Source organism: Szabonella alba (genome assembly GCF_016765775.1).
GTDB classification, from domain to species: Bacteria; Pseudomonadota; Alphaproteobacteria; order Rhodobacterales; family Rhodobacteraceae; genus Szabonella; species Szabonella alba.
In genome coordinates, this window is sequence record NZ_JAESVN010000001.1 from 229,165 (window position 1) to 284,636 (window position 55,472).

At 65.4% G+C, this 55,472-nt stretch carries 55 protein-coding genes (2 of these 55 only partly in view); 39 read left to right on the top strand and 16 right to left on the bottom strand.

What is annotated here, in order from left to right; all coding sequences use genetic code 11:
- On the bottom strand, positions 1-852 hold the 5' portion of the coding sequence (locus tag JL811_RS01040; protein ID WP_202686363.1) for a 5-guanidino-2-oxopentanoate decarboxylase. It extends 780 nt beyond the left edge of the window; the window shows 852 of its 1,632 coding nt (coding positions 1-852); the start codon lies at positions 850-852; its stop codon lies beyond the left edge, outside the window.
- Between the two features lie 244 nt (positions 853-1,096).
- Between JL811_RS01040 and JL811_RS01045 the strand changes: the two genes are divergently transcribed.
- On the top strand, positions 1,097-2,752 hold the full coding sequence (locus JL811_RS01045; RefSeq protein ID WP_237684717.1) for a Na/Pi cotransporter family protein: 1,656 nt from the start codon (positions 1,097-1,099) through the stop codon (positions 2,750-2,752).
- Between the two features lie 35 nt (positions 2,753-2,787).
- Here the strand turns inward: JL811_RS01045 and rnr are convergent, their stop codons facing one another.
- The 3 genes from rnr to dapE all read right to left on the bottom strand — a co-directional run bounded on the left by rnr (position 2,788) and on the right by dapE (position 6,734).
- On the bottom strand, positions 2,788-5,025 hold the full coding sequence (gene rnr, locus JL811_RS01050; RefSeq protein WP_202686365.1) for a ribonuclease R: 2,238 nt from the start codon (positions 5,023-5,025) through the stop codon (positions 2,788-2,790).
- A 99-nt stretch (positions 5,026-5,124) separates the two neighbouring features.
- Entirely contained in the window at positions 5,125-5,550 is a 426-nt protein-coding gene (locus JL811_RS01055; protein WP_202686366.1) for a GNAT family N-acetyltransferase, read from the bottom strand.
- The gene (gene dapE / locus JL811_RS01060; protein WP_202686367.1) at positions 5,547-6,734 is read right to left on the bottom strand and encodes a succinyl-diaminopimelate desuccinylase; all 1,188 of its coding nucleotides are present in this window, start codon (positions 6,732-6,734) and stop codon (positions 5,547-5,549) included. Before dapE ends, JL811_RS01055 begins: the two co-directional genes overlap by 4 nt.
- A gap of 317 nt (positions 6,735-7,051) precedes the next feature.
- Here dapE and JL811_RS01065 point away from each other — a divergent pair, with 317 nt between their 5' ends.
- A complete protein-coding gene (locus JL811_RS01065; protein ID WP_202686368.1) occupies positions 7,052-8,662 on the top strand; it encodes a Hint domain-containing protein in 1,611 nt (536 codons plus the stop codon).
- An 86-nt stretch (positions 8,663-8,748) separates the two neighbouring features.
- Positions 8,749-9,717 carry a Hint domain-containing protein gene (locus tag JL811_RS01070; RefSeq protein WP_202686369.1) on the top strand — a complete coding sequence of 323 codons (969 nt, stop codon included), beginning with the start codon at positions 8,749-8,751 and terminating at the stop codon, positions 9,715-9,717.
- 69 nt (positions 9,718-9,786) lie between these two features.
- Here the strand turns inward: JL811_RS01070 and JL811_RS01075 are convergent, their stop codons facing one another.
- Entirely contained in the window at positions 9,787-10,128 is a 342-nt protein-coding gene (locus JL811_RS01075) for a hypothetical protein (protein ID WP_202686370.1), read from the bottom strand.
- 118 nt (positions 10,129-10,246) lie between these two features.
- On the opposite strand from JL811_RS01075, the gene JL811_RS01080 reads away from it, so the two are divergent.
- Positions 10,247-10,855: a hypothetical protein gene (locus JL811_RS01080; RefSeq protein WP_202686371.1), complete on the top strand. Its 609-nt coding sequence runs from the start codon at positions 10,247-10,249 to the stop codon at positions 10,853-10,855.
- Between the two features lie 114 nt (positions 10,856-10,969).
- Positions 10,970-11,560, top strand: coding sequence for a L,D-transpeptidase (locus JL811_RS01085; RefSeq protein WP_202686372.1), 591 nt, complete (start codon positions 10,970-10,972; stop codon positions 11,558-11,560).
- 387 nt (positions 11,561-11,947) lie between these two features.
- On the opposite strand, the gene dapD is transcribed toward JL811_RS01085, so the two are convergent.
- Positions 11,948-12,772: a 2,3,4,5-tetrahydropyridine-2,6-dicarboxylate N-succinyltransferase gene (gene dapD, locus JL811_RS01090; RefSeq protein WP_202686373.1), complete on the bottom strand. Its 825-nt coding sequence runs from the start codon at positions 12,770-12,772 to the stop codon at positions 11,948-11,950.
- A gap of 86 nt (positions 12,773-12,858) precedes the next feature.
- On the opposite strand from dapD, the gene JL811_RS01095 reads away from it, so the two are divergent.
- Positions 12,859-13,683: an LOG family protein gene (locus tag JL811_RS01095; RefSeq protein WP_202686374.1), complete on the top strand. Its 825-nt coding sequence runs from the start codon at positions 12,859-12,861 to the stop codon at positions 13,681-13,683.
- A gap of 22 nt (positions 13,684-13,705) precedes the next feature.
- On the opposite strand, the gene mbfA is transcribed toward JL811_RS01095, so the two are convergent.
- Positions 13,706-14,683, bottom strand: a complete 978-nt coding sequence (mbfA, locus tag JL811_RS01100; protein ID WP_202686375.1) for an iron exporter MbfA — start codon at positions 14,681-14,683, stop codon at positions 13,706-13,708.
- A gap of 152 nt (positions 14,684-14,835) precedes the next feature.
- Between mbfA and JL811_RS01105 the strand changes: the two genes are divergently transcribed.
- Entirely contained in the window at positions 14,836-14,997 is a 162-nt protein-coding gene (locus tag JL811_RS01105) for a hypothetical protein (protein WP_202686376.1), read from the top strand.
- A gap of 87 nt (positions 14,998-15,084) precedes the next feature.
- Complete coding sequence (locus tag JL811_RS01110; protein WP_202686377.1) at positions 15,085-15,711, top strand: TetR/AcrR family transcriptional regulator; 627 nt, start codon at positions 15,085-15,087, stop codon at positions 15,709-15,711.
- 77 nt (positions 15,712-15,788) lie between these two features.
- Here JL811_RS01110 and JL811_RS01115 read toward each other — a convergent pair whose 3' ends face one another.
- Both JL811_RS01115 and JL811_RS01120 read right to left on the bottom strand, forming a co-directional pair.
- Positions 15,789-16,667, bottom strand: coding sequence for a peptidoglycan DD-metalloendopeptidase family protein (locus JL811_RS01115; RefSeq protein WP_202686378.1), 879 nt, complete (start codon positions 16,665-16,667; stop codon positions 15,789-15,791).
- Between the two features lie 10 nt (positions 16,668-16,677).
- Entirely contained in the window at positions 16,678-17,430 is a 753-nt protein-coding gene (locus JL811_RS01120; protein WP_202686379.1) for a heparan-alpha-glucosaminide N-acetyltransferase, read from the bottom strand.
- A 401-nt stretch (positions 17,431-17,831) separates the two neighbouring features.
- Between JL811_RS01120 and ilvD the strand changes: the two genes are divergently transcribed.
- From ilvD to JL811_RS01140, 4 genes are all read left to right on the top strand, one after another.
- On the top strand, positions 17,832-19,568 hold the full coding sequence (ilvD, locus tag JL811_RS01125; RefSeq protein ID WP_202686380.1) for a dihydroxy-acid dehydratase: 1,737 nt from the start codon (positions 17,832-17,834) through the stop codon (positions 19,566-19,568).
- Positions 19,549-20,184, top strand: a complete 636-nt coding sequence (locus JL811_RS01130) for a cation transport ATPase (RefSeq protein ID WP_202686381.1) — start codon at positions 19,549-19,551, stop codon at positions 20,182-20,184. Before ilvD ends, JL811_RS01130 begins: the two co-directional genes overlap by 20 nt.
- A gap of 165 nt (positions 20,185-20,349) precedes the next feature.
- Positions 20,350-21,114, top strand: coding sequence for a DUF6478 family protein (locus tag JL811_RS01135; RefSeq protein WP_202686382.1), 765 nt, complete (start codon positions 20,350-20,352; stop codon positions 21,112-21,114).
- A 44-nt stretch (positions 21,115-21,158) separates the two neighbouring features.
- Entirely contained in the window at positions 21,159-21,533 is a 375-nt protein-coding gene (locus JL811_RS01140; protein ID WP_202686383.1) for a hypothetical protein, read from the top strand.
- 109 nt (positions 21,534-21,642) lie between these two features.
- Here JL811_RS01140 and JL811_RS01145 read toward each other — a convergent pair whose 3' ends face one another.
- Entirely contained in the window at positions 21,643-22,350 is a 708-nt protein-coding gene (locus JL811_RS01145; RefSeq protein WP_202686384.1) for a response regulator transcription factor, read from the bottom strand.
- Positions 22,347-24,329, bottom strand: a complete 1,983-nt coding sequence (locus JL811_RS01150) for a PAS-domain containing protein (RefSeq protein WP_202686385.1) — start codon at positions 24,327-24,329, stop codon at positions 22,347-22,349. Before JL811_RS01150 ends, JL811_RS01145 begins: the two co-directional genes overlap by 4 nt.
- Before the next feature lie 273 nt (positions 24,330-24,602).
- Here JL811_RS01150 and JL811_RS01155 point away from each other — a divergent pair, with 273 nt between their 5' ends.
- The 14 genes from JL811_RS01155 to uvrC all read left to right on the top strand — a co-directional run bounded on the left by JL811_RS01155 (position 24,603) and on the right by uvrC (position 40,844).
- A complete protein-coding gene (locus tag JL811_RS01155; protein WP_202686386.1) occupies positions 24,603-26,606 on the top strand; it encodes an AMP-binding protein in 2,004 nt (667 codons plus the stop codon).
- Between the two features lie 181 nt (positions 26,607-26,787).
- A complete protein-coding gene (locus JL811_RS01160; RefSeq protein WP_202686387.1) occupies positions 26,788-27,609 on the top strand; it encodes an ABC transporter ATP-binding protein in 822 nt (273 codons plus the stop codon).
- Positions 27,602-28,258 carry a hypothetical protein gene (locus JL811_RS01165; protein WP_202686388.1) on the top strand — a complete coding sequence of 219 codons (657 nt, stop codon included), beginning with the start codon at positions 27,602-27,604 and terminating at the stop codon, positions 28,256-28,258. The genes JL811_RS01160 and JL811_RS01165 overlap by 8 nt, the downstream gene beginning before the upstream one ends.
- A gap of 3 nt (positions 28,259-28,261) precedes the next feature.
- Positions 28,262-29,248 (top strand): branched-chain amino acid ABC transporter permease, encoded by a 987-nt coding sequence (locus JL811_RS01170; protein ID WP_202686389.1) that lies wholly within the window; start codon positions 28,262-28,264, stop codon positions 29,246-29,248.
- Between the two features lie 99 nt (positions 29,249-29,347).
- The gene (locus JL811_RS01175; protein WP_202686390.1) at positions 29,348-30,424 is read left to right on the top strand and encodes a branched-chain amino acid ABC transporter permease; all 1,077 of its coding nucleotides are present in this window, start codon (positions 29,348-29,350) and stop codon (positions 30,422-30,424) included.
- A gap of 69 nt (positions 30,425-30,493) precedes the next feature.
- Entirely contained in the window at positions 30,494-31,792 is a 1,299-nt protein-coding gene (locus tag JL811_RS01180) for an ABC transporter substrate-binding protein (protein ID WP_202686391.1), read from the top strand.
- A 90-nt stretch (positions 31,793-31,882) separates the two neighbouring features.
- Entirely contained in the window at positions 31,883-32,731 is an 849-nt protein-coding gene (locus tag JL811_RS01185) for an ABC transporter ATP-binding protein (protein ID WP_202686392.1), read from the top strand.
- 13 nt (positions 32,732-32,744) lie between these two features.
- Positions 32,745-33,941, top strand: a complete 1,197-nt coding sequence (locus JL811_RS01190; protein WP_202686393.1) for a phenylacetate--CoA ligase family protein — start codon at positions 32,745-32,747, stop codon at positions 33,939-33,941.
- A 65-nt stretch (positions 33,942-34,006) separates the two neighbouring features.
- Complete coding sequence (locus JL811_RS01195; protein ID WP_202686394.1) at positions 34,007-35,704, top strand: peptidoglycan-binding protein; 1,698 nt, start codon at positions 34,007-34,009, stop codon at positions 35,702-35,704.
- 161 nt (positions 35,705-35,865) lie between these two features.
- Positions 35,866-36,702 (top strand): S49 family peptidase, encoded by an 837-nt coding sequence (locus JL811_RS01200; protein ID WP_202686395.1) that lies wholly within the window; start codon positions 35,866-35,868, stop codon positions 36,700-36,702.
- 1 nt (position 36,703) lies between these two features.
- On the top strand, positions 36,704-36,916 hold the full coding sequence (locus JL811_RS01205; protein ID WP_202686396.1) for a hypothetical protein: 213 nt from the start codon (positions 36,704-36,706) through the stop codon (positions 36,914-36,916).
- A gap of 9 nt (positions 36,917-36,925) precedes the next feature.
- On the top strand, positions 36,926-37,882 hold the full coding sequence (locus JL811_RS01210) for a calcium/sodium antiporter (protein WP_202686397.1): 957 nt from the start codon (positions 36,926-36,928) through the stop codon (positions 37,880-37,882).
- On the top strand, positions 37,879-38,670 hold the full coding sequence (locus JL811_RS01215; protein WP_202686398.1) for an SDR family oxidoreductase: 792 nt from the start codon (positions 37,879-37,881) through the stop codon (positions 38,668-38,670). Before JL811_RS01210 ends, JL811_RS01215 begins: the two co-directional genes overlap by 4 nt.
- Positions 38,671-38,981: 311 nt before the next feature.
- Positions 38,982-40,844: an excinuclease ABC subunit UvrC gene (gene uvrC, locus JL811_RS01220; protein WP_202686399.1), complete on the top strand. Its 1,863-nt coding sequence runs from the start codon at positions 38,982-38,984 to the stop codon at positions 40,842-40,844.
- Positions 40,845-40,998: 154 nt separating this feature from the next.
- On the opposite strand, the gene efp is transcribed toward uvrC, so the two are convergent.
- Complete coding sequence (gene efp, locus JL811_RS01225) at positions 40,999-41,565, bottom strand: elongation factor P (RefSeq protein ID WP_202686400.1); 567 nt, start codon at positions 41,563-41,565, stop codon at positions 40,999-41,001.
- A gap of 128 nt (positions 41,566-41,693) precedes the next feature.
- Here efp and epmA point away from each other — a divergent pair, with 128 nt between their 5' ends.
- The 8 genes from epmA to JL811_RS01265 all read left to right on the top strand — a co-directional run bounded on the left by epmA (position 41,694) and on the right by JL811_RS01265 (position 49,899).
- Positions 41,694-42,743: an EF-P lysine aminoacylase EpmA gene (gene epmA, locus JL811_RS01230; protein ID WP_202686401.1), complete on the top strand. Its 1,050-nt coding sequence runs from the start codon at positions 41,694-41,696 to the stop codon at positions 42,741-42,743.
- A gap of 100 nt (positions 42,744-42,843) precedes the next feature.
- A complete protein-coding gene (pgsA, locus tag JL811_RS01235) occupies positions 42,844-43,509 on the top strand; it encodes a CDP-diacylglycerol--glycerol-3-phosphate 3-phosphatidyltransferase (RefSeq protein ID WP_202686402.1) in 666 nt (221 codons plus the stop codon).
- Positions 43,506-43,754 carry a molybdopterin converting factor subunit 1 gene (gene moaD / locus JL811_RS01240; protein ID WP_202686403.1) on the top strand — a complete coding sequence of 83 codons (249 nt, stop codon included), beginning with the start codon at positions 43,506-43,508 and terminating at the stop codon, positions 43,752-43,754. Before pgsA ends, moaD begins: the two co-directional genes overlap by 4 nt.
- Positions 43,755-43,758: 4 nt before the next feature.
- Positions 43,759-44,232, top strand: coding sequence for a molybdenum cofactor biosynthesis protein MoaE (locus tag JL811_RS01245; protein ID WP_202686404.1), 474 nt, complete (start codon positions 43,759-43,761; stop codon positions 44,230-44,232).
- Positions 44,233-44,444: 212 nt separating this feature from the next.
- Positions 44,445-46,220, top strand: coding sequence for an aspartate--tRNA ligase (gene aspS, locus JL811_RS01250; protein ID WP_202686405.1), 1,776 nt, complete (start codon positions 44,445-44,447; stop codon positions 46,218-46,220).
- 138 nt (positions 46,221-46,358) lie between these two features.
- Entirely contained in the window at positions 46,359-47,714 is a 1,356-nt protein-coding gene (locus JL811_RS01255; protein ID WP_237684718.1) for a DUF1800 domain-containing protein, read from the top strand.
- 8 nt (positions 47,715-47,722) lie between these two features.
- Positions 47,723-48,928, top strand: a complete 1,206-nt coding sequence (locus JL811_RS01260; RefSeq protein WP_202686406.1) for a DUF1501 domain-containing protein — start codon at positions 47,723-47,725, stop codon at positions 48,926-48,928.
- Positions 48,929-49,200: 272 nt separating this feature from the next.
- Positions 49,201-49,899, top strand: a complete 699-nt coding sequence (locus JL811_RS01265; RefSeq protein ID WP_202686407.1) for a GNAT family N-acetyltransferase — start codon at positions 49,201-49,203, stop codon at positions 49,897-49,899.
- A 146-nt stretch (positions 49,900-50,045) separates the two neighbouring features.
- Here the strand turns inward: JL811_RS01265 and JL811_RS01270 are convergent, their stop codons facing one another.
- Complete coding sequence (locus tag JL811_RS01270; RefSeq protein WP_202686408.1) at positions 50,046-50,798, bottom strand: response regulator; 753 nt, start codon at positions 50,796-50,798, stop codon at positions 50,046-50,048.
- A gap of 236 nt (positions 50,799-51,034) precedes the next feature.
- On the opposite strand from JL811_RS01270, the gene mce reads away from it, so the two are divergent.
- Together mce and JL811_RS01280 are read left to right on the top strand one after the other, a co-directional pair.
- On the top strand, positions 51,035-51,439 hold the full coding sequence (mce, locus tag JL811_RS01275) for a methylmalonyl-CoA epimerase (protein WP_202686409.1): 405 nt from the start codon (positions 51,035-51,037) through the stop codon (positions 51,437-51,439).
- Positions 51,436-51,717 carry a DUF1467 family protein gene (locus JL811_RS01280; RefSeq protein ID WP_202686410.1) on the top strand — a complete coding sequence of 94 codons (282 nt, stop codon included), beginning with the start codon at positions 51,436-51,438 and terminating at the stop codon, positions 51,715-51,717. Before mce ends, JL811_RS01280 begins: the two co-directional genes overlap by 4 nt.
- Before the next feature lie 89 nt (positions 51,718-51,806).
- Here the strand turns inward: JL811_RS01280 and JL811_RS01285 are convergent, their stop codons facing one another.
- Positions 51,807-52,523 (bottom strand): EI24 domain-containing protein, encoded by a 717-nt coding sequence (locus JL811_RS01285; RefSeq protein ID WP_202687148.1) that lies wholly within the window; start codon positions 52,521-52,523, stop codon positions 51,807-51,809.
- Positions 52,523-53,101, bottom strand: a complete 579-nt coding sequence (locus JL811_RS01290) for a nitroreductase family protein (protein WP_202686411.1) — start codon at positions 53,099-53,101, stop codon at positions 52,523-52,525. Before JL811_RS01290 ends, JL811_RS01285 begins: the two co-directional genes overlap by 1 nt.
- Before the next feature lie 169 nt (positions 53,102-53,270).
- On the opposite strand from JL811_RS01290, the gene JL811_RS01295 reads away from it, so the two are divergent.
- Together JL811_RS01295 and JL811_RS01300 are read left to right on the top strand one after the other, a co-directional pair.
- On the top strand, positions 53,271-54,143 hold the full coding sequence (locus JL811_RS01295; protein WP_202686412.1) for a 50S ribosomal protein L11 methyltransferase: 873 nt from the start codon (positions 53,271-53,273) through the stop codon (positions 54,141-54,143).
- A gap of 118 nt (positions 54,144-54,261) precedes the next feature.
- Entirely contained in the window at positions 54,262-54,636 is a 375-nt protein-coding gene (locus tag JL811_RS01300; RefSeq protein WP_202686413.1) for a hypothetical protein, read from the top strand.
- A gap of 101 nt (positions 54,637-54,737) precedes the next feature.
- Here JL811_RS01300 and JL811_RS01305 read toward each other — a convergent pair whose 3' ends face one another.
- Complete coding sequence (locus JL811_RS01305; protein WP_202686414.1) at positions 54,738-54,953, bottom strand: DUF1127 domain-containing protein; 216 nt, start codon at positions 54,951-54,953, stop codon at positions 54,738-54,740.
- Positions 54,954-55,277: 324 nt separating this feature from the next.
- Between JL811_RS01305 and ruvC the strand changes: the two genes are divergently transcribed.
- On the top strand, positions 55,278-55,472 hold the start of the coding sequence (gene ruvC, locus JL811_RS01310; protein WP_202686415.1) for a crossover junction endodeoxyribonuclease RuvC. Its footprint extends 318 nt past the window's final position; only the first 195 of its 513 coding nucleotides appear in the window; its start codon is at positions 55,278-55,280; its stop codon lies off the right edge, out of view.

The following is a 55,472-nucleotide window of genomic DNA, read 5'->3' on the forward strand; positions in this document are numbered from 1 at the left end:
GTCGTAATCGGTGGGGCCGAATTCGGTGCCGATGGCCAGCACGACATCCGCCGCCGCGATCAGCGCGCGCGTCGCGGGCATCGAGGGGCTGAGCGTGACCGCCAGCGGATGCCCCGGCGGCAGCAGGCCGCGTGCATTGGTCGTCATCACCACGGGCGCATCCAGTGCCTTGGCCAGATCCGGCAGCACATTCGCCGCGCCAAGCGCGCCGCCGCCTGCAAGGATCAGCGGATTTTGCGCACCCGACAGCCATTCCGCCGCACGGCCGACCAGCGCCGGATCGGGACCTGCGCGCCCGACGCGCAGCACGGTTTCGGGCAAGGGCAGATGGCCCGCATCGGCCAGCATCACGTCGATGGGTAGTTCCAGATGCACCGGACGGGGCCGCGTGCTGTCAAAAACCGCGAAAGCCTCGGCCAGCGCGGGGGCCAGATCCTCGGGCCGGTGGATCGTGCGGCTGAAGGCCGAGACCCCGGCCGCCATGGCCTGCTGGTCGGGCAGTTCATGCAGCCAGCCGCGTCCCGATCCCATGCGGCCATGCGCGTTCACGGTCGAGATCACCAGCATCGGGATACTGTCGCCATAGGCCTGCCCCATGGCGGTGAAGATATTGGTCATGCCGGGCCCGGAAATGATGAAACAGACCCCCGGTTTCCCGCAGGCGCGGGCAAAGCCGTCGGCCATGAAGCCCGCCCCCTGTTCATGGCGCGGCGTCACATGGCGGATCCCCGACCCGGCCAGCCCGCGATACAGCTCGATCGTATGCACGCCGGGGATGCCGAACACCGTGTCGACGCCATAGGCGCGCAGCAGATGGGTCAGATAGACACCTGTCGAGATTGCCGTTGTCATGGTCTGCGTGCCTCCTGTCGCCTTTGTCCTGCCGCGAGGCCGATGGTCTGCACGACCCCGACCCCGGCCATACCCTAGCCGCTCTGCCATCGCGCACCACCGAAATCGGCAGGGCTTGCAGACCCTTTCTTTTCACCGGATAATCCGTCACATAAGGGGATTGGCCGCGATGCCCCCCTTGACCCCGACCCGTTCATCCCTTTTTCGGCCCGGACCCGGGCAGGATACCGCAATGCATCCGTTCATGATCCTTTTCCATCTTGCCGCTGCCGTGATGCTGCTTCTCTGGGCGGTGCGGATGGTGCGGACGGGGGTGGAACGCGCGCATGGTCCGGCGCTGAAATCGGCGCTGCGCGGGGCCCGGGGCGGGCAGCCCGGCATGGCGCTTGTCGGTACGGCGCTGGCGGTGGTGCTGCAAAGTTCAACGGCGGTGGGGTTGCTGGCGGCGGGGTTTGCGGCCAGCGGGATCCTTGGCATCGCGGCGGGGCTGGCGGCGATGATCGGGGCCGATCTGGGGTCGGCGCTGGTGGTCAAAGTACTGTCCTATGACCTGTCGGAACTGGTGCCGATGCTGATCCTTGCGGGCACGGTGCTGTTTCTGAAACTTGAAAGCCGTGCCGCGCGGCAATGGGGGCGCATCCTGCTGGGGGTGGCCTTCATCCTGATGTCGCTGGCGATGATTTCCGAGGCGACCGAACCCCTGCGCGAAAGCAGCATGCTGCCGGTCGTAGCGGGCTATCTGGCGGGCGATCCGCTGACCGCCTTTGCTGTGGCGGCACTGCTGGCATGGGCTGTGCATTCCTCGGTCGCGACGGTGCTGATCTTTGTCAGTTTTGCCGGTTCGGGCCTGTTGCCGATGGAGGCCGCGCTGCCGATGGTGCTGGGGGCCAATCTGGGTGGCGGGCTGGTTGGCGTCTGGCTGACCCGTGCCATGCCATTGCCGGCGCGGCGCATCCCCTTGGGCAATCTGATCGTGCGGGGCGTGGGCGCGGCGCTGGCGCTTTTGGCGGTGATCGCCGTTCCGGTGCCGCTGGAGCGGCTGGGGGCCGGGGCCGGGCAACAACTGGTGAATTTCCATGTGCTGTTCAATGCGGCGCTGGTTTTGCTGGCGCTGCCGCTGGTGGGGGTGGTGGACCGCCTGACTGCGCGGCTCTGGCCCGAACCGATGGCGCCCGATGCCGCCAAGCCTTTCATTTCCGCGCTGGACGGCAAGACGGCCGCGACGCCCGCGCTGGCGCTTGCCTCGGCCAAGCGCGAACTTCTGCATATGGGTGAAACGGTGGAACTGATGTTCCGCCCGGTCATGGACCTTATCGAGGGCGGTGACAAATCCGCGATCGCGCGCATCCGCGCCACCGATGACGAGATCAACCGCCGCCATACCGATATCAAGATGTTCATTGCCGGAATGAACCGCGGCACGCTGTCGAAGGACGAGGCGCGGCGCGGGCTGGAACTGTCGGCCACCGCGACCGATTTTGAATATATCGGCGATCTGATCGCCAAGACCCTGCTGACACTGGCCGAGGAAAAGGCCCGCAAGCGGCTGCGCTTTTCCGCCGAGGGCTGGCTGGAGATGAACCGCCTGCATGCGCGGGTCGAGGCCAATCTGCAACTGGCGATGAATGTGCTCGTCTCGGGCGATCTGGCCAGCGCCCGCACGCTTGCGGCGGAAAAGGAAGTGATGCGCCGTCTGGAACGCGAAAGCCATGACAAGCATCTGGCGCGCCTGCAATCGGGTCAGGCCGAAAGCATCGAGACCAGCGACATGCATCTGGAAATCGTGCGCGCGCTGAAAGAGATCAACTCGCTGCTGGTCAAGACCGCCTATCCGATCCTGAAGGAATGCGGGCATCTGCTGGAAAGCCGCCTTGCCCCGGCAGAACGCGAAACCGCCTGACCCATCCCTGCGCCTGATCCACCTTGCGGCAGGGATCAGCCCCGCCTGTTGCGCCGGACAATCTTGCGCCGTGCGGGGGCAATTCCGGGTTTGCGCCCGCCCCGGCGTTTTGACGCAGGCGCGGGCAGGCCCCGATCCTCAACCTCGATCAGTTCAAGGATGATGCCGCCTGTCACCGGCACGGCCTCGGTCAGGCGCACGGTGACGCGCTGGCCAATCCCCAGTGTCAGGCCGCTGTCGGCGCCGACCAGCACCTGCGCATCCGGGTCGAAATGGAAGAATTCGCGCCCGACCGACCGGATCGGGATCAGACCATCGGCGCCGCTGTCATCCAGCCGCACGAACAGCCCGAAGCGCTGCACACCCGAGATGCGGCCCTTGAAACTGCTGCCCACGCGGTCACGCAGCCATGCCGCCAGATAGCGGTCGGTCGTGTCGCGTTCGGCCATCATGGACCGGCGTTCGGTGTCGGAAATCAGCTTGCCCGTCTCGGCCATGTTTTCCACATCGAAGGAGCTGAGCCCGTCATCGCCCCAGCCATGGCCCGAAATCAGCGCGCGGTGCACGATCAGGTCGGAATAGCGCCGGATCGGTGAGGTGAAATGCGCGTAATTGCGCAAGGCCAGCCCGAAATGCCCGAAATTGTCCGACCCGTAATAGGCCTGCGTCATCGAACGCAGCAGGGTGATGTTCATCAGCTCGTCGAAATCCGTGCCTTCGGACTGCGCCAGCAGCCGGTTCAGATGCGCGGTTTTCAGAACCTGACCCTTTGCCAGCGTGAAGCCCGAGGCCTCGGCCACGTCGCGCAGCGCGTCAAGCTTGTCGGGCGAGGGTTCCTCATGCACCCGGAACAGCAGCGGGCGTTTCAGGCGGATCAGCTCCTCGGCGGCGGCGACATTGGCGAGGATCATGAATTCCTCGATCAGCTTATGCGCGTCGAAACGGTCGTAGAAATCGACCGAGACCACCTCACCCGCATCTGACAGCACGATCTTGCGTTCAGGCAGGTCAAGATCCAGCGGCTGACGTTCGGCCCGGGCCAGTTTCAGCGCTGCGTAAGCGGCGTAAAGCGGGCGGATCACCGCATCCAGCAAGGGCGCGGTGGCGGCATCGGGATTGCCGTCCTGCGCCGATTGCACCTGCGCATAGGCCAGCGAGGCGCGCGAGCGCATGATACCGCGTGTGAAACGATGACCGATCTTGCGGCCATGTGCGTCCAGCACCATCCGCACGGCCATGCAGGGACGGTCCACGCCCTCATGCAGGCTGCACAGATCGCCCGACAGGATATCGGGCAGCATCGGCACGACGCGGTCGGGGAAATAGGTTGAGTTGCCGCGCCGCCGCGCCTCTCGGTCCAGCGCCGAACCGGGGCGGACATAATGGGCGACATCGGCGATGGCGACCCACAGGATATGACCGCCCGGATTGCCGGGGCTGTCATCGGGCAGGGCCAGCACCGCATCGTCGCGGTCGCGCGCATCGGGCGGGTCGATGGTCACAAGATCCAGATCGCGCAGATCCTCGCGCTTGCCCAAAGTCGCGGGCTGCGCCGCATCGGCCTCGGCGATCACCGCATCGGGAAAGGCATCGGGGATGCCGTGCTGATGGATGGCGATCAGGCTGACGGCACGCGGCCCGGTCGGATCGCCCAGACGGGCCGTGATGCGCGCCTGCGGCAGACCCATCTGGCGCCGCCCGATCTGTTCGGCCTCGACCAGTTCACCGTCGCGGGCGTCGAGCGTGGCATCGAGGCCGACGCGCCATTCCTTGTCGGCCTTCTTGTCGATGGGCAGGATGCGCCCGCCCTCGGACCCCGCGCGGAAGATGCCAAGCACCTTTTGCGGGTTCGATCCGATCTTGCGGATCAGCCGTCCGATATGGCTGTGATCCTCGGCCGCGACGGGTTCGATCCGGGCAAGGATACGGTCGCCTTCGCCAAGCGCCGGGTCGGATTTCTTCAGCGACAGCAGGATGCGCGGGGCATCGCCTTCGTCGTTCCATTCCAGCGGGCGGGCGAACAGATCGCCCTGCGCATCGGGGGCCAGAACCGCAAGCACGCTGACGGGCGGCAGGGATTCGGGATCGCGATAGCTGCGCTTTTTCTTCTCGACCGCGCCATCGGCCTCCAGTTCCTTGAGCATGCGTTTCAGCTCAATCCGCAGAGCGCCGCCCTTGATGCCAAAGGCCTTGGCGATATCGCGTTTCGAGGCCAGCGACGGATTGTCGGCAAGCCATTGCAGGATCTGGTCTTTGGAGGGCAACTGGTTCATCCCCGCGCCTTAGCATGCAGGGCAGGGCGCGTCATCCGCAATCGCGGGGCGGGCGGCAGGCCGATGGGGCAAAGGCGGGGCCTTTCCGGCGGCCTGCGGTCAGAGCTGCAGGACCATGTCGCGATGCGGGATGCCCGCATCGTCATAGACCGGGCCTTCGGCGGCAAAACCCAGCCCTTCATAGAACCCAAGCGCATGGGTCTGCGCGCCCAGTTTCGCCCGTTTGATGCCCGGCAAGGCGCGGAATTCCGCAATCGCGGCCCGGATCAGCGCAGCCCCCAGCCCGGTGCCGCGCGCCGCACGCAGCACGCAGACGCGGCCGATCTTGCCGGTTTCGCCGCGGATCAGCAGCCGCGCCGATCCGACGGGGCGGCCATCCTGCAACGCCAGCAGATGGATCGCCTCATCGTCCAGATCGTCGATTTCATCGGCCTCGGACACGCCCTGTTCCTCGATGAACACGATGCGCCGCAGGGCGCGGCAGGCCGCGATATCCCCTGTGCGGGCGATGGTTGTGCCGGTCATGCGAAATAGTCCCGCAGGATGCGCCCGTAAATCGCCTTCAACTGGCCGATCTGCGCCACTTCCACCCGTTCATCGACCTGATGCATGGTCTGGCCGACAAGGCCAAATTCCACCACCGGGCAATGATCCTTGACGAAACGCGCATCCGAGGTGCCGCCGCTGGTGGACGCCTCGGGCGTCACGCCGGTTTCAGCCTCGACCGCCCGCGCGATCAGCGCCGAGAAGTCGCCCGGCGGGGTCAGAAAGCTTTCGCCCGAGATCTTGACGGAAACCGCGATGCCCACGCCGGTTTCGGCGGCGACTGTCGCCGCCTCATCCTGCAGCCACTGGCGGATCGAGGCGCCGCTATGGGCGTCGGAAAAGCGGATATTGACTGTCGCCCGCGCCGTGGCGGGGATCACATTCGTCGCAGGATTGCCCGCGTCGATCGTGGTGATCGCCAGCGTTGTGGGGTCGAAATGGTCGGTTCCCCGGTCCAGTTCATGCCGGTCAAGCCGGTCCATCAGCCGCACCAGCGCCGAAAGCGGGTTTTTCGCGCGATGCGGATAGGCGGAATGGCCCTGAACGCCCGTCGCGACAAACCGCGCGGTCAGCGAACCGCGTCGCCCGATCTTCATCATCTCGCCCATGCGGGCGGGGCAGGTGGGTTCCCCGACAAGGCAATGGGTCATCGCCTCGCTGTTTTCGGCCATCCAGTCCAGCAGCGCGCGCGTGCCATCCTCGGCCACGTCTTCCTCATCCCCGGTCAGGGTCAGGATCACCGCGCCATCGGGGGGCGTGTCGCGGACGAAATCCACCGCTGCCGCGACAAAGGCCGCGACGCCCGATTTCATGTCGGTGGCACCGCGCCCATAGAGCCAGCCATCGCGGATTTCAGCGCCGAACGGGTCGCAGGTCCAGGCGCTGGCATCGCCCACCGGCACCACATCGGTATGGCCGTTGAAGCCAAAGCTCCGATTGGCCCCCCGGCGTCCCCAGCGGGCAAAAAGATTGGCGATCCCGCCCCGGTCGGCGCGGTGACATTCGAACCCGGCCGCCATCAGCAGGGATTCCAGCAGCACCAGCGCACCGCCCTCGGCGGGGGTGACGGAAGGACAGCGCACCAGCGCCGCCGTCAGCGCAACAGGATCGACGGGAGAGGCGGCCAGTGCGGCACCTGTGGTTTCGGGCGGCAAGGGGGGCATGGGCATCTCCGGCTTGGGAACGTTTCCGTCGATAGACCGGCTGCCGCAGGGCCGCAAGCAGGCGGGAGCCGACGAAACATGCAATTTCCGGGGGATTACTGTTGCTGCAACGCAACCCGATGCGCGCCAGCGGTGCAAACCGTTTCTTTATCCGTGACAATTCCGGTCCTGCGCGCTGTAGTTTTTTGCATAACAAGAATGTCCCGAGGCAGGACAACGCAGGGCCAATGTGCCCCCGAGAGCAGGTAGGACGACAAGGCGGGATGCTTTTCCCGTCGTCGTTGCGTTTGGACTGTCTCCCGGCAATGGGGGCCAGAATGGCAGTCGGCGCGAACCTGAACTATCAGACCAATGCATCCGCGATGAACATGGCGCGCACGATCTTCGGCGACGGGGTGACAGTGACCTCTGCCAGCTATTCCGGCCCGTCCTATTCTTCCGCGATCTATTCGAACGGGCATCTGTCATCGGGTGTCGTGCCATCGTCCAGCGGGGTGATCCTGTCGACCGGCCGGGCCACGGATTTCACGCAATCGGGTGGCGATCCGAACCGCGACAGCGGCACATCCACCGATACATCCGGCGCGAACAACAATTCGCAGTTCAACGCGATTGCCGGAACCCGCACCTATGATGCGGTCTGGCTGGATGCCAGTTTCATTCCGACCGGGAATGTCATGTCGATCCAGTTCGTTTTCTCATCCGAGGAATATCCCGAATATATCAATTCGGATTACAATGACGTGGTGGGCGTCTGGGTGAATGGCCAGCATGTGCCGATCACGGTCGGCAATGGCCGGACCAGTGTGAACAACATCAACGGCACCAATCAGGAAAACCTGTTCGTCTCGAACACGGGTGACCAGTTCAACACCGAGATGGACGGCTTCACCCTGACGATGACGCTGACCATGCCGGTCAATCCGGGCGTCACCAACTCCATCCGGATCGGCATCGCCGATGCCTCGGACACGCAATATGACAGCAATCTGCTGATTGCAGCCGGATCCCTGCAGACGGTGGTGGTGGCGCGTGATGATTATGTCGATCTTTTTGCGACAGGATCGAAAACCGTCGATATCCTTGCCAATGACATCCGGCCCGGCAATGCGGCACTGGTCATCACCAAAATCAACGGGGTGCCGGTGACGGTGGGCTCGGTCGTCACGCTGCCATCGGGGCAGGTGGTGACGGTCAATGCCGATGGCACGATCACCCTTCAGGGCGACGGGCAGGTGGAACAGGTTTCCTTCACCTATGAAACCGGGCTGAACAGCGGCGGAGGGCCGAAGGATACCGGCTTTGTCCATATCAACTCGATCCCCTGTTTCGTGGCGGGTACGATGATCCTGACGCCCGGGGGCGAAGTGCCGGTTGAAAGCCTGTGCCCCGGCGACCTGGTCGTGACGCAGGATGAGGGACCGCGCCCGCTGCGCTGGATCGGGCAGCGCTGCGTGGCGGCCGAAGGGGCCTTTGCCCCGGTCGAGATCGCCGCAGGCACCTTCGGCCCGCATCGCCGCCTGCGCGTCTCGCCGCAGCACCGGATCCTTGTGCGCGACAGTCTGGCCGAACTGCTGTTCGGTGAGACCGAAGTGCTTATCGCCGCGCGGCATCTGGTCAATGGCCGCTCGGTGCGGCAGCGCGCGGGCGGTACGGTCGACTATGTGCATTTGCTGTTCGACCGGCATCAGATCGTGTTTTCCGAGGGGCTGGCGACAGAAAGTTTCCTGCCCGGCACGCAGGTCGCGGATCTGTTCGAGGCCGAGGCAATGGACGAGATCTGCGCGCTGTTTCCCGAACTCGACCCGCGGACAGGCGCTGGCTACAGCCCTGCCGCAAGACGGCTCTTGCGCGCGCATGAGGCGCAGTTGCTGTTCTCGGGCAAGCCGGGGCAGGCGCGCAGCCGACCCCGCAGGCAGGCGGCCTGACAGGGGAGGCGGCAGTGCAGACCGGCTGGATTGCCCTATCGGATCGCGGATTTCTGGCGGACCCGCCGGGGTGCATGGCGGGGGACATGGCGGCAGACAGGACGGGGGCCGTGCTGGCGGCAGGCAGTTTCGTGCTGGAATTCGAGGCCCCGCCCGGGCCCGGCACGGTGCTGCTGGACTATCAGGCGCAAGGTGGCTGGCCGCGCGCCTTTTCAATCTTTGCCGATCCGCAGGCCGGGGTGGCGGTGATGCACCGGCAGGGTGCGCGGCTGGCGCGGCATCTGCTGCCGGGGCCGCTGAATTTTGCCGAGGAAGGCACCGCACAGATCCTGTTTGCATGGGATGGGCCGGGGCGACGCTGGCAGCTTGCGCTGGATCTGCCGGGGCAAAGGCGGCGGATCGTGCAGCAAGGTGCCGATCCGATGCCCCTGCCGCTGGCCGATATCGCAGCCCTTTGCAGAGACGGGGCGGTGCGGCACCGGCGCCTGCGCTGGCTGGGCATCCGGCAAGGCTCTGCGCTGCCGCTTGGCGCGGCCTGGATCGGGCCTGCAACGCCCATCGACACGCCGCAGGGGCCGCAACGGGCCGACCGGTTGCGCATCGGCGATGCCGTTCTGACCGCCTCGGGCGGAGAACGGCAGATCCGCGCGCTGCACCGTATCGACCTGCCGGGCCGGGGGGCGCCTGCGCCGGTCCGGCTGCGCGCGCCTTATTTTGCACGCCCGGGCGATATTCTGGTTTCGCCCGATCAGCCGGTGCTGATTTCCGGGGCGGAGGTGGAATATCTGTTCGGGGTGGAACAGGTGCTGGCCGAAGCCGCAGATCTGGCCGAGGGGCGCGCGGCGCTGCGCGAACCTGCCCGGACGGCGACCGGCGGGCTGGCGCTGGATCTGGGCAGGCCGGACCTGTTGCTGAGCGGCGGCTGCGCGCTGCTGTCGGCGCAGGGCGGTGCGGACGCGGGCGCTTTCAGCGCGCCCTGCCGGGTGCTGCATGGGTTCGAGGTTCCGCCGCTGCTGGATCTGCTGGGGCGCAAGGGATCGCGCAGCGCAGCCTGACGCGTCAGGGCGTCACGCCGCTTCCGAAGCGGGTTCAGGGCGTGGGCTTGGGGGCCGGATCGGGTGCTTTCAGTCGTAAAACGGCGTCATCTGCGCCACGATCACCGCGTTTTCACGCAGGGCCCGGTCCATCAGGATGCGTTCCTCGCCCTCGATCACATCGCCTGCGGCCTGCCGGTCCTCCAGCGTGCCATAACCTTCGACATCCAGCGGCGCCAGATCGGCCTGTTTCAGCACGGCAACGGTTTCGCGCACCGCCTCGGCCTCATCCACGCCCGAGGCATAGCAGATCAGCCCGGCCCCGGTGGCCTTGTCGGGCAGGCCATCGCCCGTCTTGCGTCCGACCTGCACCAGCAGCGTGTAAACCGATTGCGGGCGTTTGGGGCGGGATTCGGGTTTCTTCTCGGTCATCTGCGCCTCCGCTGCCTTGCGCCCCGGCAGTAACAAGGCCTGCCCCGCCCGGCAAGCCCGCCCTTGCGGTGGCGGGCAAAGGATGCTCCTCTTCCTGCAGACCTGACCGGAGATCCCGATGCGCCGCCTGCTGCTTGCCGCTGCCCTTGCCCTGCCGCTGGCGGGCTGTTTCGATGCCGATGTGACGCTGGATTTCAAGGATGCCGAGACGGTGGACACGGTGATGTCCTTTTCCATGACGCGGCAACTGTTCGACATGGGCGGCAAACCCCCGGCCGAGGCCTGCGCGGACGGGCGGCATGAGCTGACAACTGATCGTTTCACCTGTCACACCGAAAAGACCATGACGGTGGATGAGTTCATCGCCGAGGCCGAGACCCGCGCCGCAGAATCCCCGGTCGACCGGATGCGTGAGGCGGCTCTGGTCGAACGGCTGGCGGATGACCGCCTGCGCGTGACGCTGGATTTCGCCGAAATGGCGCAGGGCGGCGGCGATCTGCAGGAGATGCGGGCCATGGCGGGCATGATGCGCGCCGCACTGGCCGGGCACAGCCTTGTCTTCCGCATCCGCGCCCCGCAGATCGACGAGACGACGGGCACCCTGTCGGAAGACGGCACAGAGGCCGAATATATCCTGCCGCTGACTGCGATTCTGGATGCGACACCACCTGCGTCCTTCGTGACGACGGTCACGCTGAAATCCTGCACGCTGTGGATCTTCTGCTGACCCTGTGGCGCGGGAGCATCGGTGATATTCACTGAACGGAATGTGATTTGGTTTCTGCGCTGCGGCAGCATAGCTGGATAGAAAACCAGCAGTCCAAGTTACAGGATCATTGTCATGCCCGTTCTACCCCGTCGCCGGTTCCTTGCCCTTTCTGCCGCCGGTCTTGCCCTTGGCGCGACCCCCCTGCGCGCCCAGCAGGCTGGCGCCGTTGCGACCGACCGGCGCGATCCGCTGGCAGCACCCGTGCGCAACAATATCTCCTCCTTCCGCACGGTGGACTGGCGCGACCATTTCGACACGCTGGGCGTGTCCACGATCATTGCCGATACGTCGTCCCGCGCGCTGAGCTACTGGAATGCCGATGGCAGCGATTACCGGGTGTTTCCGACCTCGGTGCCGATTTCGGATGAACTGACCAAGCGTGGCCGGACCGAGGTGGTGCGCAAACGGGTGGGCCCCGACTGGACCCCCACGGCCAGCATGGTCGAGCGGAATCCGGACCTGAAATACATGCCGCCCGGACCGGATAATCCGCTGGGCACCCATGCGATGTATCTGTCCTGGCCTGCCTATCTGATCCATGGCACGCATGACACGCGCAAGATCGGGCGGCCGTCATCGGATGGTTGTATCGGGCTTTACAACGAACAGATCGCGGAACTGTTCGCGATCACCCCGGTCGGCACGCAGGTTTTGATTCTGTAACAGCCCGCTGGCAAAGCCCTTGCGGGCATTCGTGCCAGAGGCAGAACCGGAGAAGTTTCCCGGTTCATTGCTTGGCCGGGGCCATCGCCCCGGTCATGCATTGCAGTGTCCGCGTGCCATCCGGTGTGCCATCCGCTGGCCCCAAGGCCGTCGGATGGCACCTGCCCGCCCCTTGGCGGGCGCCTTGCTTCCGCCCGGGCAGGCGCTGTCCTCGGGTGTCGCCATGGGCTGGCCGTCCCGGGGCAAGCTCTGCATTGCGGGCGGGAAAAGCGATGCTTTTCCGGGTCCGCCCGAACCGATCACAAGGGCCGCGGAACGCGGAACAATTGCCCGCTCTCCACGCCTCGGATCTGCATTTTCAGCGGCCTGACTGGCCGGGCGTGGCCGTCAGTCGCGCAACAATTCGTTGATCGAGGTCTTGGACCGGGTCTGCGCATCGACCTTTTTCACGATCACCGCACAATACAGGTTGATGCCGTTCTTTGACGGCATCGAGCCTGCGACGACGACCGATCCGGCAGGCACTTCGCCATAGGTCACGGCCCCGGTCTCACGGTCCACGATCTTGGTCGATTTGCCGATGAAAACGCCCATGCCCAGGACCGAACCCTCGCGCACGATGCAGCCCTCGACCACCTCGGACCGCGCGCCGATGAAGCAGTTGTCCTCGATGATCGTCGGGCCCGCCTGCATCGGTTCCAGCACGCCGCCGATACCGACGCCGCCGGACAGATGCACGTTCTTGCCGATCTGCGCGCAGGATCCGACCGTGGCCCATGTATCGACCATCGTGCCTTCATCGACAAAAGCCCCAAGGTTCACGAAGGACGGCATCAGCACCACGCCCTTGGCAATATGCGCTGATTTGCGCACGATGCAGTTCGGCACGGCGCGGAACCCTGCGGCGCGGAACTCGGCCTCGCCCCAGCCCGCGAATTTGCTGTCCACCTTGTCCCACCAGCTTGACCCCTGCGGGCCGCCCGATTGCAGACCCATATCCTGCAGCCGGAAGCCCAGCAGAACCGCCTTCTTGGCCCATTGGTTCACATGCCAGTCCGCGCCGCGCTTTTCCGCGACCCGCAGCGTGCCGGTGCCAAGGGCGTCCAGCGTCGCCTCGACCGCGTCGCGGGTTTCTCCCTTGGTCGCGGGCGTGATCGCGTCGCGCGTCTCCCATGCGGCTTCGATGGCAGTTTCCAATGCGGCGTTGGTCATCCGGGTCTCCCTTTGCGGTGGCCTTGGTCGGGATCAGCCTATAGACCGGGCGGCAAGTTCACGCAATTGCCGCAGGGAGCAGGCCGATGAAAGACGATGTGCGCAGCCACCCGTTCCGGGACAGCCAGCAGGATGTCGAGGCCGCAGACCGCATTCCCGATACCCCCCAGACCCGGGCACCCGCCTATCGGCTGGCCTTCAACGATCATGATTTCATGTGTCGTGAGGAACTGCGCCCGGTGCGGTTGCAACTGGAACTGCTGAAGCCGCAGCTTGTGATGGATGAACGCGGGGTTGAATCGACCATCGTGCTGTTCGGCGGCGCGCGCATTCCCGAACCGGCCAAGAAGGACACCGCCCGGACCGAGACCATGGCCGCCCTGTCGGTCTATTACGACGAGGCGCGGCGCTTTGCCCGCCTGATGACCGAACGCAGCATGGCCAGCTATGGGCGCGAAAATGTCATCGTCACGGGGGGCGGCCCGGGTGTGATGGAGGCGGGAAACCGCGGCGCGCATGAGGCGGGCGGGCAAAGCATCGGGCTGAACATCGTGCTGCCGCATGAACAGGCGCCGAATGAATATGTGACGCCCGACCTGTGCTTCAACTTCCATTACTTCGCGATCCGCAAGATGCATTTCCTGATGCGGGCCCGCGCGATCTGCGTCTTTCCGGGCGGCTTCGGCACGATGGACGAGATGTTCGAAAGTCTGACGCTGATCCAGACCGGGCGGATGCGGTCGGTGCCCTTCCTTCTGTTCGGGCGGGCCTTCTGGGAAAAGGTGGTGAACTGGCAGGCCCTGGCCGAGGCGGGCACGATCTCACCCGACGATCTGAAGCTGTTTACCTATGTCGAGACGGCGGAAGAGGCGATTGCCGCCATCGACGGCTGGCCCGATCCGGGCTGCTGAGCGGCGCGACAAGGCGGCGCGGTCATCCCGCGCCGATCAGCATTCCGGCGGCCAGCACCAGCCCGCCGCCCAGCACGACCTGAAGCGTCGCGCGCCAGAAGGGGGTTTCCATGAACCGGTTCTGGATCCAGACGATCGCCCAAAGCTCGACAAACACCACCGCGATGGCGATGGCCGTCGCGGTGCGGAAATCAGGGATCAGATAGGGCAGGGCATGGCCCAGCCCGCCCAGTGTGGTCATCACCCCCGCCGCAATCCCCCGCTTTAACGGCGAGCCGCGCCCCGAAAGTTTGCCATCATCCGATGCCGCCTCGGTAAAGCCCATCGAGATGCCCGCGCCGATACTGGCGGCCAGCCCGACCAGCAATGTCGTGTGATTGTCCTGCGTCGCAAAGGCCACCGCAAAGATCGGCGCAAGGGTGGAAACCGACCCGTCCATCAGCCCCGCAAGCCCCGGCTGCACCCATGTCAGCAGGAACCGCCGCTGATCGGTATCGGCCTCGGCCGCACGCGTATCGGGGGGCAGCAGGGTCGCCTCAAGATCACGGGCACGGGTTTCATGTCCGGCCTCGGCGGCGGCCAGATCGCCCAGCAGGCGCCGGGTGGCGGCATCGCCGGCGCGGGTCGCGGCCAGTTCATAGAATTCGCGCGCCCCGCGTTCCATCGCAGCCGCCTCGGCCCGGATGCGGTCCGGCCCCAGATCAGGCGACAGCCAGACCGGGCGGCGCGCATGGAACCCCGCCACATGTTCCCGCCGCAAAAGCGGGATCACGTCCCCGAACCGGCTGCGATGCAGGTCGATCAGGCGGCGGCGGTGGTCGTCTTCCTCAAGGGCCATGGCCTGCATCAGATCCGCGCTGCCCGGAAAATCGGGGCGCAATCGCTGCGCGAAGCCGCGATAGATCCGGGCATCATCCTCTTCCGAGGAGATCGCAAGTGCGAGGATCTCCTGTTCGGAAAGGTCGGCGAAGCGGCGGCGATAGCTTTGGAAATTCAGCATGGCGGCCTCAATTTTGGAATGATTCTAAACTAGGTTCATCAGGGCTTCGCTGCAAGGGGAATTAAACTGAACTCAACAGTTCATTTTTTACCTTGACGCTGATTTCGGAATGTGGAAAAAACTGAACTGTTCAGTTTAATATGGAGATCGAAATGACCCTCTTCCGCAGTGCCGCACTTCTGATCCTGATGGCTGTTCCCGCAAGCGCAGGCGGCCCGTTCCTTGATCTGCCGAACCTGACCTGGCCTGAACAGGGCGGCGCCGAAACCGGCACGACAACCTCGACCATGCAGGGTGCCACCACCGCGAACTGACCCCGCCCGAACGGGCCTGACCCGGCGGTATGGCTTGCCGTAACTGAACGGTTCGGTTTATGCTTTCGGGTCAGGAAAGGGATATTCATGGTCGCCATCGCAGCGCAGATCCGCAAAGGCCGCAAATACGACCAGGTTCTGGCCGGGGCGCGGCTGGTCTTTCTGCAGCAGGGGTTCGAGGGCGCCAGCGTCGATGACATCGCGCGTGAGGCGGGCGTCTCGAAGGCCACGCTCTACAGCTATGTTCCCGACAAGCGCCTGCTGTTTCTGGAAGTGGCCAAGGCCGAATGTTGCCGGCTGGCCGATGAGGCCGAGGCGAATATCGGCTGCGATTGCACCCTGCGGGAGGCGCTGACCATTGCCGCGCGGACGCTGGTGGATTTCTTCACCTCGGATTTCTTTCTGCGCATGTACCGGATTTTCGTGGCTGAATCGGAACGCTTCCCCGAACTGGGTCGCGAATTCTATGCCAATGGCCCGCAACTGGGCCGCGAACGGATGGTGCGCTTTTTCGAGGATGCCGAGGCGCGCGGTCTGGTGATGATCGCCGACAAGTCGCTGGCCGCCGATCAGTTTGCCGAACTGTGCCGCGCGGATCTGTTCACCAAGCGGGTCATGGGGATCCTTGACGCGGTGACCGACGCGCAGAAGGCCCGTGTTGTCGGGGGCGCGGTTGAGATGTTTCTAGCCCGCTATGGCCGCAAGCCTGACTGACCCTGACCCGACTGACCCTGCGCAAAATCCGCTCTGCACAGTCCCCGGCCGTGGCAGATTCTGTCACGCGCCGTGGGTCAGTTGTGGAACTGATGCGCCCCCAGCCGCAGGATCAGGTTCGGATCGGGGCTGATCGCGGACCAGATATCCCACAGGCTGCGATGCCCGACGCCAAAGAAATTGCCTGAATGCTGGTCCAGCAGATCGGTTATGATCTGGAAATGCAGATGCGGGGCCCAGCCGCCGTTTTCGGGCCAGTCGCCCAGATGGGCAATGACCTGACCGGGGGCGACCGCATCGCCCGCGCGGCAAAGGTCCGGAAGGCTGGCACCCAGATGGCCGTAAAGCGTATAAAACGCACCGCCCCCGGGCAGGTCATGCGCAAGGATCAGCGTATGGCCGTAATCCAGCGGATCGGCATTGTAACAGACCGAATGCACCCGGCCGGGCAGGGGGGCATGGACGGCAAGGCCTGCCGGGGCGAAAAGGTCGATGCCCAGATGCAGGGTGCGGCGTTCCCCGCTCATCGCGTCGGCGAAATGCGCGGCACGGTAGACATGGCGGTCCTCGCCATAAAGACCGATGCCGCACTCCACCCCCTGCGTCGCGAACCAATCGTCAAAGCGGGGATCGGAAAAGGAGGGCATGTCGGCAATCTCGCCATTCGAGGGCAGGGCCATGGTCCGCATGCTGCGCGGATCGGGGTCAAGGACCGGCACGGGACTGGTCTGCGCCAGATGGGCGATCACCCGGTCCGCCCCGGGAACCGGTTTTTCGCCGGTTCCGGCGCGCAGCACAGCGCGCAGCAGACCCTGATCGACCGCCCTCAACCGGGCTGCGGTTTCCGGGGCTGCGGCGGCGATCAGCGCGGGCAGCTCCTTGGGGCCCAGCCCCAGACGGCGCAGCGCGGCATAAAGATCGGCTTCGGGCAGCAGGACGGGGGTGGGCTGGGACATCTTGGTGTTCCTATCCGATAAGCGCGGTTGCGACCCAGAACAGGGCCAGCAGCACCGGTTGATGCAGAAGATAGATCGGCAGGCTGTGGCGGCCCGCCCATTGCAGCACGCCACCGCCGGGCAGGCCCGCAGGATGCAGCAGGCGCTGCCACCAGCCCCGGCCCTGACCCAGTTTCGCCAGCGCCATGCCGGCCAGAACCGGTGCCGCCCAGGGCAGGACGGGCGTGTAATCCATCATCGGCGGATTCGCTTCTCCCAATCCCAGCCAGAGCAGCCAGGGCGCAGACAGCGCCGGTGAGGTCAGCCACCAGGGCGCCGCAAAAAGCGCGGCGGCGAGCAGCAGCAGCCCCGGGCCGGGCAGGGGCCGCAGCACCAGCGCCAGCAGCGATCCTGCCGCGATCATGTGCAGAATGCCGAAGCGCACCCAGATATCGGGCATGGCCAGTCTTGTGCCAAGGCTGACCACCGCCGCCGCCGCTACGATCACCGCAAGGCGGCGGGCAAAGGCGGCAGGGCGCAGAACCGCGCCATGGGCCAGCCAGAACGAGACCCCCGACAGGAACAGGAATGTGCCCGCGATCAGCCTTGCATAAAGCGGCAGGATGCCGGTCTGCACCGCCTCGGGCGGCAGATGGCCGAAGATGACCAGATCGAAACAGAAATGGAACGAGATCATCGCCAGGACCGCCAGTCCGCGCGCCAGATCCAGCACGGGACTGCGGGCGAGGGGGCTGAAAGGCGGGGTCAGGGTGGGATCGTTCATGCGCGCATGATGAGCCGGTTGCGCGGCAAAGAAAAGCCGTGCCGGGCTGCCGCCCCCCCGGAAAATCGCCTGTGATTGTCTCCCCCTATTTGTTCTGTCCCCAAATATCCCGCGGGTGAATTTGGCGCAGCCAAAGAGGGGGGGGCAGCGCCCCCCTGCGCCCTCTCGGTTCTGTCTGTCCGCGTTTGTTTTTCCGGACGGAAGGCGCTCCGGTCCGTTCCTGGGCGTTCCCTCCGGGGATATTCCCCGCCCGGTGCATTCCCGCCTTGCCCCTTCCGCCCTGCGCCATTATCCAGTTCCGGCCAGATTGCCGACCGGATTGGCGCTGCGGTCCGGTTTCGGGACCGGATCAGCCGGGCCGGGACCGGCAACAGCGGATCGACAGAGAGGGAGGACAGCCCATGACCACGAACAGCCGTTTCGACAAGTCGAAACTTCCCAGCCGCCATGTGACCGAAGGCCCGGCGCGCGCGCCGCACCGGTCCTATTTCTATGCCATGGGCATCACCGAACAGGAGATCCACCAGCCCTGGGTCGGCGTCGCGACCTGCTGGAACGAGGCCGCGCCCTGCAATATCGCGCTGAACCGTCAGGCGCAGGTCGTCAAGCATGGCGTGAAGAAGGGCGGCGGCACGCCGCGCGAATTCACCACGATCACCGTCACCGACGGCATCGCCATGGGGCATGAGGGCATGCGATCGTCCCTTGCCAGCCGTGAGGCGATTGCCGATACGGTGGAACTGACCGTGCGCGGCCATTGTTATGACGCGCTGGTCGGACTTGCGGGCTGCGACAAGTCGCTGCCGGGCATGATGATGGCGATGGTGCGGCTGAACGTGCCTTCGGTCTTCATCTATGGCGGATCCATCCTTCCGGGCCGTCTGGGCGGGCAGGATGTCACCGTGCAGGATGTGTTCGAGGCCGTGGGCAAGCATCAGGCCGGGAATTACTCGGATGCCGAGCTGGAAATCCTTGAACGTGTGGCCTGTCCTTCGGCGGGCGCCTGCGGCGGTCAGTTCACCGCCAACACCATGGCCTGCGTGTCCGAGGCGATCGGCCTTGCCCTGCCCAATTCCTCGGGCGCGCCCGCGCCTTACGAATCGCGCGACCAGTATTGCGAGGCGTCGGGCGTCGCGGTCATGCATCTGATCGAGAAGAACATCCGCGCCCGCGATATCGTCACGCGCAAAAGCCTTGAAAACGCGGCCCGTGTCGTGGCCTGCACCGGCGGGTCGACCAATGCAGGGCTCCACCTGCCCGCCATCGCGCATGAGGCAGGGATCGACTTCGACCTCTTTGATGTCTGCGACATCTTCCGCGACACGCCCTATTTCGTCGATCTGAAACCGGGCGGCAAATATGTGGCCAAGGATCTGTACGAATCCGGTGGCGTGCCGGTCGTGATGAAGGAATTGCGCAAGGCCGGGCTGATCCATGAGGATTGCATCACCGCCACGGGCCGCACCATCGGTGAGGAACTGGATGTCGTCACGCGTGAGGCCGATGGCCGCGTGATCTATCCCGCCGCCACGCCGATCACCAAGACCGGCGGCGTGGTCGGGCTGAAGGGCAACCTTGCCCCTGAAGGCGCCATCGTGAAGGTCGCTGGCATGTCCGAGGCCGAGCAGGTCTTTACCGGCCCGGCTCGCGTCTTCGATTGCGAAGAGGACGCCTTCGAGGCCGTGAAGGCCCGCACCTACAAGGAAGGTGAGGTCATCGTGATCCGCAACGAGGGCCCCGCAGGCGGCCCCGGCATGCGCGAAATGCTGGCCACCACCGCTGCACTTTCGGGGCAGGGCATGGGCAAGAAGGTGGCCTTGATCACCGACGGGCGTTTCTCGGGCGCGACGCGCGGCTTCTGTGTCGGCCATGTCGGGCCGGAATCGGCCCATGGCGGACCGATCGCGCTGCTGAAGAACGGCGATGTGATCACCATCAACGCGATCACCGGCGAATTGTCGGTCGCGCTGACGGATGAGGAACTCGCCGCCCGCAAGGCAGATTGGAAAGGCCCGCGTGCCACCGATTATGCCAGCGGGTCCCTGTGGAAATATGCCCGCCTTGTCGGCGGCGCGCGGCAGGGGGCGGTGACCCATCCGGGGGCAACCGCCGAAACCCATGTCTATATGGACCAGTAAGATCCGGGGGGCGGCGGCTTTGGTCGCCGCCTGCCTGATGCTTTCGGCCTGCGTGACGACAGGGGGCGGCGGTGGACGCAACACCGCGCCGCCTGCCGTTCCGGGCGGCGTGGCGCTGGCCGCGCCCTCGGGCTTCTGCCTTGTCGAAAGTACAAGGCAGATCCGCGACGGCGTCGATCTTGCCGGGTTCCGGCGTTGCCCGGGGGCGATGGCATCGGGCCCCGATTCGATTCTGACCGTGGTGATCGGCGGCGAGGGGTCGGCGCTTGGCCTGCAGGTCAACGGGCCGGACATGGCGGCCTATTTCACCTCTGATGCCGGGCGCCGCGCGCTGAGCCGCCGGGGCGATCCGCGCAGCGTGACCGTGCATGAGGTGCGTCGCAGCGAAACCGCGCTGCTGCTGCGCGTCACCGACCGGGCGCAGCCGGGAGCGGTGAATTCATGGCGCGCGGTGACGGGCCTGCGCGACCGGCTGGTGACCCTGTCGCTGCGCAACCCGGCGGAAGGCCCGGCCCTTGCCCCCGCCGAGGGTGAGGCGCTGATCCGGCGCTTTCTTGCGGCCATGCGCGGCGCGAACCGCCAGACGGCCGGACAGGAAGCAATACTGACGGATTGACCGATCGCATGCACAAGGGCGGACAAGCGGGCCTTTGGGATGTAATCTGCCGAAATCTTTGGAAATCCGAGTCGCGACCGGGATAAATACCAGTTGCGTCGGGCGGGGGAATCGTTTCCACAGGCGAAATAGTGTCGGGGCAGGGCAGACCAAAAGGGACCGGAGATGCGTGAAAGACTGATCGACCGGCTGATCCACCGGGGCGCCTTGCGCCGTTGGCGCAAGCTGGCCGATTTTGCGACCGGGCTGGATCTGGAAAGCCTGCAGCGCTACCGCGCGCAGGCCTGGACGCTGCGTCGCAGTCTGGACCGGGTGATCCATCTGGCCGAACACCGTCTGGCGCTGCCGGTGATCGGGTCCAACGCGCTGCGTCGACCGATGGGGGCCGACTGGGTCTGGCGGCCGATGCTGTGGAAAGGGCCGATCCCGGTGCCGGGCTATTCCTCGGTTCCGGGCAAGGCATCGATCTGCGAGGGCACCACGCTTTTCCATGATTGCCGCCGCAGCGAACTGACCCTGCGCCAGATCCGCAACAACCGCGACTCCGATCTTGCCCCTTTCGGTGCGCGGATGGATGTTTTCGGCTTTGACGGGTCGTTTCTATCCATGGTGATCGAACTGCCCCAAGAGGCGATCACGGGGCTGCGGCTCAATCATCTGATCCGGGTCAGTGCCATCGTCGAGATGGAAAAGCCGCTGGAAATCTTCGCCCGGCTGAACATCAAGCACGGCCCGAATGTCGAACAGGTGGTGCGCGAACTGCCGCTGAACGCAGACGAGGTGATGGTCGAGTTTGACCTTGCCTATACAAAAATGAACGAAAAGCGTGTCGAACGGCTTTGGGTCGATCTGATTTTTGAAGGCCCCGAGATGAACCAGATCATTCTGCGCGACGTGACCTTCGCGCGCCGCCCGCGGGCGGAACTTTAGGCGTCCCGGGGCGCGCACGCGGCGAAAGGCGGAAAGGAAAAGCCATGGCAGAGATGAGGCTTGTCAAGACACGGTTCCGGGCCGGGATCTGGGAAGGGGTGCTGTCGGGCGCCTCCGGCCAGCCGGTGCTGGATCTGCATCACAAGGACAAACCGGTCGGTACGCCGCAGATCACCGCGATTGCCGAACGCGCGGGGGACTGGGCGGTATCGGTGCCGGTTCCGGCGGATCTTCTGTCCGAGGGGGTCGAGACCTTTCTGATCTGCGACCGGGCGACGGGTGACAGACTGGCGCATTTCACCATCATTTCCGGTGTGGCGCTTGAGGACGACATCCGCGCCGAGGTCGATCTGCTGCGGGCGGAACTGGACATGCTCAAACGCGCCTTCCGCCGGCATTGTCTGGAAACCACGGCCTGAAACCGCATCCTGAAACCGCAGCCTAAAACCACGGTCTGAGCGGTCTTGCCGTCGCTGTCGCGCCTGACTTTCGGCAGTCTGCGCCGGACGTGAGGGGCGCGCGGCCCGGTCAGGTCCAGTCCACCTCTCCCAGAAAGATATAGCCCGCGCCATAGATCGTCTTGATCAGCGCGGGGTTTTTCGGATCCTCGCCCAGTTTCGTGCGCAGCCGCGAAATGCGCACATCCATGGCCCGGTCAAAACTTTCCCCTGCCGCGCCGCCCAGGCTTTCCTGCATCTGCGCGCGGGAAATCAGCCGTTTCGGCGCTTCCAGAAACAGGCGCAGCACCTCGCCCTCGGCATGGGAAAACGCCACCTCGGCCCCGCTGGCATCGATCATTACATAGCGGTCGAAATGCGCGGTCCAGCCGTTGAACCGGGCAATCTGGGCCTGTCGTTCCGCCCCGCCCCGCCCCTTGCGCAGCCTTGCCCGCACCCGGGCCACCACCTCGGCCGGATCGAAGGGTTTTATGATGTAGTCATCGGCCCCCAGTTCCAGCCCGGTCACCCGGTCCTGCACCTGTGCCCGGCCCGAAATGATGATGATTGCCGCCCCCGATTCCAGCGCCAGCCGGTGCACCACCGCCAGCCCGTCGCGGTCGGGCAGGCCCAGATCGACCAGACAGACATCGGGGGCAACCCGGTTCAGCGCCGCCTCGAATTCGGTGGCCCGGGCAAAGGCCATGCAGCGGAAACCGGCCTCTTCCAGCGCATCCTTCAACAGGCTGCGGATCTCGGGTTCGTCATCCAGAACCGTGATCAGCGCGGATCGGGTCATGCGGGGCCCCCTGTCAGGAAATGATCAAGCATCCGGGTGTCGAACGGCTTTTGCAACACGCCGAAGCGTGCCGCCCCCCGGTCACGCAGCGCGGTGCCGGGGGGCAGCGCACTCATCAGGCAGACGCGGGCGGGATGGGCGCGTGCTGCCAGCACCTCCAGCATCTCGACCCCGTTCATCGGACCCGCCAGCGAGATATCGGACAGGATCACGTCGATACCCGGCAGATCGGCCAGTTGCAGCCCCTCTTCGGCGCTGCCCGCCTCAATCACCGAATGGCCAAGGGCGCGCAGCATCTCGCGCACGGTCTCGCGGATATCGGCGCTGTCCTCGACCACCAGCACCAGACGCGGGGCGCTGCCCGGAACCGCACGACGCAGCGGCAGGCGCAGGATCACCCGCGCGCCTCCGCCTGCGCGGTTCGCCAGCCGCACGGTGCCCCCGGCCAGTGTTACCTGATCATAGACCATGGACAGGCCCAGCCCCGACCCCTCACCGCCCTTGGTGGTGAAGAAGGGTTCCAGCCCGCGCTCCAGCGCCTCGGGCGCAAAGCCCGGCCCGTCATCCTCGACTGCGATTTCCAGCCAGGTGTCGCGCAGCGCCCGGGCGGTCAGGCGGATGCAGCCCTGCCGCCCGGCCATGGCGTCGCGGGCGTTCAGGATCAGATTCACCAGCGCATCCTGCAAGGCCCCGGCATCCAGCATCAGCGCGGTGTCGATTTCGGTGTCCTGAACCTCCAGCACCTGACTGTCGGGCAGGACCGGACGCGCCAGAACCACCAGATCGGCCAGAAAATCGCGCAGATCGACCGCCGAGGGGCGCAGTTCCCGCCGCCCCGAAATCCCGGCGATCCGGTCCAGAAGCGTGCCGCCGCGCCGCGCTGCACCAAGGGTTGCCGCCACCAGATCCGCCCCGCCCAGCGGCAGCGCCATGCGTTGCAGCCGCGATTGCAGGCCCAGGATGATGGTCAGAAGGTTCGAGAAATCATGCGCCAGACCGCTGGTCACCTGGGCTGCCAGTTCGCGCTTGCGGGTCTGCATCAGGGCGGACCGCGCCTGCACCTCTTCGGTCACATCCATCGACAGGATATAGACGCCGTTGATCGGCCCTGCGGCCTCTGACATGCCGCCTTTGGCCCCGTTCCCGTCCGTGCCATGGGGCGGCGCCTGGGGCAGCCGGTCGGGGGTGAAGGCCGCGCGGATGCGCCGTCCGCTTTCGTCATCCGCGAATTCGAAAACCGAGGCCTCACCGGCCAGCGCGCGGTCCAGATAGGGCGCGATCTTTTCAAAGGTCGCCTGCCCCAAGGCCTCACGCCCCGTCAGGCCCAGAATGGAATTGGGTCGCCCCGGCATGACCGAGGACAGCCGCCGGTTGGAATAGGTATAGCGCAGGTCGCGCCCGACATGGGCGATATGGGCGGGCATCATCTCGGTCGTCAGACGGGTGCGCGCCTCCATCTCGGTCAGTTCGCGCTTGGCTTCCTGCAGGGCTGCGTTGGTCGCGGCCAGTTCGCGGTTTGCCTGCGCCAGCCGTTCGGCATTGGCCAGAACCTGTTCAGACAATTCCTCGGACCGGGCGCGCAGCAGCCCTTCCTGCATCTTGATTTCGGTGATGTCGGTATAGACCGTGACCCAGCCGCCCTGCGGCAAGGGTGCCCCCTCGACCGAGATCCAACGCCCGTTCGCGCGACGGCGCTCCATGTAATGCGGCTGAAAGGCACGGGCGGTCTCGACCCGGGCGCGGACGGCCTCGGCCTCATTCCCGACCGGGCCGTATTCGCCCTGCTGCACCAGATAGCGGATGGTTTCCTCAAAGCTGACACCGGTATGCGTCAGCCAGTCGGGAAGGCCGAACATGTCCTGATAGCGCCGGTTGCACAGCGCCAGTTGCAGGTCATTGTCGAAGATCGACAGCGCCTGCTGGATCAGGTTCAGCCCCGCCGCCGTCAGGCTGGCCCGCATCCCTTCGGTCAGTTCCATCCGCGCCCCTTGCTTTTTCTGTCCGGAAATATCCCGGGGGTCCGGGGGCTGGACCCCGGCCTTGTCCGGGGCCCCGCCCTGCCGGAACGCTAGCACCCTGCGCTGCGCGGCGGAAAGCCCCGGAACCAGCCTGTTACAATTCGCAAGGATTGCGAAAAGTTCACGCAACCTTTCCGGCACATCCCTATGCTTGGTCCCATGGACGGCGACAGAATCGTCCGGGATGACAGGGCCGGGGATGCCGCAGCGCGCCCCCGGAAAGGGAGGAACCGCATGACCGACGCCGTGGCGCAGCCTGCGCCCGATTCTGGACCTGTACTTGGCCCCGCAACTGGCCCCGCGTCGATCCCCGCGCTTCTGGCGCGCAATGCCGCCCGGCATGGCGCGAAACCGGCATGGCGGGAAAAGGAATTCGGCATCTGGCAAAGCTGGACATGGGCCGAAGCGGCGGTCGAGATCCGCGCCATGGCGCTGGGCTTTCTGGCGCGGGGTCTGGAACCGGGGGACTATGTCGCGATCATCGGGCGCAACCGGCCGCAGCTTTACTGGTCGATGATCGCAGCCCAGATGTGCGGCGCGGTGCCGGTGCCTTTGTATCAGGATGCCGTGGCCGAAGAGATGGCCTATGTGCTGGATCATTGCGGCGCACGGTTCGTGATCGCGGGCGATCAGGAACAGGTGGACAAGGTGCTGGAAATTCAGGACCGGCTGCCCGCTGTGGAACGCATCGTCTATCTGGACGGGCGCGGCATGCGCAAATACGACCATGCGCGCATGGATGCGCTGGCGGCACTGGTCGCCGATGGGAGGGCCGCCAGCCCCGAGCGCGGCGCCGAACTGGATGCGCGTATCGCGGCCCTCGGCCCCGACAGCACCTGTGTGATGCTCTATACCTCGGGCACGACCGGCAAGCCCAAGGGCGTAGTCCTGTCGAACCGCAATATCATCGAGACGGCGCGGAACTCGTCCGAATTCGACGGGCTGCGCGCGGGGGATGAGGTTCTCGCCTATCTGCCGATGGCCTGGGTCGGCGATTTCATCTTCTCCATCGGTCAGGCGCTGTGGACCGGGTTCTGTGTGAACTGCCCCGAAAGTCCCGACACGATGATGACCGACCTGCGCGAGATCGGGCCAACCTATTTCTTTGCCCCGCCCCGGGTGTTCGAGGGGCAGCTGACCAATGTGATGATCCGGATGGAGGATGCCGGGCGGCTGAAGCAATGGCTGTTCCACCGTTTCATGGCCACCGCCCGCCGCGTCGGCCCCGCGATCCTTGATGGCCGCCCCGTCGCCCTGTCCGACCGGCTGGCCTATGCGCTGGGGGATCTGCTGGTCTATGGCCCCTTGAAAAACACGCTGGGTTATTCGCGCATCCGCGTCGGATATACGGCCGGAGAGGCGATCGGCCCCGAGATCTTTGACTTCTACCGCGCGCTCGGGATCAACCTGAAACAGCTTTACGGCCAGACCGAGGCATCGGTCTTCATCACCCAGCAACCCGATGGCGAGGTGAGGTCCGATACGGTGGGCGTGCCTTCGCCGGGGGTGGAGCTGCGCATCGCGGATAACGGAGAGGTGTTCTACCGTTCCCCCGGCACCTTTGTCGAATATTACAAGAACGCCGAAAGCACCGCCGCAACCAAGGATGCTGAGGGTTGGGTGGCCACCGGAGATGCCGGGTTCTTTGAGGAAGGCACCGGCCATCTGCGCATCATCGACCGTGCCAAGGATGTGGGCAAGATGGCGGATGGGCGGCTTTTCGCGCCGAAATATGTTGAAAACAAACTGAAATTCTATCCCGCGATCCTAGAGGCCGTGGTCTTCGGCAATGGCCGAGACCGTTGCACCGCTTTCGTCAATATCGACCTTGCAGCGGTGGGCAACTGGGCCGAACGCAACAATATCGCCTATTCCAGCTATCAGGAACTGTCGCAGCACCCGGATGTGCGCGGAATGATCAAGGCCCATATCGCCGAGGTCAATGCCTCGATCGCCGCCGATCCGATGCTGGCGGGCTGTCAGATCCACCGCTTCCTGATCCTGCACAAGGAACTGGATGCCGATGACGGAGAGATGACTCGCACGCGCAAGGTGCGCCGCCGGGTGATCGAGGAGAAATATGTCGATCTGATCGACGCACTTTATGGTGGGGTGGCCAGTATCCAGACCGAAACCGAAGTGACCTACGAGGATGGCCGCAAGGGACATATCCGCGCGACGCTGGTGATCGAGGAGGCGGCGGTTGTTGCCGGTGGGCAGAGGATGGCGGCTGAATGAGCGGTGCTTTTCACGCCCCCGGCATCTATCCGCTTGCCCCCCACCTCCGACCCCACCCCACGAGGGGGAGGGGAGGTGACCCGGACCCGGTAACAGTGCGACAGGCAAAGACGGTCCCGCCCCCCTTGTTGGGGAGGAGGGGAGGGGGGGCAGCGGCCCCCGGCAGAAGGAACCCCCTCAGATGAACGCCCCTTCCCCTGACGGCTACACCACCGCCGATGGCCGCAGCATCGGGCCTGTCCTGATGGAAATGAAGAACATCACCCTGCGCTTTGGCGGGGTGAAGGCGATCACCGATATTTCCTTCGACATCCGCGAAGGTGAGATCCGCGCGATCATCGGGCCGAACGGGGCGGGCAAATCCTCGATGCTGAACGTGATCTCGGGATTCTATGTCCCGCAAGAGGGTGAGGTCTGGTTCCGCGGCGCGCGCCGTCCGGCGATGAAACCCTTTCAGGTGGCGCGGCAGGGCATTGCGCGGACCTTCCAGAATATCGCGCTGTTCGAAGGGATGAGCGTTCTGGACAATATCATGACCGGTCGTCTGACGCTGATGAAATCCGGGCTGATGGCGCAGGCGCTGTGGTGGGGGCGGGCCGAGGCCGAGGAGACCGCGCATCGCGCCGAGGTCGAGCGCATCATCGACTTTCTGGAAATCCAGCATATCCGCAAGACGCCGGTGGGGCGTCTGCCTTACGGGCTGAAGAAACGGGTTGAACTGGCGCGGGCACTGGCGGCGGAACCCAAACTGCTGCTGCTGGATGAGCCGATGGCGGGCATGAATGTCGAGGAGAAAGAGGACATGTCCCGCTTCATCCTGGATGTGAATGACGAATTCGGCACCACCATCGCGCTGATCGAGCATGACATGGGCGTGGTCATGGACTTGTCAGACCGCGTTGTGGTGATGGATTACGGCAAGAAGATCGGCGACGGCACCCCCGATGAGGTGCGCAGCAATCAGGCCGTTATCGACGCCTATCTGGGGGTGGCGCATGACTGACGCTGCGCATTCCTCGCCCGATACGCCGGGCCGCGTTTTGCGGCGCAATCGCAGGAATCGTGCTGCGCAGGCGTCCCGGCGGGGCCGCGCGGCGCTGGTGGCTGGCGCTGTGGTTCTGACCTGTCTGGCGGCCCCGCTCCGGGCCGGGGATGCCGCGCAGAGCGATCCGGCGGGGGCGGTTTGGACCGGGCTGCTGGATGCCTGTCTGGCGTTGATGGACCGTCGCGTGCTGGTGCCCGGCCTGGGCAAGGGCTGGCGGTCGCAGGGCTTCGGGGCCGAGATCGCCAAGGGTGAATGGCTGCGCGACTACACGCATCGCCCGACCGGGGCGCTGGCGCAGCTTCAGCATCATCGTGAGATGAAGCGTGTGGATTTCTGCGGCACCTCGATCTTCCGGCATTTCCCGGCCAGCGCGGTGATGGCGGCAACCGAAGGCTGGGTTTCGGCAGGGATTGCGGCAGGATGGCTGACCGATACCGGGCGCGAAACCGGCCTTGGCCGCGATCTGGAACCGGTCGCGGGCATGGTCTGGACCTATCAATGGTGCGGCGCCAAGGGCGGCGCGGCCAGCATCCGGCTGGAAATGTCCGAGTTCCCGCCCGCCCGGATGGACATCTATCGCAATGACGACTGCGCGGAGGAAAGCTAGGCCATGCCGGAACAGTTCTATTTCGCGCTGGAGGTGTCGCTGAACGGTCTGATGGCCGGGATCATGTACGCCCTTGTGGCGCTGGGTTTCGTGCTGATCTTCAAGGCCAGCGGTATCTTCAACTATGCGCAGGGGGTGCTGGCGCTGTTTGCGGCGCTGACGCTGGTGGGGCTGCAGAACGGGCAGATCCCCTTTGCCCATCTGATCAATGCGGTCTTCGGCACCAGCCTGCACCATTTCGGCTGGACGTTGCCTGCCGTGGTGGCCATCGCCCTGACGGCGGTGGTGATGACGGGGCTTGCGATCCTGATCGAGCGGTACATCCTCAAGCATCTGGTCAATCAGGAACCGATCATCCTGTTCATGGCGACCATTGGTCTTGCCTATTTTCTGGAAGGGCTGGGCGATGTCATGTGGGGGGCCGAGATCAAGAACCTTGATGTCGGACTGCCGCAGGGCATTTCCGAGACCATTGATGAAGTGACCTTCAACTGGTTCGGCTATGGGTTCTTCATCGACCGGCTGGATATCGTGGCAACGCTTGTGGCGGCGGCGCTGGTGATCTCGCTGATGCTGTTCTCGCAATTCACCAAATATGGCCGCGCGCTGCGGGCCGTGGCCGATGACCATCAGGCGGCGCTCTCGGTGGGGATCAGCCTGCGCTTCATCTGGGTGATGGTCTGGTCCATCGCAGGCATCGTGGCGCTGGTCGCGGGCATCATGTGGGGGTCGAAATCCGGTGTGCAGTTCTCCTTGTCGCTGATCGCGCTGAAGGCGCTGCCGGTGCTGATGCTGGGCGGTTTCACCTCGATCCCCGGCGCGATTGTCGGCGGGCTGATCATCGGGATGGGCGAGAAACTGTTTGAATTCTTCATCGGGCCGATGATCGGGGGGGCCACGGAAAACTGGTTCGCCTATGTGCTGGCGCTGATCTTTCTCGTCTTCCGGCCGCAGGGTCTGTTCGGCGAACGCATCATCGAAAGGGTCTGAGAATGTCAGCGGCGGCAGAACCCGGAACGACAGCGCGCGCAAGGAAACGCGCCGATTGTATCCGGCGCGACCGGAAGCAGCACAAGGGAGGGCGGGCTTATGTTCTATCGTGAGGCGGGCGATTTCAAATCCTCCTATCCCGGGGACAGCCAGACCTTTCCGATCCGCTTTGACAGGATGCGCTATTACGCGGTGCTGGCGGTGGCTTTCGGGATCATCCCCTTTGTCATCAACGACTATTGGGCCAGTGCGGTTATTGTTCCCTTCCTGATCTATGCCATCGCGGCGCTGGGGCTGAATATCCTGACGGGCTATTGCGGGCAGGTCAGTCTTGGCACCGGCGGGTTCATGGCCGTGGGGGCCTATGCCTGCTACAAGCTGATGACCGCTTTTCCGGAAGTGTCGATCCTGATCCATATCCTGATCGCGGGGGGGATCACGGCGGCGGTCGGGGTGCTGTTCGGCCTGCCATCGCTGCGCATCAAGGGTTTCTATCTGGCGGTGGCGACACTGGCGGCACAGTTCTTTCTTGTCTGGCTGTTCAACAAGGTGCCGTGGTTTTACAACTACTCCGCCTCGGGCCAGATCTCGGCGCCCGAGCGGACCTTCCTTGGCGTGGCGCTGACCGGGGCCAATGCCTCGGCTCCGGCGAAATACCTGACCTGTGCAATATTCCTGTTCGCGCTGGCCTGGCTGGCGCGGAACCTGACGCGCGGCACGATCGGGCGGAAATGGATGGCGATCCGCGATATGGACATCGCGGCCGAGATTATCGGGGTCAATCCGCTGACCACCAAATTGTCGGCTTTCGCGGTCAGTTCCTTCTTCATCGGCATTTCGGGGGCGCTGTTCTTCGCGGTCTATCTGGGGGCCGCCGAGGTAGGTGAAAGCTTCGGCATCAACAAGTCCTTCCTTGTGCTCTTCATGATCATCATCGGGGGATTGGGCTCGATTTTCGGCAGCCTTGCGGGGGCGGCCTTTCTGGTGCTGCTGCCGGTGTTTTTGAAGAATGTTCTGGTGGGGATGCTGGGTTGGCCAACCGATCTGGCCGCGCATCTGGAATTGATGATCGTGGGTGCGCTGATCGTGATCTTTCTGATCGCCGAGCCGCATGGGCTCAATCAGCTCTGGCGCGTCACGAAAGAAAAACTGCGGCTCTGGCCCTTCCCGCATTGAAGGGCCGGCCAAGGAGAAGACCGGCAGAACCGGCATGACAACTGACATGAAACGGGAGGAGACCGAACCATGACCTTCAGATTAGCAGCCCCCGCCGCCGCCATGCTGGCTGCGGCCCTTGCGACGGCGGCCCCGGCCCCGGCGCAGGATCTGCATTTTCCCTCACTCAGCTATCGCACCGGACCCTTCGGCGCGGGGGGGATCCCCTTTGCCGATGGCTATTCCGATTACCTGACGCTGATGAATGAACGCGACGGCGGCATCGGCGGCGTGCCGATCCGCCAGACCGAATGTGAAACCGCCTATAACACCGAAAAGGGGGTGGAGTGTTATGAGGCGATCAAGGGCGACAGCCCGCTGATCCTGCAACCGCTGTCCACGGGCATCACCTATCAGCTGATCCCGCGCGTCACGGCGGACGGCATCCCCTTGCACACGATGGGTTACGGGCGCACCTCGGCCAAGAACGGCGCGGTGTTCAGCCATATCTTCAACTATCCCGCGAATTACTGGGATGGCGCGTCCATCGCCATCAAGCATCTGCTGGACATCAATGGCGGCGATCTGTCGGGAAAGAAGATCGCGCTGGTCTATCACAATTCCGCCTATGGCAAGGAGCCGATCCGCACGCTTGAGGAACTTTCCGAGAAACACGGTTACGCGCTGAGCCTCTTGCCCGTGGACAGCCCCGGACAGGAACAGAAAAGCCAGTGGCTGCAGATCCGCCGGGACAAGCCCGATTACGTTCTGATGTGGGGCTGGGGCGTGATGAACCCGGTCGCCATTCAGGAAGCCGCCAATATCCGCTTCCCGATGGAAAACTTCATCGGCGTCTGGTGGTCGGGGTCTGAAAATGACGTGCTGCCGGCCGGTGCTGGCGCGCATGGCTATAAAAGTCTTGCGATGCATGGCACCGGCATGGATTACCCGGTCTATGCGGATATGAAGCAATATGTCATCGACGCGGGCAAGGCGGCAGGTGCGGGTGATCAGGTCGGCTCGGTGCTGTATTCGCGGGGCATGTATGCGGCGATGCTGGCGGTCGAGGCCGCGCGCAAGGCGCAGGAAATCCATGGCACCGCCGAGATCACGCCCGCGATGATGCGCGACGGCATGGAGGCGCTGGAGATCACCGAGGAACGCATGGCCGAGATCGGCCTGCCGAATTTCGGTCCGGCCTTTGCGGTCAGTTGCGAAAACCATGGCGGCCCGGGGCGCGGCCTTGTGCAGCAATGGGATGCGACGGCGAAGCAGTGGAACCTGATCACCGACTGGATCGAAAGCGATCTTGAGGTGATCGACGCGCTGGTGGCCGAGGACAGTGCCGCCTATGCCGCCGAGGCCGGGATCACCCCGGGCTGCAACTGAACCCTTGCCGGGGGCGGGCGCGGCCTGCCCCCCGGTCCACACCGGCGCCTCTGCGCGTCTGACGCCCTGATCCACCGGAAAGGCAAGCCAATGCTGGATGACAGTCCCGCGCGCCGCATCGACCCGCAGCCCGAGACCGGGGCGCTGCTGGAGGTCAACAATATCGAGGTGATCTACAACCATGTGATCCTTGTGCTGAAAGGGGTCAGCCTGAGCGTGCCGAAAGGCCGGATCACGGCGTTGCTGGGCGGCAACGGCGCGGGCAAGACAACCACGCTCAAGGCCATATCGAACCTTCTGCATTCGGAACGCGGTGAGGTCACGAAGGGCAGCATCCTCTATAAAGGCCGGAACGTGCAGGATCTGGACCCTTCCGACATGGTCAAGGCCGGGGTGATTCAGGTCATGGAGGGGCGCCACTGTTTTGAACATCTGACGGTTGAGGAAAACCTGCTGACCGGCGCCTATACCCGGCGTGACGGCGCGGCGGCCATCGCCGCCGATCTGGAACGGGTCTATGACTATTTCCCCCGCTTGCGCGAACGCCGGCGTTCGCAGGCAGGCTATACCTCGGGGGGGGAACAGCAGATGACGGCCATAGGCCGGGCGCTGATGTCAAAGCCCGAGATGATCCTGCTGGACGAACCCTCGATGGGGCTTGCGCCGCAGTTGGTGGAACAGATTTTTGAGATCGTGCGCGCCGTGAATGAACACGAGGGCGTGACCTTCCTCCTGGCCGAACAGAACACCAATGTCGCGCTGCGCTATGCCGATGCGGGCTATATCCTTGAAAGCGGCCGGGTGGTGATGGAGGGCAGCGCGCAGGATCTGCGGGAAAACCCGGATGTGAAGGAATTCTATCTGGGCATGTCCGACAAGGGGCGGAAATCCTTTCGCGACGTGCGCAGCTACCGGCGCCGCAAGCGGTGGCTGTCATGAGGGGGAGGCGGCCATGACCCATTTCGATGCGCTGGAAACCCGGTCGCAGGATGCGCGCGAGGCGGCGCAGACCGCGCTGTTGCGTCAGGGTGTGGCGCTTGCGGCCTCGGCCCCGGCGGGGCAACATCTGGCGGGCGCGCGGATCGACAGCCTTGCCGATCTGGCCTCGCTGCCGGTGCTGCGCAAATCCGATCTGACCAACTGGCAGCGCGCCCGCCCGCCCTTTGGCGGCCTTTATACCGGGGCGGTGGGCCAAGTGTTCCAGTCACCCGGACCGATCTATGAACCTGGCGGCATCACGCCCGACTGGTGGCGGATGGGACGGTTTCTGCATGCGGCGGGGATCGGGCCGCAGGACATGGTGCAGAACTGCTTTTCCTATCACCTTGTCCCGGCAGGAATGATCTTCGAATCCGGGGCGCGGGCGGTGGGCGCGCGTGTCCTGCCCGCAGGTACGGGCCAGACCGACCTGCAGGTGCGTGCGGCGGCGGATCTGGGCAGCACGGCCTATGCGGGCACGCCCGATTACCTGAAGGTGATCCTTGACCGCGCCGAGGAGATGGGGGAACGGCTGGCCATCACCCGCGCCGTGGTCGGGGGCGGGGCGCTGTTCCCGTCCTTGCGCCAGTCCTATGCGGATCGCGGAATTCTGTGTCTGCAATGCTATGCCACCGCCGATCTGGGCAATATCGCTTACGAATCCCCGGCAATGGAGGGGATGATCCTGGATGAGGGCGTGATCGTGGAAATCGTGCGTCCCGGCACCGGCGATCCCGTGCCCGAGGGCGAGGTGGGCGAGGTGCTGGTCACCGCCCTTAACCCCGATTACCCGCTGATCCGCTTTGCCACCGGTGATCTGTCGGCCTTTCTGCCCGGGCAGTCGCCCTGCGGACGGACCGGGCGGCGCATCAAGGGCTGGATGGGGCGGGCCGACCAGACCACCAAGATCAAGGGCATGTTCGTGCGTCCCGAACAGGTCGCGGCCCTTGTCGCGGCCCATCCCGAGGTGCTGCGTGCGCGGATTGTCGCCTCACGCCGGGGTGAAAGTGATGAAATGACCGTGAAGCTGGAAACCCGTGCCACCGATCCGGCGTTGTATGAGGGGACGATTCTTGCAACGCTGAAACTGCGGGGCAGGGTAGAGCTTGTGCCGCCGGGCAGCCTGCCGAATGATGGCAAGGTGATCGAGGATCTGCGCAGCTACGATTAGGCGCGGCCCCTTTCCGGCGGACAGGCCCGGCAACCGGGCCCGGCAAAGGGGCAAAGGAGAGCGGCATGATCGGAAAGCTGGTGACGAAGGGACTTGCGGGGGCCTGCGCGGGGGCCTGCCTTGTGCTGGTCTGGGGCGGCATGGCGCAGGCGGCGGATCGGGCGCTGATCCTTGCCAATGCCAATTACGCGGATGCGCCGGATCTGGAGGGCGCAAGGCGGCTGGGGGATGCGACCGAGGCGCTGCGCCGCGCGGGCTATGCCGTGACGCTGGGGCGCGACCGCACTGTGGCCGAGATGCGGGGCCTTTTGTCCGATCTGCTGGAGACGGCGCAGCCGGGGGACCGGCTGGTGATTCTGCTTGCGGGGCATGTGCTGCGCACCGAAGGGCGGTCGGTGCTGCTGGGGGTTGAGGCCAGTGCACCCGATCTGGCAACGTTGGGCGATGTGGCGCTGGATCTGGCCGAAGTGCTGGATATAGCGGCGGCCTTTCCCGGCGCGGCGCTTGTCGGCATCGGGTCTGAACCTGCGCGACTGACGCTGGGGGCAGGCCGGATCGCGGCGGGGACGGGGCGGCTGAACATTCCGCAGGGCGTATCGGTCGTGACAGGGGATGCAACCGCGCTGGCCCGCTTTGCGGCACAGAAACTGGTGCAGCAGGGCGTCAGCCTGCCCGAACTGGGGCGCGGCGAAAACGGGTTGGCGCTGTCGGGCTATCTGCCTGCCAATGCGGTTTTCCGCCCTGTCGCCGGGGAACCCGCCCGCCCCACCGCCCCGGGCCCCAGCGAGGCCGAGCGCGCCGAAGAAGATGCCGCATGGTCGCGCGCCCGGACTGCGGGCACGATTGCGGGCTACGAGACCTACCTTGCGGTCTGGCCGCAAGGCAGGTTCGCAGCACTGGCCCGATCCGAGGTCGAACGGCTGCGCGCCGATCCGGTCGTACAGGCCGAGGCCGCCGAGGCCGCGCTGGGCCTGAGCCGCGATACGCGCCGCACGATCCAGCGGCAACTGGCGCTGCTGGGCCATGATCCGCGCGGCATTGACGGGCTGTTCGGTCCCGGCAGCCGGGCTGCGATCACCGCATGGCAGCGCGGGCAGGGGCTGCGGGCCAGCGGATTTTTGGACCGTGACCAGATCCAGCGCCTGACCGCACAGGCCGAGCGGCGCGCGGCCGAGCTTGAGGCCGAGGCGGCGGAACGGCGGGCCGAACAGGAACGCGAGGACCGCACCTATTGGAGCCAGACCGGGGCCGCAGGGGATGAGGCGGGGCTGCGTGCCTATCTGCGCCGCCATCCCGACGGGCTGTTCGCCGATGTCGCCGCTGAACGTCTGGCGGTGATCGAGGAGGCCCGCCGCGATCAGGCCGCCACCCGTGACCGCAGCGCCTGGGATGCGGCCCGGTCGGGCGATACCATCGCATCCTATCGCGCCTATCTGGCCGATTTCCCGCAAGGCGCCTTTGCGGGTGAGGCCGAGGCGCGGATCGTGTCCTTGCAGGAGGCGGCGGCGGGTGGGCAGGACCGTGCCCGGGCCGAGGCAGCCGAGGCGGCGCTGGGGATGAATGCGCTGACCCGGCGGCTGGTCGAAGTGCGGCTGCAGGGGCTGGGCCATGATCCCGGTCAGGTCGATGGCACCTTCGATGACCGCGCCCGCCGCGCGATCCGCCGCTTTCAGGCCGCGCGGGAGTTGAGCGCGACCGGATATATGGATCAGCCGACGCTGGTTGCGCTGCTGGCAGGGGGGCTGGTGCCCTTCGGCGACTGAGGGCAGGCGTCCGGGCAGCGGGGGGCTGTCTGCGCCCCGCACATAAAATGTTTTGAAAGAAGCAGTGCAAAAGGCCGTTGCGGGGCACGCCGGGGCAAAAAAACGGGGGGCGCGGGCGGTCCTGCCTTGTCCGCTGTGCCTTGCGGGCTTACATCCGCGTGATGCGCAATTTTCTTCCTTTCACGAAAAAGCCGCCCATCGTGCCGGTGATCCGACTTGCCGGGGCCATCGGGTCAGGCGGGCGGTTCTCGCCCGGGCTGAATGACGCGGGGCTTGCGCCCCTGATCGAGCGCGCCTTTTCGCGCGGCAAACCTGCGGCGGTGGCGCTGATCGTGAATTCTCCGGGCGGATCGCCGGTGCAATCCTCGCTGATCGCGGCGCGGATCCGGCGGCTTTCGGAAGAAAAGAAGGTGCCGGTCCACGCCTTTGTCGAGGATGTCGCGGCCTCGGGCGGCTATTGGCTGGCCTGTGCGGCGGATGATATCTGGGCGGACCGGACCTCGATCATCGGGTCGATCGGGGTGATTTTCGCCTCATTCGGTTTTCCCGAACTGATGGCCCGACAAGGGGTGGAGCGGCGCATCGTGACCGCCGGGCGGTCGAAATCGCTGGCCGATCCTTTCCTGCCGCAAAAGCCCGAGGATGTGGCGCGGTTGCGCGCCTTGCAGGAGCCGATCCATGCCGCATTCATCGACCATGTGAAGGCGCGGCGGGGGGCACGGCTGGATGCCGGGGCGGATCTGTTCAACGCTGATGTCTGGGTCGGAGAACAGGCGGTTCCGCTGGGGCTGATCGACGGGATCGCCCATCCGGTGCCGAAGCTGCGCGCGCTTTACGGCGAAAAGGTGCGGCTTGTGCCGATGGGCCAGCGCCGTCCCTTCTGGCAGCGTTTCGGCGGGGCCGCTGGTGCCATGGGCGGCGAAATGGGCGCAGGGCTGGCCGGGGCGGCACTGGATGCGGTCGAGGAGCGCGCACTGTGGTCGCGTTACGGTCTGTGACATGGTGAAGGTCGTCACATTCTTCCTGATCGGGATCGTTGTGCTGGCAATCTTTGGCCGGCTTGGCTGGTTCGGCGGGATCATGCGCCGGTCCCTGACGGGCAAGCGCAAATCGGGCAAGCTGTCGCGACCGGCAATCTGCATAAAATGTGGCGCGCCAGTGATCGGGGCGCAGGGCTGTGTCTGTGACCGGCCGGGAACGGGTGAGGGATAAGATTTGACGATGGATCTGGTATGGGTCGCGGGGGGGCTTGTCCTGCTCGTTCTGGCCGGGGATGCCCTTGTGCGCGGGGCGGTCAATCTGGCGCTTCGGCTGGGGATACCGGCGCTGGTGGTGGGATTGACGGTCGTGGCCTTCGGCACGTCGGCGCCTGAATTGCTGGTCTCGGTGCAGGCGGTGCTGAAAGATCAGGCGGATATCGCCCTGGGCAATGTCGTCGGGTCCAACATCGCCAATGTGCTGCTGGTGCTGGGTGTTCCGGCGCTGATCGCCACGATCCATTCCGCCGATCTGGGGCTGGGGCGCAGCTATGTCACGATGCTGGCCGCCACGGCGCTGTTCATCGCGGTCAGCCTGTTCGGCCCGATCACCGTCTGGCACGGGTTGATCCTGCTGGCCGGGCTAGCGCTGATGCTGCTGGACAATTACCGCAGTTCAATGGCGCATCGTGCCGCCCTTGCGGGTAATCCCGGGGCAGAGGCCGAAGAGGTTGAAGGCGCCGATCCCACCATGCCCGGCTGGAAGATTGCAGTCTTCCTTGTGGCCGGGCTGATTGGCCTGCCGCTTGGGGCGGATCTGCTGGTCGACGGGGCGTCGAATATCGCCCGGTCGATGGGCATCAGCGAGGTGGTGATCGGCCTGACACTTGTGGCGGTCGGAACCTCGCTGCCGGAACTGGCAACCTCGGTCATCGCGGCGTTCAAGCGGCAGGCTGAGGTGGCGATGGGCAATGTCATCGGCTCAAACGTGTTCAATCTGCTGGGCATCATCGGGGTCACATCGCTGGTCGGCCCGCTTCCGGTGCCCGAGGTGATGCTGAACCGGGATCTCTGGGTCATGGCGCTGGCCGCATTGGTGTTGCTGCCCTTCATCTTCGGGCGGTTCAGCCTGACGCGCGGGGTGGGGGTGGCGTTCCTGCTGGCCTATGCGGGCTATACCGCAGCACTGGTGCTGCTGTGACCGCTGCGTCCGGGCTGGCCTTGGTCACCGGGGCGGGGCGGCGGCTGGGGCGCGCGATGGCGCTGTATCTGGCGGGGCGGGGGTTCGATCTGGCGCTGCATTGCCATGGATCGCGGGACGATGCTGAAACGCTTGCCGTTGAGATCCGTGCCATGGGCCGCAGGGCCGGGGTCTTTGCTGCCGATCTGCTGGAGGAGGCCGAGGTCGCGGCGCTGCTTCCGGCGGTTCTGGCCGAAATGGGCGGGCCGGTCACGCTGCTGGTCAACAATGCCTCGATCTTTGAGCATGACGATATCACAAGCGCAACGCGCCTCAGCTGGGACCGCCATTTCGGGTCCAACCTGCGCGCGCCATTCGTGCTGACGCAGGCACTGGCGGCACAGGACCTGCCCGATCTGCGGGACGCAGAGGGGGAGCGTCTGGCGGGTGCGCTGATCGTCAACATGATCGACCAGCGCGTGCTGAAACCCGTGCCGGATTACATGACCTATGGCATCGCCAAGGCGGGTCTCTGGGCTATGACGCGGATGACGGCGCAGGCGCTTGCCCCGCGGATCAGGGTCAATGCGATCGGACCCGGGCCGACACTGCAGGGCGGTCGCCAAAGCGCGGAACAGTTCCGCGCACAGCGTGCGACCACGATCCTTGGGCGCGGTGCTGCACTGGCTGATATCTGCGCGGCGCTTGGATTTTTCATCGACAGTCCGGCGGTGACAGGGCAGTTGATCTGTGCCGATGGCGGCCAGCATCTGGACTGGCGCACCCCGGACGTGACCGGTCTGGAATAAGTCCAGCAGGGCAGGGGCGGCGAAGTTTTGCACCGTGGGCCAAATCTTCACATGACCGTTACAATTTACCCTGTGTTTTCAGGGATTTGCCGATGCTCACGAATTCTTTTGTTTGAAATCAAAGGGTTGAATTTGTGCCTATTATTTGGGCAGGGCGACGAAGCGGGCCGGATTCAAGGGAAATTCCGCCTATGCAGAAGTTTGCCAACAGAGTTATCCACATAAACCGGGGATAGGTTCCCTCTTGCCCCGGAGGCCGTATCATTGCAGCGAAGGCGGGAATCGAGGGAACGGGCAGGGGCATTGAGAAGATGACGCAGGGTCAGGAAACGCCGCTGGGGCATGAGGTGATCCAGAAGGCGGTGAAAGGGCTGGACGGATCGCCCGGGGTTTACCGGATGCTGAACGCCGCCTCGGAAGTGCTGTATGTCGGCAAGGCGCGCAACCTGCGTGCGCGGGTGTCGAACTATGCCCGCCCCTCGGGTCATTCGGGGCGCATTGCGCGGATGATTTCCGAAACCGCCTCGATGATGTTCCTGACGACGCGGACGGAAACCGAGGCGCTGCTGCTGGAGCAGAACCTCATCAAGCAATTGAAGCCGCGCTACAACGTGCTGCTGCGTGACGACAAGAGCTTTCCCAATATCCTGATCCCGACCGACCATCCCTTTCCGATGATCCGCAAACATCGCGGCAAGCGCAGCGACAAGGGGCATTACTACGGCCCCTTTGCCAGTGCGGGGGCGGTGAACCGGACGCTGAACCAGTTGCAGCGGGTGTTCCTGCTGCGCACCTGCACCGATGCTGTGTTCTCGGGCCGGACGCGGCCCTGTCTGCTCTATCAGATCAAGCGCTGTGCCGGGCCTTGCGTGGAGAAGGTGGGCGCGGAGGATTACGCGGCGCTGGTGGCTGATGCGCGGCGCTTTCTGGAAGGGCGGTCAACCGATGTGCAGGCCAATCTGGCAGCAGAGATGTCAAAGGCCAGCGAGGCGATGGAGTTTGAGCGCGCCGCCGCCCTGCGCGACCGGATCAAGGCGCTGACAGCGGTGCAATCGGCGCAGGGGATCAACCCGCGCGGCGTGGCCGAGGCCGATGTGGTGGCGCTGCATCTGGAGGGCGGGCAGGCCTGCGTGCAGGTCTTCTTCATCCGTGCGAACCAAAGCTGGGGCAACCGCGATTTCTATCCCCGCACCGGGGCGGGGGCAGAGGAGGCCGAGATCATGGAGGCCTTCCTGACCCAGTTCTATGACGACAAGATCCCCCCGCGACTGATCCTGCTGTCGCATCCGGTCGAGAATGAGGATCTTGTGACCGCCGCCCTGTCCGAACGGGCAGGCCGCAAGGTCGAGATCGCCGTGCCACAGCGGGGCGAAAAGGCCGAGCTGGTGGAAAACGCCGCGCGCAATGCCCGCGAAAGCCTTGCCCGGAAACAGTCTGAAAGTGCGACACAGAACCGGCTGCTGGAGGGGATAGCGGAAGCCTTCGGTCTGGAAAGCCCGCCGCGCCGGATCGAGGTCTATGACAACTCGCACATTCAGGGCAGCAATGCCGTGGGCGGCATGATTGTGGCTGGCCCCGAGGGCTTCCTCAAATCGCAATACCGCAAGTTCAACATCAAGGGTGAGGCGGGTGCCAACAGCGATGATTTCGGCATGATGCGCGAGGTACTGACGCGCCGCTTCGAACGCCTGCTGAAAGAGGACCCCAACCGCGAAAGCGAGGCCTGGCCGGACTTGTTGCTGATCGACGGCGGCGCAGGGCAGGTCTCGACCGTGGCCGCCGTAATGGCCGAAATGGGCGTGGACGACATCGCCATGGTCGGGGTCGCCAAGGGCGTGGACCGCGACCATGGCAAGGAAGAGTTCCACCGTGCAGGCCAGCCGCCCTTTGCGCTGCGGATGAATGATCCGGTGCTTTATTTCATCCAGCGCCTGCGCGACGAGGCGCATCGCTGGGCCATCGGAGCGCATCGCGCCAAACGTGCCAAGGCGGTCAGCGCCACCCCGCTGGATGAGATCCCGGGCGTGGGGGCGGCGCGCAAACGCGCGCTGCTGGCGCATTTCGGATCGGCCAAGGCAGTGTCGCGCGCGGGAGTTCCGGATCTGATGGCGGTGGACGGGATTTCCGAGCCGATGGCGCGCAAGATCTCGGATTTCTTCAGCGCGAGGGGCTGACGGCAGGCAGGGGCGCTGCCCCTCGCGGCGTGCCGCCGCTCACCCCGGGGTCTTTCAGCCAGGATGAACTCAGTCGTCCCTTTTCAGCTTGGTGCAAATACCTCGGGGGGTGAGGGGGGCAGCGCCCCCCTGCCTTCCCCGGGGCGAGCGGGGCTCAGTCCTTGGACCGCTCCACATAGGTGCGGTCTTCGGTATTGATGATGATGCGGGTTTCCGCGCCAATATGGGGCGGCACCATGACCCGCAGCCCATTGGTGCAGATCGCGGGCTTGTAGGAGGAGGACGCCGTCTGCCCCTTCACCACGGGTTCGGTCTCGGCGATTTCGACCACCACACGCTGCGGCGGTTCCAGCGCGATGGCAACACCTTCGAAGGTGCGCAGATAGACCTTGATCCCGTCGACGAGGAACACCTTGTCATCGCCGACCACATCCTCGGTCACGGTGATCTGTTCATAGGAGGCGGGGTCCATGAAATGATAGCCTTCGCCATCGGCATAGAGGAAATCATATTCGCGTTCGTCCACTGTGGCCTTTTCGACCATCTCGGTCGTGCGCCAGCGTTCTGACACCTTCACCCCGTCCGAGATGCGGCGCATGTCGACGCTGGTGGTCGGCGTGCCCTTGCCGGGGTGGAAATTTTCTGCTTTCAGGACGGCGTAGAGCTTGCCGTCCATTTCGACGACATTGCCCTTGCGGAGCGAGGAGGCGATGACTTTCACGGGTTCATTCCTTCGTGGTTCTTGGGCGTGGTTTCGCGATGGTTTCGCGGGCGGGTCCGGCGGGACCCTGCACATTGCCCCGCGCCTAGCCTATCTTCGCGCGGATTTCCAGCCGAAAGCCATTCCTCATGCCCTCTGAAACAAGCCCCTGGTGGACACCCGCCCGTCATGCCGACCGCCGTCCGGCCCTGCTGGCCCGGGCGCGCATCCAGCAGGCCCTGCGCCTCTGGCTGGCGGATCAGGATTTCATCGAGGTCGATCCCGTCGCCCTGCAGGCCAGCCCCGGCAATGAGGCGCATCTGCATGCCTTTGTCACCAGTGCCATCGGCAATGACGGGTGCCCACGCCCGATGTATCTGCATACGTCGCCCGAATTCGCGATGAAGAAACTGCTGGCGGCAGGCGAACGGCGGATCGCAGCCTTCGCCCATGTCTGGCGCAACCGCGAACGGGGCGCGCTGCACAGCCCGGAATTCACGATGTTGGAATGGTATCGCGTGGGTCAGGATTACAGCGTGCTGATGGAGGATTGCGCGGCGATGCTGCGTCTGGCGGCAAAGGCGGCAGGCAGTGATCTGCTGCGCTTCCGCGACCGGATCTGCGACCCCTATGCGGCACCCGAACGGCTGTCGGTGCCCGATGCCTTCCGGCGGCATGCCGGGATCGACCTGATGGCGACGATCCGCCCCGATGGCACCACCGATGCCGCCGCCCTGCGCGCGGCCATGGCGGGGGCGGGCATTGCCACCGGCGAGGGCGAGGGCTGGTCGGATCTGTTCAGTCGCATCCTGTCAGACCGTATCGAGCCGCAGCTTGGCCTTGGCCGCGCGACCCTGCTGGACCGCTATCCGCTGGCCGAGGCGGCGCTGGCCCGCCCTTGCGCCGACGATCCGCGGCTTGCCGAACGGTTTGAGCTTTATGCCTGCGGGGTGGAACTGGCCAATGGGTTCGGCGAACTGACCGATGCTGATGAGCAGCGCCGCCGTTTCGAGGCGGAGATGGCCGAAAAGCAGCGCATCTACGGCCATCGCTATCCGCTGGATGAGGATTTTCTGTCAGCCCTTGCCCTGATGCCGGATGCGGCGGGCATCGCGCTGGGGTTCGACCGGCTGGTGATGCTGGCCACCGCCGCGCCCCGGATCGACGATGTGATCTGGACACCGGTGGCGGAGGGCTGAGCGCGGAATACCGATCCGGACCCGGCGACAGGGCGCCGCAGGTGGGCCATGCGACGCAAAGCCTCTTCCCCATCCCCCCGCGATTGGCTACCACTCGGGCATGAGGTGGACGATCCCCAATATCCTGACGGTCATGCGGCTCTTTGCAGCGCCGGGTGTTGCGGTGATGTTTCTGTATTTCCACCGGCCCTGGGCGGACTGGTTCGCGCTGGCGCTGTTCGTGACCGCCGCGATCACAGATTTCTTTGACGGCTATCTGGCGCGGCTGTGGAAGCAGGAATCGAAATTCGGGACCATGCTGGACCCGATTGCCGACAAGGCGATGGTCGTGATCGCGATCATGGTCATCACCGGCTATTCGGGGATGAACCCTTGGCTGATCCTGCCCGCGACGGTGATCCTGTTCCGCGAGGTTTTCGTTTCCGGCCTGCGGGAGTTTCTGGGCGCCAAGGCCGGACTTCTGAAGGTCACGCGGCTGGCGAAATGGAAGACCACGGCGCAGATGGTGGCGATTGCGGTGCTGTTTCTGGGCACCGGGCTGGAGCATATGCACCTGACGGCCTATCAGGCGATGGACCCCGCCGATTATATCGCGATGCTGGAACGCGGGCCCGAAGACTGGAACCAGCTTTGGCTGGTCGCCGAAAGCGGCTGGTATGCCGGGATCACCGGTTTCGTGCTGATCTGGATCGCGGCGGTGCTGACCTTCCTGACCGGCTGGGATTATTTCGGCAAGGCCCAGCCCTATCTGCGGGATGAGACATGATCGAGGTGCTGTATTTCGCATGGGTGCGTGAACGGATCGGCCTGCCGCGCGAAAGGATCGAGACCGGGGCCGCGACCGTGGCCGATCTGATGGCTGAGCTTTCGGCGCGCGAACCGCGCTATGCCGCCGCCTTTGCCGATCCGTCCAGCCTGCGCGTGGCGCTGGATCAGGAACTGGCCGATTTTGATGCACCGCTGGCCGGGGTGCGTGAGGTCGCCTTCTTTCCGCCGATGACAGGGGGCTGAGCGCATGCGCATCGCGGTGCAGCTCGAACCTTTCGACACCGGGGCAGAATTGTCGGGGTTTCAGGCCGGTTGCGCAGGCGGGGAGACGCGCGGAGAGACGGGCGCGGTTGTCACCTTCAGCGGCGTCGTGCGCAACAGTGCGTCGGGCGATCTGGCCGCGATGGAGATCGAGCATTATCCCGGCATGACCGAAGGCGCGATCGCGAAATTCGCAGCCGAGGCCTCCGCGCGCTGGCTCCTGACCGATTGTCTGGTCATTCACCGCCATGGCCGCCTGACCCCCGGTGAGACGATCATGATGGTCGCGACCGCCGCACCGCACCGGGCCGATGCCTTTGCGGCGGCGGAATTCCTGATGGATTACCTGAAATCCCGCGCGCCGTTCTGGAAAAAGGAAATCACCGCTTCGGGCGCGGAATGGGTTGCCGCGAAAGACAGCGATGAGGCGGCACTGGACCGCTGGCGCGAAGAAGGGTGACCTCGTCCCTGCCGTCAAAGCGCGCAGGGGGGCGCTGCCCCCCTTTTTGGCTGCGCCAAATTCACCCCCCGGGATATTTGAAGACAGAAAAAGGAGGGGAGAGGTTTGCAGGCATTGGTCCCGGGCAAACCGGGCACCCGGGCCTTGACTTCGCGCCGGGGGCGGTATGTATCGGCGCCAACCGGAATTGAGCCTCGGGAAGGGGAACCCCCATGCATGCCTATCGCAGCCATACCTGCGCCGCGCTGAACGCCACCCATGTCGGGCAGGAGATCCGCCTTTCGGGCTGGGTCCATCGCGTGCGCGATCATGGCGGGGTGCTGTTCATCGACCTGCGCGACCATTACGGCATCACACAGGTGCTGGCCGACAGCGACAGCCCGGCCTTTGCAGACCTTGAAAAGGTGCGGGCAGAATATGTGATCCGCGTCGATGGCCGCGTGAAGGCGCGCGATGCGGCGCTGGTCAACCCAAAGATCCCCACCGGTGAGATCGAGGTCTATGTGACCGCGATGGAGGTGCTTGGCCCGGCCGAGGAACTTCCGATGCCGGTTTTCGGTGAGGTGGATTACCCCGAGGAAACCCGCCTGACCTATCGCTTTCTCGACCTGCGGCGCGAAAAGCTGCATCGCAACATGATGCTGCGCTCCAATGTGGTCCGATCCATCCGCAACCGGATGTGGGATCAGGGGTTTACCGAGTTTCAGACCCCGATCATCACCGCCTCCAGCCCCGAAGGGGCGCGCGACTTTCTGGTGCCCTCGCGCCTGCATCCGGGCAAGTTCTATGCGCTGCCGCAGGCGCCGCAGCAGTTCAAGCAGCTGATTCAGGTGGCGGGGTTTGACCGCTATTTCCAGATCGCGCCCTGTTTCCGCGACGAGGATCCGCGCGCCGACCGCAGCCCCACCGATTTCTATCAGCTTGACCTTGAGATGTCCTTTGTCACGCAAGAGGATGTCTTTGCCGCCGTGCAGCCGGTCATTCAGGGGATTTTCGAGGAATTCGGGGGCGGCCGCCGCGTTGATGCCGACTGGCCGCTGATCGCCTATAAGGACGCGCTGAAATGGTATGGGTCGGACAAGCCCGACCTGCGCAACCCGATCCGTATGCAGGAGGTCAGCGAGCATTTCCGGGGCTCGGGCTTTGCGATCTTTGCGAAACTGCTGGAGAATGAGGGCACCGAGATCCGCGCGATCCCTGCGCCCACGGGCGGCAGCCGCAAGTTCTGCGACCGGATGAACGCCTTTGCTCAACAGCAGGGCCTGCCGGGGATGGGGTATATCTTCTGGCGGAAGGCCGAGGACGGCACGATGGAGGCCGCAGGTCCGCTGGCCAAGAATATCGGCCCCGAACGGACCGAAGCGATCCGCCAGCAACTGGAACTGGGGGAGGGCGATGCGGCCTTCTTCCTTGGCGGCAAGCCCGAGGTGTTCGAGGCGGTCGCCGGACGCGCCCGCAACGAGATCGGGCGCGAGTTGAAGCTGACCGAAGAGGGCTGTTTCAAATTCGCCTGGATCGTCGATTTCCCGATGTTCGAGAAGGATGACGAGGGCAAGATCGACTTCAGCCACAACCCGTTTTCCATGCCGCAGGGCGGGATGGAGGCGCTGTCGGGCGATCCGCTGAAGGTGCATGCCTGGCAGTATGACCTTGCCTGTAACGGCTATGAGCTGATTTCGGGCGGCATCCGCAACCACAAGCCCGAGATCATGTACCGGGCCTTCGAGATTGCCGGCTACCCGAACAGCGAGGTGGACAAGCGGTTCGGCGGCATGGTCAAGGCGTTCAAATACGGGGCACCCCCCCATGGCGGCTGTGCGGCGGGGATCGACCGGATCGTGATGCTGCTGGCGGATGAGGCGAATATCCGTGAGGTCATCATGTTCCCGATGAACCAGCGCGCCGAGGATCTGCTGATGGGCGCGCCGTCGGAACCGCTGAACGAACAGTTGCGCGAATTGCGCCTGCGCGTGGTGCCGAAGGACTGACCGGGCGGGCATGACAAAGGGGGAGGAAAATCGTGACCCACGGTTTTCCGCCGATCCCGGCCTCTGTTCCCCTTCAGACAGGATGAATTCCGCCGCGTTCTGCGCTACCGTCCACAGGATAGGCAGGGCGGAACGGGCATGAGTGACCAGATCAGCATAGCGGCACGGCGGTTCGGCTATGGCCTGCCCTTGTCGGAAGGGGCCGCCACAAGCCCCGGGGCAATTCTGGCCGGGCTGGACACCGCCGATGACATGGCGCGGATCTGGCCGGTGCCCGGCATGGCCGAAGTGCTGCCCATCCTGCAACATGCGCAGGCCGGGCGGCGCGAAAGACGGATGACAGGCGCGCCTTCCGAAACCTATGAGACGGCGGTAAGGCTTTCGCGGCAGGTGGCGCGGGATGCGGCCCGCGCGACGATTGCGCGGGCGCTGGACGCGCCGTGCGGCTTTCGCGAAAGGCTGGTCGCCTTCTGGTCCGATCATTTCACGGTCAAGGCGCGCAATCCGCCCGAGGCCGTCCTGCCCGAGGCCATGGTCACCGATGCGATCCGCCCGCACCTGTCGGGCAAATTCGCCGATCTGCTGATCGCGGCGACGCTGCATCCGGCGATGCTGGTCTATCTTGATCAGGTCGCGTCCATCGGACCGGGATCGCCCTTCGGGCGCAGGCGCAAGCGGGGTCTGAATGAAAATCTGGCGCGTGAGGTGGTCGAGCTGCACACGATGGGTGTTGGCGCGGGCTATGGTCAGGACGATGTGCGCCAGATGGCGGAACTGCTGACCGGGCTGGATGCCACCGCAGCGGAAGGGTTCGTCTTTCGCCCCAACCGTGCCGAACCCGGGCCGGAAACCGTGCTTGGGCGTCGCTATGACGGCGAAGGGCTGGAACCGGTCCATGCCGTGCTGCGCGATTTGGCTGCGCGACCCGAGACGGCGGACCATCTGTCGCGCAAACTGGCCGTGCATTTCGTTGCGGATGAACCCGACCCCGCGCTGGTGGCCGCCATGGTCCAGGCATGGCGCGACAGCGACGGCACTCTGCGCGCGGTTTATGGCGCGATGCTGCACCATCCCGCCGCATGGGGGGCCGAAATGCGCAAGGCGCGCCAGCCCTTCGATTTCATCATCGCCGCCTGCCGCGCGCTGGGGCTGGACGGGCTGCGGCTGGCCAGCCTGCCCGACCGGCCGGTGCAGCGCCAACTGATCGCCCCCATGGCCCTCATGGGGCAACGCTGGCGCGGCCCCGGCGGGCCGGATGGCTGGGCCGAGGATGCCCGGGCCTGGATCACGCCGCAGGGCATGGCGGCACGGATTGGCTGGGCGATGGAGAGCCCGCAGCGACTGATACGCGATCTGCCCGATCCGCGCGACCTTGCGCAGCGCAGCCTTGGCGCGGATGCCGGGGAGGCGCTGCTTTGGGCGGTGGCGCGGGCCGAAACACGGCGCGAGGGGGTGGGGCTTTTGTTCTCATCCCCCGCCTTCAACCGACGTTAGGGGGCAGGATGGAGCGGCGTGATTTTCTGCGGGGGCTGGGTGCTATCGCCTGTTCGGCGGCGGCGCATCCCCTGATGAACACGGTGACGCTGGCCTCGGGGCGGGGGCTGGGCGATCATCGTCTGATCGTTGTCATCCTGCGCGGCGGCATGGACGGGCTGGATGTGGTCCAGCCCTTGCAGGATCCAGATTTCAGGGCGCTGCGCCCCGGCCTGCCCGCTGCCGCCCTGCCGCTGACGGGTGGTTTCGCGCTGCATGAGGGGCTGGGCGGTCTGGCGCCGCTGTGGCAGGCGGGAGAACTGGCCTTTGTTCATGCGACATCGACCCCTTATCGCGACAAGCGCAGCCATTTCGACGGGCAAAGCCTGCTGGAGGCGGGCACGGGCATGGATGTGCAGGTGGGCGCGGCGCGGGATGGCTGGCTGAACCGCATGGTTCAAGCCATGCCGGGCCTGCGCGCCGAAACCGCCTATGCCTTTGGCCGCGAATCGATGCCATTGCTGACCGGGGCGGGGCCCACGCTCAGCTGGACACCCGAGGTGCGGCTGGATCTGTCGGCGCAGGGACGGCAATTGCTGGAACATGTGTTCCATGACGACCCGCTGTTCCGCGAGGCGGGCGGGCAGGCGCTGCGCCTGTCCGAGGAAGAGGTCGAGATGGGCGCCGCCGCCGCACCTGCATCCGGCCCGCTTGTGCCGGGGCAGGACCGGCCCTGGCGCGATGTCGATCTTCTGGCCGATTTCGCCGCGACCCGGCTGCGCGGGGAAACCCGGATCGCGGCCTTTTCGCTGTCGGGCTGGGATACCCATCGCGGACAGGCGGCGGCCCTGCCGCGCGCGCTGTCGCGGCTGCAACGGCTGGTGCTGCGTCTGCGCCACCAGTCCGGCGCGCAGGTCTGGGGCCGCACGGTTCTGATGGCGATGACGGAATTCGGCCGCACCGCGCGCGAAAACGGCAGCGGCGGTACCGATCACGGCACGGCGGGCGCGATGCTGATCGCGGGCGGGGCGGTGGCGGGCGGGCGGGTTCTGGGCCGCTGGCCGGGTCTGGCCGAGGCCGATCTTTACGACCGCCGCGACCTGATGCCGACCTCGGACCTGCGCCATTGGGCGGGCTGGGCGATGCGCGGCCTTTACGGGCTGGACCGCGCGGTTCTGGAGCGTCAGGTCTTTCCGGGCCTCGATCTCGGGTCGGACCCGGGGCTGTTGCTTTAGCCTTGCGGCAGACAAAGCCCATGCATCCCGCGTGACAGGGTCGGAACATGAACCTTTGCCGGGTAAAGGCTGCGCTGACAGGGCGCGTAGGGCGCGCTGCCCCCCCCCCTTTGGCTGCGCCAAATTCACCCCCCGGGATATTTGGCGACAGAAAAAGGAGCGCAGGGGTTCACAGGGTGAGAGGCCCCGGGAAGCGTCGCGCGCGGGCTTGCGATGCGCCATGCGCCCGGTGATAAAGGGGCATCGGCGCAGCGTTCGGTTCGGGGTGACAGATGACGGATTTGCAGAACTGGACCGCGCGCGAAGCGCCCCCCCGGCAGGTGATGGAAGGCCGTCTTGTGCGGCTGGAGCCGCTGGTTGCCGACAGCCATGCCGCCGATCTGCATCACGGATTTGCCGGGCATGATGCGCTGTGGGATTATATGGCCTATGGCCCCTTCGCCTCGGCCTCGGCCTATCACCGCTGGGTGAAGGAGACAGAGACGAAATCCGACCCGCTGTTCTTTGCGCTGCGCGATCTGGCGACCGGCCATGCAGCGGGGGTTGCGAGCTATCTGCGGATCGACCCGTCTAATGGCGTGATCGAACTGGGCCATATCTGCCTTTCACCGCAGATCCAGAAAGGGCCTGCCGCGACCGAGGCGTGGTTTCTGATGATGAAATGGGCCTTCGAGGCGGGCTATCGCCGGTTCGAATGGAAATGCAACGCGGCCAATCTGGCGTCACGCCGGGCGGCGCAGCGGCTGGGGTTCAGCTTTGAAGGCGTGTTCCGGCAGGCGGCGGTCATCAAGGGCCGCAATCGCGATACGGCGTGGTTTTCGGTGATCGACAGCGAATGGCCCGGTCTGGCCGAGGCGTATCGCGCCTGGCTTGCGCCCTCGAATTTCGATGCGGGCGGACAGCAGCGCGAACGCCTGTCCGATCTGACCCGTCTTGCGCGTGGCGGATCCGACCCGGCACTGCAGATCTAGGCGACTAGGCGCGATTTCCCACCGGATGCCGCACACAGCGGCAGTCGCGCGGCGGGTGGGGCGCATGGCCTGACACGGACCGGTTTCCGCAGGTCCTTTGCCAGCATCGGGTGGGCGCCGGCGGGCCGCGCCTGTCCTGTCAGGGTTCAGTCCGGCAGCGCCGATGGGGGTGCGAAAGGCTGTGGCTGTTGTGACAGTCTTTCACCGATGGCCCGGATCAGCGGATCCAGCCCGCCGCCGGAAATTTCCGCTTCACGCGCGGCCCGCTCCAGCCCCGGGTCATGGCTGATCCGGGCCAGACCGCGCAGGAAGGCCAGCACATAGGCGCGCCGCCCGGGGGCGCCCCGGGCCAGCAGACGGGCGGCATGGGCAAGATCATCGCGCAGGGCCTGCGGGTCGGGGTGGATGCTGCCCACCGCGCCGGAGAGCCTTTGGCCCGCCCCGGGCAGATGGCGCATGATCGCGCCTTGGAACCCGGCCAGTGTCGCGACGGGTTTTGCGATGAAGTCCTGCGCCCCCGCCGCCAGTGCCGCCGCGCGACGGGACGGATCACCGCTGGTCGCCAGCAGAATGGGTCCTGTTGCCAAACGCGATTCCGGGGACAGGCCCGGTTCATCCCCCGCAATGCCCTTGACCTGTGCCCCGGCGATTTCGGCGATCAGTTCCTCTCCCGGGCCATCGGGCAGACCCAGATCGACGATCACCGCATCGGGACGATAGAGCGCCAGATGCCGCCGGGCCTGCGCCATGGTTTCGGCCCGTCGCAGCCGCGCGCCCGAGCGTTGCGCCATCAGGCGCATCGCCTCGGACGCAAAGCGGCTGTCCTCAACCGTCAGCAGGGTCAGCCCGGCCAGCGGCAGCAGGCTTCCCGGCGGGACCTGCGGGGCGGATTGTGGCATCTGCACCCCGTCCCCGGGCGGGGAACGGGAAGACATCGGGGCAGGGGGCATCGTGACGGTCCGGTTGCATCTGATCGCCCAAGTCAGACAGGAATTGCCTAACCACCGGTGAACTGCGCCCGGAGTGCCGCCGATTTTACCGATTTCCCGCCCTGCGGCGGCAGGTCCCATTGCCTCGGGACATCTGCCGCCGCATATGGGCGCGAAGGGCGCTGGATGTCGCAAGGGGGCGAAGGATGATCGGACGGTTGAACCATGTGGCCATCGCTGTGCCGGATCTTGCGGCGGCGGCGGCCCAGTATCGCGACACGCTGGGGGCCAGCGTCGGCGCCCCGCAGGATGAGCCGGATCACGGCGTCACGGTGATCTTCATCACCTTGCCGAATACCAAGATCGAACTGCTCTATCCGCTGGGTGAGAATTCCCCCATCGCGGGCTTTCTGGAAAAGAACCCTGCAGGCGGGATCCACCATATCTGCTATGAGGTGGAGGATATTCTGGCCGCGCGGGACCGGCTGCGCGCGCAGGGCGCACGGGTGCTGGGCAACGGGGATCCGAAGATCGGTGCCCATGGCAAGCCGGTGCTGTTCCTGCATCCCAAGGATTTCAACGGCTGTCTGGTAGAGTTGGAGCAGATATGAGCATTTCCGCCGCAATCGTCCTTTTTGCCGTGACATGGTTCATGGTGCTGTTCATCGTGCTGCCGCTGCGGTTCCGGTCGCAGGGGGATGCGGGCGAAGTGGTGCCGGGAACCCCGGCCGGGGCGCCCGCCGGATTTGTCGTGAAGCGCAAGGCCCAGATCACGACGCTGGTGGCGATCGTGGTCTGGCTGGTGCTGTATCTGGTCATCACATCGGGCAAGATCACCGTGCGGGATTTCGACTGGATGGACCGGATGCCGCCCCCCTCGCAGGGCTGAGGGCGGGCGAAAGGGGGTGGGCGCTGCCCCCCGTCGCGTGCCGCGACTCCCCTCGGGATATTGATCGACAGAAAACGCGGCGGTGAGGGTCAGACCCGGCCGGACAGGTCCGTGGCGCCCTCGGCCCGGTGCAGCCGGTGGAACATATGCGTGAAGGTCGCGGCGCCCAGCACCGGGATCAGCAGGTTCAGCAGCGGAATTGACAATGGCGCCGCCATCAGCGTGCCCGCGATCCAGACGGCCACCCAGTGCCGCTGCCGCATTGCCTTGGCGCCTTGCCGCCCAAGGCGGCGCATCGCGACAAGGGTGAAATATTCCCGCCCCAGCAACAACCCGTTCACCGCCCAGAACACGACCGGAATGAAGGGTCCTGCAAAGGCGTAAAGGATCAGCGCCAGCACATTGACCGCGATCAGCAGGCCGACGAAATTCAGGCTGTCGACCAGCGCATCCATGAAGGGCAGGCGCGGAACGGGCGGCAGGTCCGGGTAATGGCGCGCCTCGACCGCTTCGGCCACATCATCAAGGAAAAGCGAGGTGAAGGCTGAGGCGACCGGCATCATCAGAAAGACCGAGAGGCCCAGCATGAACAGCGCCGAACCCCAGGAGAGCAGCGTGTCCAGCCCGCCGACCGGGCCGACAAGCGGGATCTCGATACTGTCGGGGGTAAAGCTCTGGATCACGGCCAGAAAGGCCGCATAGACCGCGACCAGCAGCGCCAGCGCCAGCGCGATGCCCAGAAGCAGCACGCGGCGAAAGGCGGGATCGCCGATCTGCGCCAGCGCGCGGCGGAAATCGAGGAAGATCATGTCGCCATCCAGCGGGTCAGCGCCGCCACATCCGGGCGCGGCCGGTCGGTCATCGGCCCGGGGGCGGTGGCGATATGGATGATGCCCGCGACGAATTCCTGTGGGGCAAGGACCAGACCCTCTTCGACGAAACCCCGGTCATGGGCGGCCCAGCCGGTCAGCCAGCCCGCACCCCAACCTGCCGCCAGTGCCGAATTGACCAACGCAAGGCAGACCGCCCCCACCGAAAGCGTCTGTTCGATGGCGGGCACCTTGTCGGAATCCTTCGGTGAGGCGATGACAACCACCGCCAGCAACCCCGCATCAAACTGGCTGCGCGCCTTGGCCTCGGCCTCGGGGTCCAGCCCTGCAATGCGGGCCTTTTCACCGGCCAGACCGGCCAGCCGGGCCATGGCGCCCTGTTCCAGCACCAGAAAGCGCCAGGGCTCCAGCTTGCCATGATCGGGGCTGCGTGCGGCCTGTTCCAGCAATTGCGCGACCTGATCGCGGTCGGGCACCGGGGCGCGCAGCAACTTGGGCGGCACCGAGCGGCGGCGGCGCAGGAAATCGGTGACGTCTGGTCTGGGATCTGGCATGGATCGGCCCTTGTTCCGGCTTCCCCCGCAGCTTTCCGGGATCGGGGCGGCGGGGTCAAGGGTCGGGGCCAAGAGCCGGGGGGCGAGGCCACGCCTGCGGGACCGCCGCTTGACGCGGCGCGGGCTGCGGTCTAGGCCCTGCACAAGCGTTCCATTGAGGTTTTTCGCCATGCCCAGCTATTCCGCCCTGACCACTCTGACCGGACAGGAAGCCGCCGAGGCGCTGGCCGAAGCGATGGAACGCATGGATCCCGCGCCCACCGGTGTCGGCGTTTTCGAGATCGAGGACGGATCGGGCCTGTGGGAGGTCGGTGCCTATTTCACCGACCCGCCGCAGGGGGCGGTGCTGGACCTGCTGGCGGCGGCGTTTGAGGCGCGGCCCTTTGCGCTGTCGGAACTGCCCGAGATCGACTGGGTGGCCAAAGTGCGCCGCGAATTGTCACCCGTCGATGCGGGGCGGTTTTTCGTCTATGGCAGCCATGATGCCGACAAGCTGCCGCCGGGGCGCATCGCGCTACAGGTCGAGGCGACCGTGGCCTTCGGCACCGGCCATCACGGCACGACTCTGGGCTGTCTTCTGGCCTTTGACCGTCTGCTGGATCAGGGGTTTCGGCCCGCCCGCGTCGCCGATATCGGCTGCGGCACGGCGGTGCTGGCACTGGCGGCGGCGCGGACCCTGCCCGATGCGCAGATCTTCGCGTCGGATATCGACGCTGTCGCCGTCGATGTGGCCGAGGCGAATTGCGCCATCAATGGCCTTGCGGGGCGGGTGGACTGTTTTGAGGCGGCAGGGTTCGACCATCCGCGCCTGACCGCTGCCGCGCCCTTTGATCTGGTCTTTGCCAATATCCTGAAAGGCCCGCTGATCGAACTGGCCCCTGATATGGCCGGACATATCGCGCAGGGAGGCTTGTGCATCCTGTCGGGTCTCTTGGTGGTGCAGGCTGATTCCATCATCGCCGCCTATGAGGCGCAAGGCTTTGCCCTGCGGTCGCGGGACGATCTTGGCGAATGGTCAGCATTGGTGCTGGAGCGGAAATAACCCCCTGCAATCGCGGCAAAATTCCGGCGGTTTCGGCCTCGTTTCAGGGCTTTTTGCCCAACTCAGGCCTTAATGAAGGCGTCTTATCCCAGCGTGTTTCACGATGTGGATGTTTGCGATGCATGACCCCAATCTGATCGACTTCTATGACCGCGTAGGCCGGTTGCAAAAGGCCCATGCCTCGGGGCAGGGGTTTGAGGCATTGGGCACGCTGGGGCGGTCGCATTACAGCCGGAAGGAGCGCAAGCGCCGTTCGGGTCTGATCCTGCCCTTGCTGTTCGTGGCTCTGGCGGTCTTCGGGCTGAAGGCGACGATTCATTACAATGTCGGTGATCAGACCTATCAGGACCGCGTCGTCATGATGCGGCAGGGAGAGGGGTTCGACCGGCTGGGCGCGGCGCTGATGCAGGCGGATCCGGTCACGCTCTGGCTGTCGGACAGGCTGCGGGACCAGATGAGCAGCGGGGCTTGGTGGCGGCGGCCACAGGACTGATCCCGCGCTGCCCCCAGCCGGGTTGACCAAAATGAAAAGGCCGCATCCGGAGATGCGGCCTTTGGCGTTCAGATCGGGCCTTCCGGGCCCTTCGGTGCCGATCAGTTCCGGCCGAGCGCGCCGATACGGCTGATGTCATCGCGGCACAGGCCGATATCGTCCAGTTCGCGATCCGACAGACGGTCGAGCGCGTTGCGCGTCACGCGGGCGTCGTTCCAGTTGCCGATAGCGGCAAAAAGGCTGCCGACGGATTGAACGAAGCGGAAGGTGGTGATGGCGCCAAACGGCGCCGTGCGGGTCGTCTCATAGGCGGCCATGGCGGTGTTCCTTGTTCATAAACTGCCTGAATTGGCAGCAGGGTTGTTCGATGACAGCGAGATAATCGTGCTGCATGCGCAAAGCAATCCGGGGAAATCGCATTCCTGAAATGCAGGCGGCGCATGGGTCGAGATCCGAAAAACGCCTTTTTTTATTGGGCGCAATGCCGTTCCGTCGCTGGCCGGTTGCAAAATGTCGCTTTTTGCATCCGCAGCATTCCGGGGTGCGATGCTGCCTGACCCCGCTGTATTGACCCTTGATTGACCCTTGGCGGATGTTCCCTGTTCGTGCTAGTCCTTGCGGAACAAGAATAGGGGGCGGTCTTGCGGGTGATCGGCATTGATCCGGGTTTGCGCAATCTGGGCTGGGGCGTGATCGACGTCGCGGGCGCGCGCATCAGCCATGTCGCGAACGGTATCTGCCATTCCGACGCAGGGGATGGAGAGCTGGCCGCGCGCCTGCTGCGGCTGCACCGTGAACTGACCGAGGTGATGCTGCGCTACGCCCCCGAGGCGGCG

Excerpts from the sequence above, each read along its gene's own strand:
- JL811_RS01295 (WP_202686412.1), top strand. The coding sequence starts at position 53,271 with ATGCCCAGCTATTCCGCCCTGACCACTCTGACCGGACAGGAAGCCGCC.
- JL811_RS01120 (WP_202686379.1), bottom strand. The coding sequence starts at position 17,430 with ATGAACGATCCCACCCTGACCCCGCCTTTCAGCCCCCTCGCCCGCAGT.
- mce (WP_202686409.1), top strand. The coding sequence starts at position 51,035 with ATGATCGGACGGTTGAACCATGTGGCCATCGCTGTGCCGGATCTTGCG.
- JL811_RS01270 (WP_202686408.1), bottom strand. The coding sequence starts at position 50,798 with ATGCCACAATCCGCCCCGCAGGTCCCGCCGGGAAGCCTGCTGCCGCTG.
- JL811_RS01075 (WP_202686370.1), bottom strand. The coding sequence starts at position 10,128 with ATGACCGAGAAGAAACCCGAATCCCGCCCCAAACGCCCGCAATCGGTT.
- JL811_RS01135 (WP_202686382.1), top strand. The coding sequence starts at position 20,350 with ATGCGTGAAAGACTGATCGACCGGCTGATCCACCGGGGCGCCTTGCGC.
- JL811_RS01085 (WP_202686372.1), top strand. The coding sequence starts at position 10,970 with ATGCCCGTTCTACCCCGTCGCCGGTTCCTTGCCCTTTCTGCCGCCGGT.
- JL811_RS01130 (WP_202686381.1), top strand. The coding sequence starts at position 19,549 with ATGTCTATATGGACCAGTAAGATCCGGGGGGCGGCGGCTTTGGTCGCC.
- JL811_RS01160 (WP_202686387.1), top strand. The coding sequence starts at position 26,788 with ATGAACGCCCCTTCCCCTGACGGCTACACCACCGCCGATGGCCGCAGC.
- JL811_RS01190 (WP_202686393.1), top strand. The coding sequence starts at position 32,745 with ATGACCCATTTCGATGCGCTGGAAACCCGGTCGCAGGATGCGCGCGAG.
- JL811_RS01180 (WP_202686391.1), top strand. The coding sequence starts at position 30,494 with ATGACCTTCAGATTAGCAGCCCCCGCCGCCGCCATGCTGGCTGCGGCC.
- JL811_RS01170 (WP_202686389.1), top strand. The coding sequence starts at position 28,262 with ATGCCGGAACAGTTCTATTTCGCGCTGGAGGTGTCGCTGAACGGTCTG.
- JL811_RS01175 (WP_202686390.1), top strand. The coding sequence starts at position 29,348 with ATGTTCTATCGTGAGGCGGGCGATTTCAAATCCTCCTATCCCGGGGAC.
- JL811_RS01065 (WP_202686368.1), top strand. The coding sequence starts at position 7,052 with ATGGCAGTCGGCGCGAACCTGAACTATCAGACCAATGCATCCGCGATG.
- uvrC (WP_202686399.1), top strand. The coding sequence starts at position 38,982 with ATGACGCAGGGTCAGGAAACGCCGCTGGGGCATGAGGTGATCCAGAAG.
- JL811_RS01290 (WP_202686411.1), bottom strand. The coding sequence starts at position 53,101 with ATGCCAGATCCCAGACCAGACGTCACCGATTTCCTGCGCCGCCGCCGC.
- JL811_RS01245 (WP_202686404.1), top strand. The coding sequence starts at position 43,759 with ATGCGCATCGCGGTGCAGCTCGAACCTTTCGACACCGGGGCAGAATTG.
- JL811_RS01140 (WP_202686383.1), top strand. The coding sequence starts at position 21,159 with ATGGCAGAGATGAGGCTTGTCAAGACACGGTTCCGGGCCGGGATCTGG.
- mbfA (WP_202686375.1), bottom strand. The coding sequence starts at position 14,683 with ATGCTGAATTTCCAAAGCTATCGCCGCCGCTTCGCCGACCTTTCCGAA.
- JL811_RS01185 (WP_202686392.1), top strand. The coding sequence starts at position 31,883 with ATGCTGGATGACAGTCCCGCGCGCCGCATCGACCCGCAGCCCGAGACC.
- JL811_RS01115 (WP_202686378.1), bottom strand. The coding sequence starts at position 16,667 with ATGTCCCAGCCCACCCCCGTCCTGCTGCCCGAAGCCGATCTTTATGCC.
- JL811_RS01095 (WP_202686374.1), top strand. The coding sequence starts at position 12,859 with ATGAAAGACGATGTGCGCAGCCACCCGTTCCGGGACAGCCAGCAGGAT.
- pgsA (WP_202686402.1), top strand. The coding sequence starts at position 42,844 with ATGAGGTGGACGATCCCCAATATCCTGACGGTCATGCGGCTCTTTGCA.
- JL811_RS01195 (WP_202686394.1), top strand. The coding sequence starts at position 34,007 with ATGATCGGAAAGCTGGTGACGAAGGGACTTGCGGGGGCCTGCGCGGGG.
- JL811_RS01260 (WP_202686406.1), top strand. The coding sequence starts at position 47,723 with ATGGAGCGGCGTGATTTTCTGCGGGGGCTGGGTGCTATCGCCTGTTCG.
- JL811_RS01055 (WP_202686366.1), bottom strand. The coding sequence starts at position 5,550 with ATGACCGGCACAACCATCGCCCGCACAGGGGATATCGCGGCCTGCCGC.
- JL811_RS01070 (WP_202686369.1), top strand. The coding sequence starts at position 8,749 with ATGGCGGCAGACAGGACGGGGGCCGTGCTGGCGGCAGGCAGTTTCGTG.
- JL811_RS01145 (WP_202686384.1), bottom strand. The coding sequence starts at position 22,350 with ATGACCCGATCCGCGCTGATCACGGTTCTGGATGACGAACCCGAGATC.
- JL811_RS01305 (WP_202686414.1), bottom strand. The coding sequence starts at position 54,953 with ATGGCCGCCTATGAGACGACCCGCACGGCGCCGTTTGGCGCCATCACC.
- moaD (WP_202686403.1), top strand. The coding sequence starts at position 43,506 with ATGATCGAGGTGCTGTATTTCGCATGGGTGCGTGAACGGATCGGCCTG.
- JL811_RS01110 (WP_202686377.1), top strand. The coding sequence starts at position 15,085 with ATGGTCGCCATCGCAGCGCAGATCCGCAAAGGCCGCAAATACGACCAG.
- JL811_RS01165 (WP_202686388.1), top strand. The coding sequence starts at position 27,602 with ATGACTGACGCTGCGCATTCCTCGCCCGATACGCCGGGCCGCGTTTTG.
- ilvD (WP_202686380.1), top strand. The coding sequence starts at position 17,832 with ATGACCACGAACAGCCGTTTCGACAAGTCGAAACTTCCCAGCCGCCAT.
- dapD (WP_202686373.1), bottom strand. The coding sequence starts at position 12,772 with ATGACCAACGCCGCATTGGAAACTGCCATCGAAGCCGCATGGGAGACG.
- JL811_RS01105 (WP_202686376.1), top strand. The coding sequence starts at position 14,836 with ATGACCCTCTTCCGCAGTGCCGCACTTCTGATCCTGATGGCTGTTCCC.
- JL811_RS01150 (WP_202686385.1), bottom strand. The coding sequence starts at position 24,329 with ATGGAACTGACCGAAGGGATGCGGGCCAGCCTGACGGCGGCGGGGCTG.
- rnr (WP_202686365.1), bottom strand. The coding sequence starts at position 5,025 with ATGAACCAGTTGCCCTCCAAAGACCAGATCCTGCAATGGCTTGCCGAC.
- dapE (WP_202686367.1), bottom strand. The coding sequence starts at position 6,734 with ATGCCCCCCTTGCCGCCCGAAACCACAGGTGCCGCACTGGCCGCCTCT.
- aspS (WP_202686405.1), top strand. The coding sequence starts at position 44,445 with ATGCATGCCTATCGCAGCCATACCTGCGCCGCGCTGAACGCCACCCAT.
- JL811_RS01210 (WP_202686397.1), top strand. The coding sequence starts at position 36,926 with ATGGATCTGGTATGGGTCGCGGGGGGGCTTGTCCTGCTCGTTCTGGCC.
- JL811_RS01205 (WP_202686396.1), top strand. The coding sequence starts at position 36,704 with ATGGTGAAGGTCGTCACATTCTTCCTGATCGGGATCGTTGTGCTGGCA.
- JL811_RS01255 (WP_237684718.1), top strand. The coding sequence starts at position 46,359 with ATGAGTGACCAGATCAGCATAGCGGCACGGCGGTTCGGCTATGGCCTG.
- JL811_RS01265 (WP_202686407.1), top strand. The coding sequence starts at position 49,201 with ATGACGGATTTGCAGAACTGGACCGCGCGCGAAGCGCCCCCCCGGCAG.
- JL811_RS01200 (WP_202686395.1), top strand. The coding sequence starts at position 35,866 with ATGCGCAATTTTCTTCCTTTCACGAAAAAGCCGCCCATCGTGCCGGTG.
- JL811_RS01080 (WP_202686371.1), top strand. The coding sequence starts at position 10,247 with ATGCGCCGCCTGCTGCTTGCCGCTGCCCTTGCCCTGCCGCTGGCGGGC.
- JL811_RS01280 (WP_202686410.1), top strand. The coding sequence starts at position 51,436 with ATGAGCATTTCCGCCGCAATCGTCCTTTTTGCCGTGACATGGTTCATG.
- JL811_RS01155 (WP_202686386.1), top strand. The coding sequence starts at position 24,603 with ATGACCGACGCCGTGGCGCAGCCTGCGCCCGATTCTGGACCTGTACTT.
- epmA (WP_202686401.1), top strand. The coding sequence starts at position 41,694 with ATGCCCTCTGAAACAAGCCCCTGGTGGACACCCGCCCGTCATGCCGAC.
- JL811_RS01045 (WP_237684717.1), top strand. The coding sequence starts at position 1,097 with ATGATCCTTTTCCATCTTGCCGCTGCCGTGATGCTGCTTCTCTGGGCG.
- JL811_RS01300 (WP_202686413.1), top strand. The coding sequence starts at position 54,262 with ATGCATGACCCCAATCTGATCGACTTCTATGACCGCGTAGGCCGGTTG.